The sequence below is a fragment of the Streptomyces sp. NPDC002643 genome, from assembly GCF_053592555.1.
The window spans coordinates 57,672-114,137 of sequence record NZ_JBSFVY010000009.1 but is presented as its reverse complement, the minus strand read 5'-3'; the positions used below and the strand labels follow the sequence as shown (position 1 = coordinate 114,137).

The following is a 56,466-nucleotide window of genomic DNA, read 5'->3' as shown; positions in this document are numbered from 1 at the left end:
GGAGGAGGACGTGGACGGCTTCGTGGCGGCACTGAAGGAGGAGATGGCCCGCTAGCCCCGCCGACGTGCTGCATAGATATGCGGTCACCTGAAAAGTCATTGACGCTCGGGTGATCGCATTCCTATGCTCTACAACCATGGAGCTGATCCAGAACACCCCTGACCTGTCCGCCTATCTGGCCGCCGACGAGGTCATCGACCATGACCACCCCGTGGTACGGCAGACAGCGGCACGCCTCGCCGAGGACGTACCGGACTCGTATGCCTATGCGCGATCCGCCTTCGAGTTCGTACGCGACACCATCCCCCACTCACAGGACTCCGGCGACCCACGCGTCACCTGGCGCGCGTCCGACGTCCTGGAGCAGGGCACCGGCATCTGCTACGCCAAGGCCCACGCGCTGACCGCCCTGCTGCGCGCCGAGGACATCCCCACCGCGCTCTGCTACCAACGCCTGGCCCATGAAAATGGCGGCGGCCACGCGGTCCACGGCCTGATCGCCATCCGCTTCAACGGCGCCTGGCACCGCCAGGACCCCCGAGGCAACAAACCGGGAGTGGACGCCCAGTTCTCCTTGAGGGGCGAGAGGCTGGCATGGGTACCGGACGCGGCGGTCGGCGAGGTGGACTATCCGCTCCTGTATGCCGAGCCGCACGCGGCCGTACTGGGCGCGCTCAAAGCAGCCCCCGACCGCCTGCACCTCTGGAAAACACTCCCTACGGCGCTTTGAAGGCAACGGAATGGCAGTGCGCCCCGCTTTTAAGGGGCGCGGGGAACTGCGCGACCAGCCACGACGCAGCCGCAGACGCCAGACGCCCATTGGGGCACCCCGTAACCCGTTGGGGGGCGGCTCCCAGCTGAACGTCTAGCGAGCCTCCGCTTCGCGGACCTGTTCCGGGGTCGGGGCCGTACCCCCCAGATGCGCCGGCATCCACCAGGTGTCATCCGGCCCCTTCGGGCGTACCGGGTACGCCCGCTGCGCGGCCTCCAAAAGCTCCTGCACCCGCTCCCGCACCTGCCGGGTAATCGCCCCGGCGTACTTGTCCTTGGAGGCCTCGATCGCCTCACCGACACGAATCGTGATCGGAACATGGCTGCGCTTGAAGTTGCGCGGGTGCCCCTTGGTCCACAGCCGCTGCGTACCCCACACGGCCATCGGGATCAGCGGGACGCCTGCCTCCTGGGCCATCCGCGCGGCACCCGACTTGAAACTCTTCAGAGTGAAGGACTGGGAGATGGTGGCCTCGGGGAAGACGCCGACGATCTCACCGGAGCGCAGCGAGTCCAGCGCGTGCTGGTACGCGGCCTCGCCGTTCCTGCGGTCCACCGGGATGTGCCGCATGTTCCGCATCAGCGGCCCGGAGATCTTGTGCCGGAACACCGACTCCTTGGCCATGAAGCGCACCAGCCGCTTCTGCGGCAGCGCCGCGAGACCGTCGAAGATGAAGTCCAGATAGCTGATGTGATTGCTCACCAGGACGGCGCCACCCGAGCGCGGGATGTTCTCCGAGCCCTTGCAGTCGATCTTCAGGTCCCAGGCCTTGAACAGGATGTGGGCGAGACCGACGGCCGGACGGTAGGCAAGCTCTGCCATGGACGGAGTGGACCCTTCATCTCTGCCTGGGAAGGGGTCTCCCGGCGGAAGTTACGCAGCCGTAGGTTTACGGCATCTCGCAGATCGTGCCCCAAGAACGTACGAGTAGCCAGTCCTGGTGCCTGTGAACGGCGAGATTCTCGTCACGTCAGCCATACGCCGGACCCCGCGACTTCATCTCGCCTTCACTGCGCGCGTACCGTCAACCGCCGGACGAGTAGGTACATCTCGCACCCCAGGCAGTACCCGAACACCGCGTTGAGGAAGGCCGCCGCGAGCGCCGCCCCCGTCGCCGCGAGCCCCAGCCACTGCGGCCCGAGCGCGAAGCCGAGCAGCCCCACCAGCGCGAACACCAGCCCGACACCCTGCGCGAAGCGCGGCGGCTCCGGCGCCTCGAACTCCGTGGGCGCCCCGATCCGCGGCCGTACCGCCGTACGGAAAACCCAGCCGTACGGTGACCGCGCCACCCCGCCCGCCGCGCCCAGCGCGAACGCGAACGTCTGCCAGGCCAACAGCCAGATACTGCCGGTGATCAGGACGACCGCCAGAACGACGGTCGTCACGGCGGCGCCGAAACGCGGCCCACGTGCGTCGATGTCCATGAACCAAGCATTCCGCAGGGCGACGGTTTTCGGACAGCGGCGATTCCTTGCAGTCTTGTGAACGCTTGAGCGCCTCCGGCGCGGGCGGGAATCTTTGCGGTCCTGTGAGCGCTGACCCAGCCCGTGACCGGACTTGTGGTGTGCGTACTGGTGCTCGCGGCGGCGAGTGCCTTCGGAGTGCTGCAGCGGCGGCGGAACGGGAGAGTCAGGGTGCGCGGGCGGGACGGCGAGAAGCGGGTCGGCGCGGCCGAGTTGGGGGAGGGGCTCGGCGAACGGGCCACGCTCGTACAGTTCTCCAGCGCCTTCTGCGCGCCCTGCCGGGCCACCCGCAGGGTGCTCACGGAAGTCGCCGGCATGGTCCCCGGTGTCGCCCATGTGGAGATCGACGCCGAGCGGAACCTCGCTCTCGTCCGCCGGTTGGACATCCTCAAGACCCCGACCGTGCTGGTCCTCGACGCCGACGGCCGGATCGTACGGCGGGCCACCGGGCAGCCGCGCAAGGCGGATGTGATCGCCGCGCTCGGCGAGGCCGTCCCACCGGTCCGGGCGTTCGAGGAGTGAGAGGGCTGAAATGAGGGGGAGTGATCTGTGTCGCATCTTCCGGATGACGGTCCGTACTTGACTGTGAGCGCCGCCGATCGTCAGCCTGGCGGTATGACCGGAGAACTCCTTCTTGTCGAGCGTGTTCATGTGGACCTCGTCCGCACGGCGAGTTCGCGCTGTCCAGGGGCTTGAGCGGCTACGGACTCAGCTCGTCGACCCCAGCAGAAGGACAACTGCATGACGGCCACCACCGGTCTCGACGCCCCCCGGCTTCCCACCCCCCGACCCGCCTCGCCCGACCTCCTGCGCTCCGTCTTCCGCCGGCACGCCGCCGGCGTCGCCGTGATCACGGCGCAGGACGCCGCCGGGCCCGTCGGCTTCACCGCCACCTCGCTCACCTCGGTCTCCGCCGAACCCCCGATGCTGTCGTTCGGCATCGGCACCGGGGCCTCCAGCTGGCCGGTGATCTCCGAGGCGGAGCACGTGGGTGTGCACATACTCGGCGAGCACCAGCAGGAGCTGGCCGCCACCTTCGCCCGCAGTGGCGCCGACAGGTTCGCGGCGCCCACCGGATGGCGTAGCGGCCCCGAGGGAGTTCCCGTCCTGGATGGCGTGCTGGCCTGGCTGGTCTGCCGGGTGGTGGCCCGGGTGCCCGCCGGCGACCATCGCATCGTCCTCGCCGAAGTGGTCATCGGCGACCCCTCGGGTGCCGGACGGCCTCTGCTCTACCACCAGGGGCGCTTCAACGGTCTGCGAGACTGACCTGCGCGAACGATCACGGCTCAGGGTTTCGCTCCCATGTCCCGCATGATTACGCAGGGTTGCCTAACTCACAGTTCAAAGCGCTTGCTTAGCGGGAATGGAATGCGGGAGTGTAGACGTCGTACTGGCGAGTAATATTTCGACCGGAGCGCAGGTCGCCCGGGTCGGGATCGGCCGCTTCAGGCGCCTATGCTGCCTGGAAGAAGGCAGCCGAGAAATGACGATGCAGTAGGAGAGCCGGCGTGAGCTTGAGGATCGTTGTCACTGTGAAGTACGTGCCCGACGCCACTGGCGACCGGCACTTCGCCGATGACCTGACCGTCGACCGTGACGACGTGGACGGTCTGCTCTCCGAGCTGGACGAGTACGCGGTCGAGCAGGCGCTGCAGATCTCCGAGAACTCCGACGACGACGTGGAGATCACCGTTCTCACGGTGGGCCCCGAGGACGCTAAGGACGCGCTGCGCAAGGCGCTGTCCATGGGCGCCGACAAGGCCATCCACGTCGAGGACGACGATCTGCACGGCACCGACGTCATCGGCACCTCGCTGGTGCTGGCCAAGGCGATCGAGAAGGCCGGCTACGACCTGGTGATCTCCGGTATGGCCTCCACCGACGGCACCGGCGGTGTGGTCCCGGCGCTGCTCGCCGAGCGCCTGGGTGTCCCGCAGGTCACCCTGCTCTCCGAGGTCTCCGTGGAGGACGGCACGGTCAAGGGCCGCCGTGACGGCGACGCCGCCTCCGAGCAGCTGGAGGCCTCCCTCCCGGCGGTCGTGTCGGTCACCGACCAGTCCGGCGAGGCCCGTTACCCCTCCTTCAAGGGCATCATGGCGGCCAAGAAGAAGCCGGTTCAGTCCTGGGACCTGTCCGACCTCGACATCGAGGCGGACGAAGTCGGTCTGGAGGGTGCCTGGACGGCCGTCGAGTCCGTCACCGAGCGCCCGGCGCGCACCGCGGGCACGATCGTCAAGGACGAGGGCGAGGGCGGTAAGCAGCTCGCCGAGTTCCTCGCGGGCCAGAAGTTCGTCTAGGCCCCGCGGCCTCCAAGGCCCCGTGGCCCGGCCGGGGTTCGACCCCGGTAAGGCCCGACTCCCTCACCGCCCCTGAAGACTTCGCGATTTCGCAGGAGAGCAATCCCATGGCTGAAGTTCTCGTCTACGTCGACCACGTGGACGGTGCCGTCCGCAAGCCCACCCTGGAGCTGCTGACCCTGGCCCGCCGTATCGGCGAGCCCGTCGCCGTCGCGCTGGGCAACGGCGCCGCCGACACCGCCGCCGCCCTCGCCGAGCACGGCGCGACCCGCGTCCTCACCCACGACGCCGCCGAGTACGCCGACTACCTGGTCGTCCCCAAGGTCGACGCCCTCCAGGCCGCCGTCGCCGCCGTCTCCCCGGCCGCCGTGCTGGTGCCGTCCTCCGCCGAGGGCAAGGAGATCGCCGCCCGTCTCGCGGTGCGCATCGGCTCCGGCATCATCACCGACGCCGTCGACCTCGAAGCCGGCGACGAGGGCCCGGTGGCCACCCAGTCGGTGTTCGCCGCGTCCTTCACCACCAAGTCCCGTGTCTCCAAGGGCACCCCGGTCATCACGGTCAAGCCCAACTCCGCCGCCGTGGAGGCCGCCCCCGCCGCAGGCAGCGTCGAGGCCCTGGACGTGACGTTCTCCGACAAGGCCACCGGTACCAAGGTCACCGGCCGCACCCCGCGCGAGTCGACCGGCCGCCCGGAGCTGACCGAGGCCGCGATCGTCGTCTCCGGCGGCCGTGGCGTCAACGGCGCCGAGAACTTCGCGATCATCGAGGCCCTCGCCGACTCCCTCGGCGCGGCCGTCGGCGCCTCGCGCGCCGCCGTGGACGCCGGCTGGTACCCGCACACCAACCAGGTCGGCCAGACCGGCAAGAGCGTGTCCCCGCAGCTGTACATCGCCTCCGGCATCTCCGGCGCGATCCAGCACCGCGCGGGCATGCAGACCTCGAAGACGATCGTCGCGATCAACAAGGACGCCGAGGCCCCGATCTTCGAACTGGTCGACTTCGGCGTCGTCGGCGACCTCTTCGACGTCGTCCCCCAGCTCACCGAGGAGATCAAGACCCGCAAGGGCTGATCACCGGGCGGTCGCCACGAGGCCCCCGCGACCGTGCGCACGGTCGCGGGGGCCTAGGGCGCTTCTGACGAATCTTGAAGCTGCTTCCCGGCTGGAATGGCTGCGCCCGGCGAGGCGATCGCCGCCTCACGAGGCGCCTCGCGCCAGGCCGATCGGTCGCCGAGCCGCCGACCAAGAGCCATCGGAAGCGCCCTAGGGGCCTGTCGTTTGATCGTGCCGGCTTCGGGCTGCGGTGCCTTGGTGGGGCGGGGTGATGGGGGTCCCTCCCGCGGTGGGGGCACCTCCCGCTCGAACGAAGCTGAGAGTGGGGGAGAAGTAGGGCGTGGGGGAGTTGGCAACCGACGACAACGCCGCTGGGGGTACCCCCACGCCCTTGAGGCAGTGGGGGAGTGCGTGCCACGCCCCGCGGCCCAGGCGTGATCCAAACGACAGGCCCTAGACTCATCCGAGGCTCAGCGAGACCTGCACCGGCAGATGGTCGCTCGGGTAGATCCCGTCCTGGGAGAAGGTGTTCATCGCCGCCCAGTGCGTCCTCACCCCGGGCGTGGTGAGGACCCAGTCGATACGCCGCCCGGCCGGTCTCAGCGCCTTGTACCCGTGGTACGTCCCGTACGCCGGACTCCGTGAGCCCGCCGCGTCCCAGGCGTCCACCAACCCGAGGTCCAGCATCAGGTCGTACACCTTGTTGTCATGGGCCGCCGCGTTGAAGTCGCCGGTGAGGATCACCGGTGCCGACGGGTCGAACTTGGCGAGTGTGTCGCCGATGAGCCCCGCCGAGCGCTCACGGGCGTACTGGCTGACGCTGTCCAGGTGGGTGTTGAGGACATAGAACTCCCGGCCCCCGTCGGCGAGATCGGCGAAGCGCACCCAGGTCACCATGCGCAGCCAGTCCGCGCCCCAGGTGTTGGAGGCGATCGTGTACGGGGTGTCGGACAGCCAGAAGTGATCGAACTCGATCGGGTCGAGTCTGCGGGTGTCATAGAAGATCGCCATGAACTCGTCCTTGCTGCCGCCCCCTCGTCCGGTGCCGATCCAGTCGTAGTCCCCGCCGAGATCCTTCTCGATCATGCGGAGTTGCTGGTAGAGCCCTTCCTGGGTGCCGATGACATGGGGTCGTTCGCGGCGCAGCAGCTCGCGCATCACCGGTCGGCGGACCGCCCAGCGGGGCGTGCTGTCGACGACGGTCGCGAAGCGCACATTGAACGTCATCACGCTCAGGGCGCCCTCGTGTTCGCCGGCGGAAGCGGGCTGTGAGGAACCGGCCGTGGTGAGCAGCGGTACCGAGATGGCCGCGGCCGCCGCGGACCTGAGTCCCTGGCGGCGCGTGACGCCGACCTCGTTCGGCACGTGATCTCCCTCCCCTTGGAGTCAGGATGAAGCTTGCTCCATCGAATACGGAGAAGACCGGGATTCCGCTGTGACCAGGGGGTCGAGATGGGGAATCCCACGTCGAGACGGTGTTGACCGGTGTGAAGATCGCCCGTTAGCTTCGTTATACGGATTGCTGATTCCGTAAAGCGGAAAAATGGAGGTCGCGGTATGGGACAGGGCGGTCAGGAGCATGTGGCGACGAGTCTCGCGGGCGCCGTCAGCGAGGAGATCAGCGCCTCCCTCGCCCCCGTCGACGCGGAGCTGGAGCGCCGCTACCCCGGTGACCCCGGCACCCGCCAGCCGGTCCACACCGTCTACGTCCCCGGTGACGCCTTCGCCGCCGACACCGTCCGCACCTGGGGCGACCGCGCCCTCGCCGCCCTCGACGAACACGCCCCCGACGCCGCCTCCTTCGCCGCCGTCCTCGGCCTCACCGACGACCTCGCCGAACCGGTGTACGACCGCGTCCGCGCCAAGCTGGAGCGCGAACCGATGGAAGACCTCCGCATCGACTTCGAGGACGGCTACGGACCGCGCCCCGACACCGAGGAGGACGAGACCGCCGCCCGCGCCGCCCGACTCGTCGCCGAGGCCCACGCCAAGGGCACGGCCGCCCCGTACATGGGCATCCGCATGAAGTGCATGGAGGCGCCGGTGCGCGACCGGGGCATCCGCACCCTCGACATCTTCCTCACCGGTCTGCTGGAGGCCGGCGGCCTGCCCGACGGGCTGGTGCTGACCCTGCCCAAGGTGACCTATCCCGAGCAGGTCACCGCGATGGTCCGCCTGCTGGAAGCCTTCGAGAAGGCCCGAGGTCTGACTCCGGGCCGGATCGGCTTCGAGATCCAGATCGAGACCAGCCAGGCCATCCTCGCCGCCGACGGCACCGCCACCGTCGCCCGCATGATCGACGCCGCCGAGGGCCGCGCCACCGGCCTGCACTACGGCACCTTCGACTACAGCGCCTGCCTCGGCGTCTCCGCCGCGTACCAGGCCAGCGACCACCCCGCCGCCGACCACGCCAAGGCGATCATGCAGGTCGCGGCGGCGGGCACGGGGGTCCGCGTCTCGGACGGCTCCACCAACGTGCTGCCCGTCGGCCCCACCGAGCGCGTCCACGACGCCTGGCGCCTCCACTACGGCCTCACCCGCCGCGCCCTCGCCCGCGCCTACTACCAGGGCTGGGACATGCACCCCGGCCACCTCCCCACCCGCTACGCCGCCGTCTTCGCCTTCTACCGCGAGGGCTACGAGCAGGCCGCCGCCCGCCTCTCCCGGTACGCGGGCCGCGTCGGCGGCGACGTCATGGACGAGCCCGCCACGGCCAAGGCCCTCAGCGGCTACCTCCTGCGCGGCCTCGACTGCGGCGCCCTCGACGTCGACGAGGTCTCCGCAGCGACCGGCCTGACCCGCACCGACCTGGAGGGCTTCGCGACACCCAGGAGGGCCGACCTGACGATCTCCGGGCAGTAGGCAGGGGCAGGCCGGGGCGAGTAAGTAGCGGTCCTGTGACAGCTGTTGCGGACGTGGCCGGGGTGGCCCTCCCCGCACCGTAGGCTGAACGCCCACTCATCGGTTTGTCACAGGAACGGGGCGTAGGTGTCTTCGGGGGCGAACGAACAGGCGGACGGCGTCGGACGGCTTCTCGCCGGGCGGTACCGGGTCGTCGAGCAACTCGGACGCGGCGGCATGGGCGTCGTCTGGCGGGCCGTGGACGAGGTGCTGCACCGCGAGGTCGCCCTCAAGGAACTGCGCACCTACACGGACGCGGGCGCACCCGAACTGGCCGACCTGGGCCTCAGGATGCAGCGCGAGGCCCGCGCCGCCGCCCGCGTACGGCACCCCGGAGTCGTCGCCGTGCACGACGTGGCCGAGGTCGACGGCCGCCCCCTGATCGTCATGGAGCTGGTCGACGGGCCCTCCCTGGACGACGTCCTGCGCGACCGGGGCCTGCTCGACCCGCGCGAGGCCGCCGCCATCGGCGCCAAGGTCATGGACGCCCTCGCCGCCGCCCACCGCGTCGGCGTACTCCACCGCGACGTCAAGCCCGGCAACATCCTCCTCGACAGTTCCGGCCGGGTCGTCCTCACCGACTTCGGCATCGCCACCATGGAGAACCCCGGCGACGGCTCCGCCACCCACCTCACCCGCAGCGGCGAACTCGTCGGCTCCCTCGACTATCTGGCCCCCGAACGCGCCCAGGGCAACGACCCCGGCCCCGCCTCCGACGTGTGGGCCCTCGGCGCCACCCTGTACGCGGCCGTCGAGGGTTCGTCACCGTTCCGCCGTACGTCCACCTGGTCGACGCTGACCGCGATCGTGACCGACCCGCTGCCCGAACCCCGGCGCGCGGACGCCCTCGGCCCCGTGCTGAAGGAGCTGATGGACAAGCGCCCTCAGGCCCGCCCGGACGCCGACCGGGCACGGCGGCTGCTGGAGGCGGTGGCCGCCGGGGGAGCGCCGGAGACGGCTTCGGCGAGTCCGGCCGGGCCACCGTCGGAGCGGCCGAGGCAGGAGACCGAGCACAGCGTTCCGTCGGTGCCACCGGGCTTCGGCCCGGCCGCGGCGGCCCCGAGCGCCGGGTACGGCCCGGCGGAGACGGCCGGGAACGCCGGGTTCGGTCCCCCGCCCGCCGCGAGCGGTGGGGCCGATCCTGTGGCCGGGAGTCCCGCCACAGGCGCCCCGCAGCCGCCGGTGCCCGCCTCGGCGGCCGCCACCACCGTGACGCCGCCCGCGCCGAGCCGGCGCAAGGCCCGGGCCCTGCTCGCCGCCGTGGCCGTCACCGTCGTACTCGCCGCCACCGGCGTCACGGTCGCCCTCCTGAACAGCGGCGGCGACACCGGGACCGGCGCCAGGACCCCCACCGGGGAGAGCACCGGCCCCTCCACGAGCCCCAGCCGGGGCACGCTCGACCTCGCCGACGACACCGAGAAGGACAAGAACAAGGACGACGAGAAGTCCGCGAGCCCCAGCGAACAGCCCAAGAAGGACGACGAGAAGGAGACCGGGACCTCGCCCTCCCCGACGGAGGCCGCAAACGGGGGCACCACGGACGACGACTCGGGCGACTCCGGGGATTCGGGCGATTCCTCGGACAGCGCGGACGGCGGTGCGGCGGCCGGCGGAACATCCGGCACGGGCGGGAGCACCGAGGAGCCGTCCTGCCACTCGATCGGCGGCGGCAGGTACAACTGCACGGTGTGGACCACCGCCAAGTCCTACACCGCCGACGGCACCGAGGTCGGTGTCCTCTACCAGGGCACCAACTACTTCTACTGCCAGCAGAACCTGGGCCGCCGCGAGACCTCCGGCGAGTGGACCAACGTCTGGTGGGCCAAGACCGACGACGACAGCGGCAACACCAATGTCTTCGTCAGCGACGTCTACATCAAGGGCGGCGACAACGACGCCCCGGTGCCGGGCCTGCCGACCTGCTGAAGCCGGGGGGCATGGGCGAGCCCGCGGGGGCTGTCTTCCCCGCCGCCTACGACCGCGGGTGCGGCCGTGTGTACTGCTCCAGGCCCGACACCGTCGTCCACCGCTGCTCGGCGAACAGCTCCCGCCCCCGGACACACAGCGCCCGATTCCCGCGCGCCCGGGCGCAGAACTCGTCCGGGGTCGTGCCGAACAGCTCCCGCAGTTCGGCCGAGGCGGCGAGCAACTCGGTGATGAGGGGCCGCTGTCGACCGGGGTGGGTACGGGGGCCGGGGCCGCCGTTGTGGAGGACGCCCCAGCGGTTGACGTAGAGCCAGGCGGTGTCGAGGACCTCGCCCGACTCCAGCTCGACGCGGAAGTCGCCGGCGGGGAGGGCGGCGCGATGGAAGTTGCCGGTGGGTGAGTCGGCGCCCTCGCTGGTGTCGACGACGGCGAGCTGGGCCTCGTCGAGCCAGGTGATGAACAACTCGCTGGTGGTGCCGGGGGAGTGGAAGGGCGAGGCGGACATATAGCCGAGCAGGCTGACATGGGCCGAGACGCCGACGGCGATGCCGGTGACCCTCGCCTTGACCATGGGGATACGGCACTCCACACCGTGCTCGGCCATCTTGTGCACCAGCTGCGCGGGGCAGGCGTTGGAGCCGACGGAGAGGACGGGGACGCGGTCGTCGTACGTGAGCGTGTCCAGCGGCAGCAGTCGGTTGCCGTCGAGGAGGGCCGAGCGCGGTGGCCGCCCGCCCGGATAGCTGAGCGGGTCCTCGCGGGGTGCCACGGCGAGGCCGAGCGCTTCGAGGGTATGGGGGTCGGAGTGGGTCAACGGTCAGTCCGCGGGCGGGAGTTCGCCGGAGCCCCGGGCGATCAGACGGGTCGGCAGTTCGATGCGCTCCGGCGCGACGAGGGAGCCGTCCAGCTGCTGGAAGAGCCGTTCGGCGGCCGTCCGCCCCAGCCGTGCCGCGTCCTGGGCGACCACGGTCACGCCCGGCCGCAGCAGATCGGCCAGCTCGAAGTCGTCGAAGCCGACCAGGGCGACCCGGCGCGTGTGCTCGGCGAGGACCCGGACGACGGTGACCGTCACCCGGTTGTTGCCCGTGAACACGGCGGTCACGGGCGCCGGACCGGACAGCATCTCCTCGGCGGCCCCGCGCACCCGCTCGGGGTCGGTGACACCCAGGGACATCCAGTTCTCCTCGATCGTTATCCCCGCGTCCTCCATGGCCGCCCGATAGCCGCGCAGTCGCTCGGCGGCGGTGTGGATACGGGGCATGTCGCCGATGAAGCCGATCCGGCGGTGGCCGTGGGCGATGAGATGGGCGACGCCGTCGCGGGCCCCGCCGAAGCTGTCCGACAGTACGACGTCGGCGTCGATCCGCCCGGCGGGGCGGTCCACGAACACCGTGGCCACGCCCGCTCTGATCTCGGGCTCCAGATAGCGGTGGTCGTCACCGGCGGGGATGATCACCAGCCCGTCGACCCGACGGGCGCAGAGCGCGAGCGCCAACTCCTGCTCGCGGTCGGGGTCCTCGGCGCTGGACCCGTTGATCAGCAGCGAGCCGTGCGCGCGGGACACCTCCTCCACCGCCCGGCTGAGCGGGCCGTAGAAGGGGTCGGCGAGATCTTCGAGGACCAGGCCGATGCTGGCGGTGCTGCCCTTGCGGAGCACGCGCGCGCTGTCGTTGCGGCGGAAGCCCAGCGCCTCGATGGCCTCCTGGACGCGGCGCTCGGTGTCGGGCGTGACACCCGGCTCGCCGTTCACCACCCGGGAGACCGTCTTCAGGCCCACTCCGGCCCGGGCGGCGACGTCCTTCATGGTGGGACGGTTGCCGTAACGGCTCTCGGGGCGGCGGGCGATGCTGCGGGCGGTCTCCGGCACGATGCGCTGTCCTGTCCTGTTGTCCACTTGTCCACGGGGTTCCCGCCCGTCGGGCACGAGCGGTCCCGCCCGCTGTTCACGGGATTTCTCACCTGTCGTCCACGGGTGTTTCCCGTGGTGCCGCGTCGAATCCATGGGGCTGTTGGGGATGTGGCGTCGAGCATAGAACCTGGACAACGTTGTCACGGCCGGGGGAGACTGTCTATTGCATTCTCCGGCCGGCGCCCCCCACCAGGCGAGCGTCGTGCTGCCGGTTTTTCCGGCCGGAGATCCGGGTGCCGGGGGTTTCCGGTGCCCGTCCGGAGACTCGCAGCGGGAGAACGACACTGATGCAGACCGACCTCGTGGCCGCGCTCGACATCGGCGGCACCAAGATCGCCGGGGCGCTGGTGGACGGCCACGGCCGGATCGTGGTGCGGGCGCAGCGCCCGACACCGGCGCGGGAGGACGGCGACACCGTGATGGGCGCCGTCGCGGACGTCCTGGGCGAGCTGACCGCCGCCCCGCAGTGGAACGGGGCCACCGCCGTCGGCATCGGCAGCGCGGGCCCCGTGGACGCCTCCGCCGGCACGGTGAGCCCGGTGAACGTCCCCGGCTGGCGTGGCTTCCCCCTGGTCGAGCGGGTCCGTGAGGCGACCGGTGGGCTGCCCGTCGAACTGATCGGCGACGGGGTGGCCATCACGGCCGCCGAGCACTGGCAGGGCGCCGCCCGGGGCCACGACAACGCGCTGTGCATGGTCGTCTCGACCGGCGTCGGCGGTGGGCTCGTCCTCGGCGGCAAGCTGCACGCCGGTCCCACCGGAAACGCCGGGCACATCGGGCACATCAGCGTCGACCTCGACGGCGACCCCTGCCCGTGCGGTGCGCGCGGCTGCGTCGAGCGCATCGCCAGCGGGCCCAACATCGCCCGCCGCGCCCTGGAGAACGGCTGGCGGCCCGGCCCCGACGGCGACACCTCCGCCGCCGCGGTCGCCGCCGCCGCGCAGTCCGGCGACCCCATCGCCGTCGCCTCCTTCGAACGCGCCGCCCAGGCCCTCGCCGCCGGCATCGCGGCCACCGCCACACTCGTCGAGATCGACATCGCGGTCATCGGGGGCGGAGTGGCAGGCGCCGGCGACACCCTCTTCGCCCCCCTCCGCACCGCCCTCAAGGACTACGCGACCTTGTCCTTCGTCCAGCACCTGACGATCGCGCCAGCCGTGATGGGCACGGACGCGGGTCTGGTCGGAGCAGCGGCCGCGGCCCTCGCCGGCCGCTCGGGCACCGCGCCGGTGGCGGGGGTGGGATAGGGGCGGGTGCCGGGGCGGAGCTGGTCCGACCGGTACGCCGACGGACGCTGTCGTCACGGGGCCGACCCGGGCAGACGGGACCGCTTCGGGGCGTGCTGGCCACCGGGCTACCCCGGCCACGCAGAGCCGGTTGGGCGGCTTGGCCGGGGCCGGGCTCCGTTCGTCCCCCCGCCGGGCATGAGGGGCCACCCCGGGCCAGGCCGTTGACGCGGGACGGTGGGGCGTCACACGGGGGGGTCACGCCGAGCCGGTCGGACGGCTTGGCTGAGGCCGAACGGTCATGGCTCCGCCTTCCCTCGCCGGGCTGCTCCGGCGTGACGGGGCCGGGTAGCCAGGCCGCGCCGGGTTCCCTCCCGGCCTGCCGGGGGCGGCTTGGCAGGGGTCGTACCGGCCGCGTCGGGCTCGGCCTTCCCTTGCCCGGCTGCTCCAGTGGTGACGGACCGGGCCACCACGGCTGTGCCGGGCCACCCCCGGCGACCCCGGCCGTGCCGGGCCACCCCACGGCCCTGCCTGGCCGGTCGCGCGGCTTCGCTGGGGTCGAACCGGCCTGTCGACCGCTGTCTGCCCTCGCCGGGCAGCTTCGGGGGGGGGCGGGCCACCCCGGCCGTGTCGGCCACGCCCGGGTCGGTTGGGTTTGCTTGGCCGGGGTGGTACTGGCTTTGTGGGCCGCTGTTTGCCCCTCACCGGGCTGTTTCGGCGGCGATCGGGTCGGGTCAGCCCGGCCGTGGCGGCCACGCCCGGGCCGGTCGGGCGGCTTGGCCGAGGCCGTACCGGCCTCGTCGGCCTCTGTCTGCCCCTCGCTGGGCGGCTCTGGTGGTGACGGGTCGGGGTACCCCGGCCGCACGGGTCGCATGGCCCACCCCTGGCCACGCCGGGCTGCCTTCCGGCCATGCCGAGCCGGTCGGGCCGTTTCGCTGGAGCCGTACCCGGCCACGTCCGCCGCCGCCTGCGCCCGCCGGACCGCTCCGGTGGTGGTGCGCCGAGCCGGGGCACCCCGGGCCCACCCGGGGCCGGGGCTGGAATGCGGCCGTGACCCCCCGTGCCGTTTTGGCGTTGAGCGGGGCATGAAGAAGCGCAGCATGCTCGCCATCGCCTCCCTCGCCACCGGGTTCGTCGTCGCGGCCATCACGCCGTCGCACGGTGCCGAGGCCGCGGACACACTCGGCAAGACCGACGGGCTCAGCAAACTCGATGTCGAGGGCACCCTCGGTACCGTCGGCAAGACGGTCGCCAGTGACAGCCTCTCGCTCGGCGACGACGCCCTCGGTGGGAACGGGCAGAAGGGTAAGGGCGGCACGGAGGGCTGACGGGCCCTGTAAGACGGCTGATTTCTCACCCGTCTCCTCCGTCACAGCGGCGGGTTCCCCACTCGGTGGGGGACCCGCCGTGTCTCTTTCGACTCCTCGGCGGCGGCTGGTTTCCGCAGCAGAGTGGAGGGCAAGCCTCAGGGGGCCAACAGAAGAGGGGGAACCGTGATCGTCTGGATCAACGGTGCGTTCGGTGCGGGAAAGACGACAACCGCACGGGAACTGATCGAACTGATCCCGAACAGCACGCTCTTCGACCCCGAGGTCATAGGCGGCGCACTGACACACATGCTGCCGGCCAAACGCCTCGCCGAGGTCGGCGACTTCCAGGACCTGCCGAGCTGGCGACGGCTCGTGATCGACACCGCCGCCGCCCTGCTCGCCGAGCTGGGCGGAATCCTCGTGGTCCCCATGACCCTGCTCCGCCAGGAGTACCGCGACGAGATCTTCGGCGGCCTGGCCGCCCGCCGCATCACCGTCAAACATCTGCTCCTCGCTCCGGCCGAAACGATACTGCGGGAGCGAATAGCCGACCGGGAGATTCCGCCGGACCTCCCCGACGGCGAGATGCGGCTGCGTCAATGGGCGTACGACCACATCGCCCCCTACCGCGCCGCCCTGAGCGGCTGGCTCACCGCCGACGCCCACCTCGTCGACACCAGCGCCCTCACCCCGTACGAGACCGCACGGCGGATCGCCGACGCCGTACGCGACGGGGACGTACCCGCGTGCGACATCGTGCAGACCCCCGAGCCGACGGCCGAGACCGTGGCGGCGGGGGTGTTGTTGTTCGACGAACAGGACCGGGTGCTGCTCGTCGATCCGACGTACAAGGCCGGGTGGGAGTTCCCCGGCGGCGTCGTGGAGGCCGGTGAGGCGCCCGCCCGCGCGGGGATGCGGGAGGTCGTCGAGGAGACCGGGATACGGCTGGAGGCCGTACCCCGGCTGCTGGTCGTCGACTGGGAGCCGCCCGCGCCCCCCGGCTACGGGGGACTGCGGTTCCTCTTCGACGGGGGGCGCCTCGACACGGCGGGGGCGCAGCGGCCCGTACTGCCCGGCCCCGAGTTGCGCGGCTGGCGCTTCGTCACCGAGGAGGAGGCCGCCGATCTGCTGCCGCCGGTCCGGTTCGAGCGGCTGCGGTGGGCGTTGCGGGCCCGGGAGAGGGGCGCCGCGCTGTACCTGGAGGCCGGGGTGCCGGTGTGACGGCGAGACAGACCCTAGCGGGACGCCGCGTAATTGCGCAGGAACAGCGCCTCCGTGACCGCCATCCGCTCCAGCTCCTCCGGTGACACGCTCTCGTTGACCGCGTGGATCTGGGCCTCCGGCTCGCTGAGGCCGATGAGGAGGATCTCGGCGGCCGGGTAGAGGGCGGCGAGGGCGTTGCACAGGGGGATCGAGCCGCCGTGGCCCGCGGACTGCATCTGACGGCCGGGGTAGGCCACGGCCATGGCGGCGGCCATCGCCTCGTACGCCGGGCTGCTCGTGTCGGCGCGGAACGGCTGGCCGTGGCCGATCGGCTCGCAGCTCACCCGGGCACCCCACGGGGTGTGGGCCACCAGGTGGGCTTCGAGCAGCTTGACGCCCTCCGTGACGTCCGTGCCCGGCGGGACCCGCAGTCCGACCAGGGCGCGGGCGCTCGCCTGGATCGAGGGGGTCGCGCCGACCACGGGCGGGGCGTCGATGCCGAGGACGGTCGCGGCGGGGCGGGCCCAGAGGCGGTCGGCGATCGTGTCGGCGCCGACCAGTTCCACGCCGTCGAGCACCTTGGCGTCCCGGCGGAACTGCTCGTCGTCGTAGGCCAGTCCGTCCCAGGTCCCGTCGTTCGCCAGACCGTCGACCGTCGTCGAACCGTCCTCGGCGCGCAGCGAGTCCAGTACGCGGATCAGCGCGGCCAGCGCGTCGGGGGCGGCGCCGCCGAACTGGCCCGAGTGCAGATTGCCTTCGAGCGCGTCGACGCGGACCCGCATCAGGATCATGCCGCGCAGGGAGGAGGTGACCGTCGGCAGCCCGGCACGGAAGTTGCCCGCGTCGCCTATGACGATCGTGTCGGCGGCCAGCAGTTCGGGGTGGCGCTCGGCGTACTGCTGGAGGCCGCCGGTGCCCATCTCCTCCGAGCCCTCGGCGATCACCTTGATGTGGACCGGCACCCCGCCGTTCGCCTTCAGCGCGCGCAACGCCAGCAGATGCATGATCACGCCGCCCTTGCAGTCGGCCGCGCCGCGCCCGTACCAGCGGCCGTCGCGCTCGGTCAGCTCGAACGGCGGCGACAGCCACGCCGTCTCGTCCAGCGGCGGCTGCACGTCGTAGTGGGCGTAGAGCAGGACCGTCTTCGCACCCTCGGGGCCCGGCAGGTACCCGTACACGGACTGGGTTCCGTCCGGGGTGTCGAGCAGGGCCACGTCCTGGAAACCCTCGGCGCGCAGCGCGTCGGCGACCCAGTTCGCGGCGCCCTCGCTCTCGCTCCTCGGGAACTGGTCGAAGTCCGCCACCGACTTGAAGGCCACCAACTCGGTCAGCTCCCGCCTCGCCCTGGGCATCAGCGAGGCGACGGTCTCGGCGACCGGGTTCGACGACATGGGCACGCTCCTCGTGGGTGCGACGTTGTCCTGCTGGGTAGGGGCGCGTACGCACGGACCCGGTGTGTCGGTGTAGGGCGCACGCGCTGCCGATCCTCCCACAGCGGTCCTCGTGGACGGCCGCCGTAGGATGCGTGGGACAGGTGCGGCAGGCGGCTGGATCGGGAGCAGTAGACCATCGTGAGCAGCGAGAACTCTTCGGCGGACGACGTGCAGCGGGTGTGGGACGTCGTCGTGGTGGGCGCGGGGCCCGCCGGGGCTTCGGCCGCGTACGCGGCGGCGGTCGCGGGACGGAGCGTCCTGATGCTGGAGAAGGCCGAGCTGCCCCGGTACAAGACCTGCGGCGGCGGCATCATCGGCCCCTCGCGCGACGCGCTGCCGCCCGGCTTCGAACTGCCCTTCAAGGACCGCATCCACGCCGTCACCTTCTCCCTCGACGGCCGCTACGCCCGGACGCGCAAGTCCAAGCAGATGCTGTTCGGGCTGATCAACCGGCCCGAGTTCGACCAGCAACTCGTCGAGCACGCGCAGAAGGCGGGCGCCGAACTGCGTACGGGCGTCACGGTCACGCGGGTCGAACAGCACGGTTCCGCCGTCCCCGACCGGCGCACGGTCGCCGTCGTGCTGCAGAGCGGCGAGACGCTGCTCGCGCGGGCCGTCGTCGGCGCGGACGGCAGCGCCAGCCGTATAGGGGCCCATGTCGGGGTGAAGCTCGAACAGGTCGACCTCGGTCTGGAGGCCGAGATCCCCGTCCCCGAGACCGTCGCCGAGGACTGGAAGGGCCGCGTCCTCATCGACTGGGGCCCCATGCCCGGCAGTTACGGCTGGGTCTTCCCCAAGGGCGGCACTCTGACCGTGGGGGTCATCTCCGCACGTGGTGAAGGCGCCGCCACCAAGCGGTACTTGGAGGACTTCATCGGACGGCTCGGCCTCGCCGGGTTCGAACCGAGCATCTCCTCCGGGCACTTGACCCGTTGCCGCGCCGACGACTCCCCGCTCTCGCGTGGGCGGGTGCTGGTGTGCGGGGACGCGGCGGGGCTGCTGGAACCGTGGACCCGTGAGGGCATCTCCTTCGCGCTGCGCTCGGGGCGGCTCGCGGGGGAGTGGGCGGTGCGGATCGCCGAGGCCCATGACGCCGTCGACACCCGTCGGCAGGCCCTGAACTACGCGTTCGCCGTCAAGGCAGGGCTCGGTGTCGAGATGGCCGTCGGCAAACGGCTGCTGAAGGCCTTCGAGCGCCGCCCCGGTCTCTTCCACGCGGCCCTCACCGGCTTCCGGCCCGCCTGGCGTGCCTTCGTGGACATCACCCGGGGTTCGACGTCCCTGGGCGAGATCGTCCGCTCGCATCCCATGGCTCAGCGGGTGCTGACGGCGTTCGACAAGTAGGGCGCCGCATGGCCGCCACGGATGGCGTACCCCGCAGGGAGTACGCGTGATGACCCCGCTGGGGTGACGCGGGTGACGTGGCCGGGCGTCTAGCGTGGCGGGCATGGGAGAACAGGGCGTTCGGGCGGGTGGCCCCCCGATGTGGGGTGGGCCGCCCTGGCGGCGGTGGCATGGGGCGCCGCCGTGGTGGCAGCAGTCGGAGGGCGATGGGGCGCGCCCCGGTTGGCCCTGGGTGTCCACTCTCGCGTTCACGGTGTTCGTGATGGTCGGTTCGAACGCCGCCGCCGGTTTCCAGAAGGGTGAGCGCGCCGACCTGGACCCCTTCGCGCGTGTCCTCCTCCTCATCGGTGGCCTCATGCTGCTGTGGCGGTGGCGGCAGCCGGTGCTCGTGGCGTTCGGCGCCGCCGCGACCGCCATGGTGTATCTGGGCGCCGGGTATCCGTACGGGCCGGTGTTCCTCACGGTCGCCCTGGGCTGCTTCAGCGCGATCGTCGCCGGGCATCGCAGGGCGGCCTGGACGGCGATGGGCGCCCTGTGGGTGGGGCATGTGCTGGTGGCGCACTGGTTGTACCGGTGGCTGCCGCCGAGCGGGGACGACGCGGCGGGTTGGGGGCAGGAGGTCGCCGTCGTGACCTGGGGTGTCGCGATCCTCGCCCTGTCCGAGGTGGCCCGCGCCCGGCGCGAGCAGTGGGCCCGGGAGCGGGCCGAGCGCGCACAGGCGGCCCGTCGGCGTGAGGACGAGGAGCGGCTTCGCATCGCCCGCGAACTGCACGACGTCCTCGCCCACAGCATCTCGGTGATCAACATCCAGGCGGGCGTCGGCCTGGCCCTCCTCGACTCCGACCCGGATCAGGCCCGCACCGCCCTCACCACCATCAAGGCGGCCAGCAAGGAGGCACTGGGCGAGGTCAGACAGGTGCTCGACACCCTCCGCACCCCCGGTGACGCCCCGCGCGCCCCCGCCCCGGGGCTGGCCCGGCTGCCCGAGCTGGTCGAGCAGGCGGCGGATGCCGGGCTGACCGTCGAGGTGGAGGGCGAGGCTCCCACGCTGCCGCCGGGCACCGATCTGGCCGCCTTCCGTATCGTCCAGGAGGCCCTCACCAACGTCGTACGGCACTCGGGGTCGAGGCACGCGCGTGTGCGGCTCGAACGCGGGGGTGGAGAGCTGCGGCTGAGGATCGACGACGACGGGCCCGCGACCGGCACCGACGCGGGCGGCAGCGGCAGCGGGCTCATGGGGATGCGGGAGCGGGCCGCCGCGCTGGGTGGCACCATCGAGGCGGGCCCGCGCGACGACGGAGGGTTCCGGGTGCTCGCCGTACTGCCGGTGCGGGCGCCCCGTGAGGTCGAGGAGGACCGGTGATCCGCGTACTGCTCGCCGACGACCAGTCCTTGGTGAGGGCGGGGTTCAAGGCGCTGCTCGACGCCCAGCCCGACATCGAGGTGGCCGGGGAGGCCGCCGACGGTGAGGAGGCGCTGCGCAGGGTGCGCGAACTGCGCCCCGATGTCGTCCTGATGGACATCCGCATGCCCGTCCTCGACGGCCTCGCCGCGACCCGGCGCATCACCGACGACAGCGGACTCGAAGACGTCAAGGTCGTCATGCTGACCACCTTCGAACTCGACGAGTACGTCTTCGAGGCGATTCGCTCCGGTGCCTCGGGCTTCCTGGTCAAGGACACCGAGCCCGAGGAACTCGTGCGTGCCGTCAGGGCGGTTGTCGAGGGGGACGCCCTGCTCTCGCCCGGTGTCACCCGGCGGCTGATCTCCGAGTTCGCGGCCCGTTCCAAGGAGCCCGCCACCATGGCCTCCCTCGCCGAACTCACCGAGCGGGAACGGGAGGTGATGGCCCTCGTCGGGATCGGGCTCACCAACGACGAGATCGCCCGCCGCCTCGTCGTCAGCCCGCTCACCGCCAAGACCCACGTCAGCCGCACGATGGTCAAACTGGGCGCCCGGGACCGGGCCCAACTCGTCGTCCTCGCCTATGAGTCGGGTCTGGTCCGGCCGGGGTGGCTGGGATGAGACGGGGAGGGGCGGGCCCGGGCAGCGGCCGGCCTTTTCGTCGGCCCCTCTGCGGCTGGCCCCTTTTCGAACGGCTCCTCTTCGGTCAGCTCAGACGATCGCCGAGTTCTCCCGCCACAGGTCGGCCAGGGCGGAGTCGCCGGTGACGGTCGGGAACGGTGCGCGGTTCCAGAGGGAGAGGTAGAGCCGGGATGCCGGGCCCGTGATCTCGCAGTGCGCGTCCGGGGTGTCGGCCGGGGCGAGGTGCTCGGTGCGCTCGGCCACGGGAGGCTCCGACGACAGCCGTACGGTCCAGACGGCGTCCGTGTCCGTGGCCCGTACCCGCAGGACGCGCGGCTGGTCGGTGCGTACCCGACTCTTGTCGCGGGCGTGAAAGGCGAGCAGCAACTCGTCGATGCCGTCGACCGCGAAGTCCACCGAGGGCTCGATCGGTGTGCCGCCGCGCGCGGACTCGGCGTCGACGCGGTGGACGGTCGTCTCATGGGCCTGGCGGCGGGCCCAGAAGGCGGACGGGGAGGGCGCGGGCAGGAAGGCCCAGCAGTCGAGGTCGGCGGGGGCGGCGCGCAGGGTGTCGACGAGCCGGCGGTGGCCCTCCTCGAACCAGGTCAGGAGCGCGGCACCGTCCAGATCGGGTTCGGGCAGGGGCCCCCGGGGCGAGGTGTGTCCCTCGGCGACGAAGGCCGTGGCCCACCGGTGGACCGTCCCGATGTGCCGCAGCAGATCCCGTACGCGCCACCCCGGGCAGGTCGGCACCTCGGCATCGGCGCCCGCCTCCCGGGCCGCCTTGGCCAGCAGCAGCCCCTCGTCGTCCAGCGTCCGAATGTGCTCGGCAGTCTCCATGGGGCGAGTCTGCCGGATGGAGCGGGCTCGAAGCGGCCCATTTCCGCCGGGGCAGGGGGAAGGGCGGTGTGCGGAAGGGGAGGTCGGCCGCGCGGGGGCCGAAGAGGCGGCCCGGCCGGAGCAACCGGCGGGGCGCGACCTCCGTCTTTCACACTGTCAGGGAGCCGTCCTCACACGGCTGTCGTGGTGTTCCTCCGGCGCCTCGTCGTCACGTGTCAGCCACTCGGCGACGCTGCGGGCGATCGGTTGGCCGGTGTCCATTTCCACGAAGCCGAACTGACCGGACTGGTTGCACTCAAGGAACCACCAGACACCGTCGGAGTCCTCGACGAAGTCGAAGGCACCGTAGGCGAGTTCGGCGCCCCGGAGATAGGCGCGCACGGCCGGGGCGATGACGTCGGGGACGTCGACCGGGGTCCAGGGCAGGCCCGAGGCGGTGTAGCGGACATCGACCTCGTCGGGGTGGGCGTCCGGAGGAACCGCCTTGCGGGCGGCCAGCATACGGTCGCCGACGACGGTGAGGCGTATGTCGGCGGTCTTGTCGATACGGCGTTGCAGCAGCGTCGGACCGAAGGCGACGGCGGCGAAGTCCGTGCCGGGCGCGATACGGCTGGTCGGAACCGTCCTCGGCGGCTCCTGCGGATGGGTGCCGGAGATCGGCTTCACCACCAGGTCGGGGAAGCGCTCGGAGAAGTCGCGGGCGGCCTGCGGGAACGTGGTGATCAGCGTGGCCGGCACGGGCAGCCCGCAGCGCTGGGCGTGCCGGAGCTGCCAGGGCTTGTGCCGGGCCCGCCGGGCCGCGTCGGGGTCGTTCATCCAACGGGCGGTCGTGCCGCGCAGCATGCCGTACAGGGCCTGCGAGGTCTCCTCGGTGAGCCAGGGGGAGGGCTCGGCGACATGGCCGGCCGGGGTGCCCGGCCGGCGCAGCCAGATGGACCGCAGTCCGCTCATGCTGACCAGACGCCCCCCGGCGGACAGATGTCCGTGGAAGGCGCCCTGCACGTACTCGCCGGAGAGTGAGACCCCGCCGGGCAGATCGGCGGGGTCCAGCCGGACCACCGGTACGCCGGTGACGTTGAGCTGGGCCACCACCAGGTCCGCCGTCACATCCTGTTCGCACGTCAGGATCAGCACCGTCATCGTCGCGGTTCCGCGTTCAGTCGTCGAAATGGGTCTTCGAGCCCGCCGTTGACGTGGTCGCCCCCAATTCCCGCATCAGAGCCTGGTCATGGGCCGCTATTCGTCCGTCGGCGAGCACGTTCAACTGCAGGCCGGAGTCATAGGTGTACGGAGCGCTGAACTCCAACTGCTCAGTCGTGCGAGCGTAGTTGAGCACGAACAGTCGCATCGTTTCTCCTTGTTCGGGACCATCCGGAAAACGGATGGTGACGCTCCGGCCGCACTCTGTTCGGCCGGGTCGCTGTGCCTCCAGGGAGTTATACGAATCGAACGACTGAATGGTTGCCTCATGTTGTCGGGGGCCGATCGCCTTGTACCGGGTGCTTGTATCGGACGACGGTGAGTGGTCATTTCGGGGTGTGGCGAGTGTCGAACGCGTCCGACGAAGCGGGCGAACCCCGTGGTGCGAGGGAAAGCCGGTGGGGGCACAGGTATGGGTGGCGCCCCTGGGGGTACTCGCGGAGCCTGAAAGGCACGTCACCGCTTGCCGGTGCCGGAAGGAAGAAGAGGAAGAAGAGGAAGAAGAGGAAGAAGAGGCGCATGCAGTTCCGTGACCGCGAGCAGGCGGGTCAGGAGCTGGCGGAACGGCTTCGGATCGAGCAGGAGAAGGGGGCCCTTTCGCATCCCGTCGTCCTCGCCCTGCCCCGTGGCGGAATCCCGGTCGCCCGCGAGGTCGCGCGGAGGCTTCAGGCCGACCTGGACGTGCTTGTCGTGCGCAAGATCGGGGCGCCGTTCCACGAGGAGTTCGGCATCGGCGCGCTCGCGGGCGACGACGATCCCCTCTTCGATCTGGACACCCTGGACCGGCTGGGGCTGAGCGAGGCAGAGCTCGCCGGGACGGTGCGGCGGGAACGCAAGGAACTGCGCCGCCGGGAGGAGCGCTACCGGCAGGGCCGGCCGGCGCCGGAGGTGCGTGGCCGGACCGTGATCGTCGTGGACGACGGACTGGCGACCGGTGTGACGGCGCGTGCCGCGTTGCGTTCCGTACGACGTCACGCCCCCGAGCGTGTGGTCCTGGCCGTACCGGTCGGCTCGCGGGAGGCGGTCGCCCTGACCCGGCGGGAGGCCGACGACGTGGTCTGCCTCTACCAGCCCACTCCGTTCGCGGCCGTGGGCGAGTGGTACGAGGACTTCGCCCAGCTGACGGACGACGATGTGCTCGAAGCGCTGCGCGACGGCCGCTGAGCGGGACGTGACTCTCGCTCACCAGCTCACCAGCTCACCAGCTCACCAGCTCACCAGCTCACCAGCTCACCAGCTCACCAGCTCACCAGCTCACCAGCTCACCAGCTCACCCGGTGACGCGGTCGCCCGTGTGTCCGGCCGGTCGGCCTCCGGCCCTGCCGGGCTCGGCGGGTGGGCGTGGGCGCGGTCGGCGTTGGGTGGCGATGGGGAGAGAGTAGGTGCGGCCCTCGACACCCCACTCGCCCACCGCCGGCCTCGGACCGGCGTCGAACGCACGCAGGGAGGGCCGCCCGATATGGGCGAGAACCAGCCGGCGTACACCGTGCCGTACGGCCTGCTCGGCGACGGTCCGCACACCGGCGTGGCCGCCCACGCCGCCCCGGAACCGGATCGGCGGCCCCCAGGCCGCGGCTTCGGCGAACATCAGGTCCGCCTCTGCCGCCCAGGCCGGAAACTCCCAGAACTCCGGCGCCCACACCACGGACAGGCCGGGCGCCTCGATGCGGTAGCCGTAGGTGGGATGGGACGTGTGGACCACCGGGTGGCAGCGCACCCGGACATCGCCGAGGTCCAGATCACCGGCCCGGATCGAGACGCCCCGAAGGGCCGCGTCCCGGCGCAGCGCGGATCTCAGCTCCGCGTGCTCGTCGGTGACCAGCCAGCCGGCGAGCGGACCGGGCGGCGGTTCGGCGCCGGGGCCGCCGTCGAAGACCGCGCGCTCGCCGGCGCAGCGCAGCAGCAGCCCCGCCGGGGCGAACCGCGGCGAGTTCATCGCGCCCACGCCGAGCAGGGTGAGCCGCAGCCACCGGGTCATGCGTCGGCCCCCTCGGCTTTCGGATGCGGGGTCGCGGAGAGCGTTCCGTCGGGTTCCAGAGTGATGTGCGTGCCCTCGCCGATACGGTCGAGGGTGGCGCGCAGCCATGCGCGGTCCTCGTCCGGCGCGGGCTCCAGCCGCATCCGCCGGGCCCGCAGTGCAACCATGCGCAGGCCGGTCAGCCGTCCCGTGTCCGTCGCCACGGTGACGTAGTAGGCGATCCGGAGGTCGTCGCGGTACTTCTCGTAGCCGGGGATGCCCTCGTAGTCGTCGATGAAGTCGCCGCAGCCATGGAGGATCAGCCGGTCGCGGTACAACTCGACGGCGCGCGGGTGGTGCGAGGAGTGCCCGTGGACGACATCCACACCCCCGTCCACCAGGGCGTGCGCGAAGCGGAACTGCTCCCGCGAGACGTGATAGCCCCAGTTGCTCCCCCAGTGCACGGAGACGACCGCGATGTCGCCCGCCCGCTTCACCTGCCGTACACGCCGGACCACGGCGGCGGCCGCGCGGGGGGACAGGTCGGGAACGTGGGCGACGCCGGACCGGTCGGCGCTCGCCGCCCAGCCGGCCGGGATGCCGCTGGACGGCATTCCGAAGGCGAGGACGAGAACACGGCCGCCGGACGGGACTGGGAGGGCCACGGGAGCCCATGCCTCGTCGGCGTTCCGCCCCGCGCCCGCCGCCCGCAGACCCGCGCGGGCCAGCGAGTCCAGCGTCTCCGCCAGCCCGGCGCGGCCGAAGTCCAGCACGTGGTTGTTGGCCAGGACGCAGACGTCGGGCCGGGCCACGGCCAGCGCGGGCAGGTTCGCCGGGTGCATGCGGTAGTGGACCGCCTTGTCCGGCGCGAACTCGCCACCGCGTGTCACGGCCGTCTCCAGATTCACGATCCGGACGTCCGGGGCGGCCACCTCCAGCGAGCGCAGCGCCTCGCCCCACGGCCAGGACGGTTCGACCGGCGCGGGCACCGGGCCGTTGACCGACTCCGCCAGGCGCACATACGACCGGGCGTCCCGGAGGTAGTCCTCCCGCAGCGCGGGATCACCGGGACACGCCAGGATCTGATCGACACCGCGCCCGAGCATCACATCACCACAGACGAACAGCGTCACCACGCCGTCGGCCATACCTCCACACTAGGAGGTGCGTCCGGGGCACCCCCGGGTGATAGGGAGCGCTCCACGCGGGTACTGCGGATGTCGGACGCCGGACGCCGGACGCCGGACGCCGGACGCCGGACGCCGGATGTCGGACGCCGGAAGCCGGGGCATCGGATGCCGGACGCCGGGGCGCCGGAGGCCGACGCCGGACACGGGAGGCCGCCTTGGAACTCGTCGAGGAACGTCCCCACCGCTTCCGTATCGAACCGCGCGGGCAGATGCGGGTGCCCGGGGTGGTGTTCGCGTCACGGTCCTTGCTGAGGGATGCCGAACACTCCCTTGAGCAGGTCGCCAACGTGGCCACACTGCCCGGCATCGTCGACGCCTCCTACGCCATGCCGGACATCCACTGGGGCTACGGCTTCCCGATCGGCGGGGTGGCCGCGACCGCCGTGGACGACGGCGGTGTCGTCTCGCCCGGCGGCGTCGGCTTCGACATCTCCTGCGGCGTTCGGCTGCTGGTCGCGGACACCGACCGGCGGACCCTCCAACCGGCACTGCCGACGATCATGGACGGCCTGGACCGGTCGATCCCACGCGGCGCGGGACCCGGCGGCGTGTGGAAGCCGACCGGTCCCGGGCAACTGGAGCGAATACTCAGGGGTGGTTCCCGGTACGCCGTGCGGGAGGGGTACGGCGAGGAACGCGACCTGTGGAGGTGCGAGGACGGCGGGGCGGTCGCCGACGCCGACGTGACCGAGGTGAGTCAGCGGGCGCGGGAGCGGGGGCTGGCCCAGGTGGGCAGCCTGGGTTCCGCCAATCACTTCCTGGAGGTCCAGCGGGTCGACGAGGTGTACGACGACACGGCCGCCGCCGCGTTCGGGCTGGCCGTCGACCAGGTGGGCGTGATGATCCACTGTGGTTCGCGCGGCCTCGGCCACCAGATCTGCACCGATCACGTCCGCGCCATGGACCGTGCCATGTCCCGCTACGGCATCACCGTGCCCGACCGGCAGCTGGCCTGCACTCCGGTCGACTCGCCCGAGGGGCGGGCCTATCTGGGGGCGATGGCCGCCGCGGCCAACTACGGCCGCGCCAACCGCCAGTTGCTGTCGGACGCGGCCCGCCGGGTCTTCCGCCGCGCCACCGGAACACGGCTGTCGCTGGTGTACGACGTCTCCCACAACCTCGCCAAGATCGAGACCCATACGGTGGCCGGAGCCCGGCGCCGCCTGTGCGTGCACCGCAAGGGCGCCACCCGCGCCTTCCCGCCCGGGCACCCCGACCTGCCGGACGATCTGCGCGAGGTGGGCCAGCCGGTCCTGATCCCCGGCACCATGGGCACCGCCTCATACGTCCTGGTCGGTGTGGTCGGAGGTGACGCGTTCTTCTCCACCTGCCACGGCGCGGGCAGGGTCATGAGCAGGCACCGGGCCGCGCGGGCGACAGGCGGGCAGGAGCTGCGGGACCGGCTGGAGACGGAGGGCGTCGCCGTGCGCCCCCGTTCGCTGCGCGCCCTGGCGGAGGAGGCCCCGGAGGCGTACAAGGACGTCGGTGAGGTGGTGGCGGCCAGCGAGGCCGCGGGCCTGTGCCGCCCGGTCGCCCGGCTGGTCCCGCTCGGAGTGGTGAAGGGCTGACCCGGTGGCGAGGGGCGATCCGCGCAAGCCCAGGCGGCGAAGGGGCGATCCGCGCAGCCTCACACGTCGACGGTCACCCCGCACGACCAGCCGTACGCGTCCGGCGCCATGCGCAGCGCCTGCCACGAGACGCCTTTGGGCACGGCTCCGATGATCTCCACGTCCGCCAGCTCGGCCAGCGCCAGTCGCACGTCGAGGCCGTCGTCGACCGGCTCCGCCTCCACGTCCACGGGCACTCGGCCGTGCGTCTCGACACGGAAGACCACCTCGTCCAGCAGCGCGGCCAGCAGATCGTCGTCGCCGCTCTCGATCAGCCGGACACGCTCCACGGAGGTGGGCCGTACCCCGGTGACATCGGCGAAGCACTCCACGGTCCCCAGCACCGCCTCCACCAGACAGCGCTCCCGGCTCGCTCCCCACGCCTCGACGCGTATGTCGGCGGTGTGCGGTACCGCCCGGTGGCCGTCTCCGCCTTCGCGCCGCAGCCGGATGTCGTCGTCCGTGTCACCGACCATGTCCGTCTCCTGTGGCCGTTCGTAGCTGCGGGCAGTCGGCCGGCCGACCGGGCGGGGCCGTCCGTGCCCGCGATCCGGGTACCCGTGACGGGACGGGCCCACACGACGGTCGGTGCCCGGAGCAGGGGGCAGGAGCGTACGGCAGGAGAAGGAGGGCGACGGTGATGATCTCCCGGACGGTCATGGTGCCCGTTGACGGGCAGGCGCTCGCGGGTGATGTGGTGGTGCCGGAGTCGGCGGAGGCGGTGGTCCTGTTCGCCCACGGCAGCGGCAGCTCCCGCCACAGCCCCCGCAACCGGATGGTCGCGGAAACGTTGCGCACCGCCGGTCTCGGCACCGTGCTGATGGATCTGCTCACCGAGAGGGAGGAGCGCGAGGACGAGTGGACCCCCGAGTACCGCTTCGACATCCCACTCCTGGGGAGCCGTCTGGCCATCGTGATCGACTGGCTGGAAGGACAGCCCGGCACCGGTGGGCTGCCGATCGCCCTGTTCGGCGCCAGTACCGGAGCGGCGGCGGCTCTCGTCGCCGCGGCGGAACGCCCCGACCGGGTCCGGACCGTGGTGTCGCGGGGCGGACGGCCCGATCTGGCGGGGGACGCCCTGGACCGCGTACGGGCTCCGGTCCTGCTCATCGTCGGCGGCCGGGACCCGGAGGTACTGCGGCTGAACGAGGAGGCGGCCCGGCGGCTGAGGGCCGCCCACTCGCTGCACGTGGTACCGGGCGCCACCCACCTGTTCGAGGAGCCCGGCGCACTGGAGGAGGTCGCCGACGAGGCCAAGGCCTGGATCGCCGACCACCATTGAGAACCACCTCCACGGGGCGTTTCGTTCCTCGATCGAGTTTCTCGTCAGCGCCGTTGACCGCATTCCCGAGGCGTGGACAGGGGAAAGGGGAGATGGCGATTCCGAATGTGTGAAAGACCGTCTCGTCATGCGTGAAAGACCGTCTCGTCATCAAAGGCGTCCACCGACACAAACTCCGTTATGACGCAGTGGAGTTGATGAGTTACGCACTCGTGTTTCACGGAGTGCTCGGGCCGGGTGAATCAGGCCGGGAATTCCACTCCCGGGGCTTCCGGAGCACTCGGCTGCCGGAACTCAGTCGGCCGCCCGGAACGTGCGCAGTCGCAGCGAGTTGCCGACCACGAAGACCGAGGAGAAAGCCATGGCGGCCCCGGCGATCATCGGGTTGAGCAGGCCCGCCGCGGCCAGCGGAAGGGCGGCGATGTTGTAGGCGAAGGCCCAGAACAGGTTGGAGCGGATCGTGCCCAGGGTGCGGCGGGCCAGGCGGATGGCGTCGGCCGCCACGCGCAGATCGCCTCGTACGAGGGTCAGATCGCCGGCCTCGATCGCGGCGTCCGTCCCTGTCCCCATGGCCAGCCCCAGATCCGCCTGGGCGAGGGCCGCCGCGTCGTTGACGCCGTCGCCGACCATCGCGACCGAACGACCCTCGCCCTGCAGCCGTTTGACCACGTCGACCTTGTCCTGCGGCAGTACCTCGGCGAACACGTCCTCCGGCGCGATGCCGACCTCCCGGGCGACGGACTCGGCCACCGCCCTGTTGTCACCGGTCAGCAGGATCGGGGTGAGGCCCAGCCCACGCAGCCGGGCGATCGCCTCGGCGCTGGTGGGCTTCACGGCGTCGGCGACCTCCAGCACCGCCCGCGCCTGACCGTCCCAGGCCACCACGACGGCGGTACGACCGGCCGCCTCCGCCTCGGAGCGGACCCGCGCCAGCCCCTCCGGCAACTCCATCGCCCAGTCGGCGAGCAGCCGCTCCCGGCCCACGAGCACCGCATGGCCGTCGACGACACCCTGCACCCCGAGCCCGGGCACGTTCGCGAAGTCCTCCGGGGTGGGCAACGCCCCGAGCCCTGCCGTCGGCGACGATCCGCCGAGCCGCTCCACCGCCCCCTCGGTGATCGCGCGGGCGACCGGATGCTCGGAGGCGTGCTCCAACGCGCCCGCCAGACGCAGCACTTCGGCCTCGTCGGCGGAGTCGGCGGTGTGGACGGCCAGCAGGGTCATCCGGCCCGTGGTGACCGTGCCCGTCTTGTCGAGGACGACCGTGTCGACCTTCCGCGTCGACTCCAGCACCTCCGGGCCCTTGATCAGGATGCCCAACTGGGCTCCGCGTCCGGTGCCCACCAGCAGCGCGGTCGGTGTGGCGAGCCCCAGCGCGCAGGGGCAGGCGATGATCAGTACGGCGACGGCGGCGGTGAACGCGGCCGTGAGCCCCGCGCCGTTGCCGAGCCAGAACCCGAGGGTGCCCAGGGCGAGGGCGATCACGATCGGTACGAAGACCCCGGAGATGCGGTCCGCGAGCCGCTGGACGGCGGCCTTGCCGTTCTGCGCGTCCTCGACCAGCTTCGCCATCCGGGCCAGCTGGGTGTCGGCACCGACCCGGGTGGCCTCGACGACCAGTCGTCCACCCGCGTTGACCGTGGCCCCGGTGACCGCGTCACCGACCCCGACCTCCACGGGCACGGACTCGCCGGTGAGCATGGACGCGTCCACGGCGGACGAGCCCTCGACCACCGTCCCGTCGGTGGCGATCTTCTCGCCGGGCCGCACGAGGAAACGGTCGCCGACCGTCAACTCGGCGGTGGGGACGGTCACTTCGGTGCCGTCCGGCCGTAGCAGGGTGACGTCCTTGGCGCCCAGTTCCAGCAGCGCCCGCAGTGCCGCCCCCGCCTTCCGCTTGGAGCGGGCCTCGAAGTACCGCCCGGCCAGGATGAACGCGGTCACCCCGGCCGCCGCCTCCAGGTAGATGCTCCCGGAGCCGTCGCCGCGCTCGATGGTCAGCTCGAACGGGTGCGTCATGCCCGGTGTGCCGGCCGTCCCGAGGAACAGCGCCCACAGCGACCAGCCGAACGCGGCCAGCGTCCCCACCGAGATCAGGGTGTCCATCGTGGCCGCGCCGTGCCGTGCGTTGGTGAGCGCCGCCCGGTGGAAGGGCCACCCCGCGTACGTCACCACGGGCGCCGCCAGCGTCAGCGACAGCCACTGCCAGTACTCGAACTGCAACGCCGGGACCATCGCCATCGCGACCACCGGGACGGCCAGGACGACCGCCGTGACCAGCCGCTGCCGCAGGGGCCGCAGCTCGGCGTCCTCCGCCTTGTCCCCTGCGTCTCCGCCTTCCGTCGGTACGGGCGGTGCCGGCGGTTCCGGCTCCCGCGCGGTGTACCCGGTCGCCTCGACGGTGGCGATCAGATCCCCTACGGACACCTCACCGGCGTAGCTGACCTTGGCCTTCTCGGTGGCGTAGTTGACCGTGGCGGTCACCCCGTCCATCCGGTTGAGCTTCTTCTCGATCCGCGCCGCGCACGAGGCACAGGTCATCCCGCCGATGGACAGCTCCACCTCGCCCTCGGCGGGTGCGGTGGTCGGGGTCGTGGTCATGGCTACTCCTCGTCGGTGATCTGCGGTCGCCCCTGGATACCAGGAGGGGGTATCTTGGGTTCCCGGTCCTGTATACCCCTGCTGGGTATCTGAAGCAAGTGGCTCCACCGGTTGACAAGGTACCCCCCAGGGGTATGGTGAGCTGTGTCGAGACCTTCGAAGCCATGACTTTCCACGAGCGCCCGAGACCCCGAGGAGACGGCCATGAACACCGGACTGAAGATCGGCGCCTTCGTCGCCGCGCTGGCCGCGACATTCGGCACCGCGTACGGAGTGGGCCAGGGCATCGACCCCGTCGTGTCGGAGTCGAAGGAGAGCGCGCCCGCGCGCCACGGCCACAGCGAGACGTCACCGGAATCCGCCACACCAGACGCATCCGACGCATCCGACGAGGGCGGTGGCCACACCGAGGAGCACGAGACCACACCCGCGGGCGGACTGCAGATCTCCGAGGGCGGCTACACACTCGACCTCGGCACATCGAGCGTCACCGCGGGTCAGCGCACCGATCTACGGTTCGTGATCCGGGACGCCAACGGCCACGCGGTCACCGAGTACGAGCGCGAGCACGACAAGGACCTCCATCTGATACTCGCCTCACGCGACCTGGTCACCTACCTCCACCTCCACCCCACCCTCGCGGCCGACGGCACCTGGAGCACCCCGGTCGACCTGCCCGAGCCCGGTGGCTACCGCGTCTTCGCCGACTTCACCCCGGCCGGCGAGAATACCGAGAACCTGACGCTCGGCGCCGACCTCGCCGCCTCCGGCCCGTACGAGCCCCACGAGCTCCCGGCGCCGAGCGACACCGCCACCGTCGACGGCTACGAGGTCGAACTGAACGGAACCCTGCGCCCGGGCAGCGAGAGCGAGCTGCAGCTGAAGGTCTCCCGCGACGGCACCCCCGTCACCGATCTCCAGCCCTACCTCGGCGCCTACGGCCATCTGGTCGCCCTCCGCTCCGGCGACCTCGCCTACCTCCACGTCCACCCGGGCGGCGAGCCCGGCGACGGCAAGACGGCCTCCGGACCCGGCGTCTCCTTCACGGCCACCGCCCCCAGTGCGGGCACCTACCGCCTCTTCCTCGACTTCAAGCACGACGGCGAGGTCCGCACGGCGGCGTTCACGGTCGAGGTCGGCCTCGATGAGGGCGATGCCCAGGGGGACGACGTCCATGAGGGCGATGGCCATGAGGGCGACGGCCATTGAGCCCCGGGACACAACGGGGCCCTGGGACACGACGAAGCCCCAGGGACACAACGAAGCGCCGGAACCGAGGACTCGGCTCCGGCGCTTCGATGCATCGACTCAGTTCAGACCGGTCGACGCCTTGAGCAGGCTGGTCTCCGCGTCATCTCCCTCAAGGGAGTAGATCATCACACCGGCCAGGCCCTTGTTCTTGATGTACTGCCGCTTGGCCGTCATCGACTTCGGGGTCTCGACACCGAAGAACGTGCTGCCGTCGTACATCCAGGTGGACTTCGTCCTGCTGTCCCAGAAGATCGTCTCGTCGGTCAGCTTGTTCGCCGACTTCAGCTCCTTGTAGAAGGCGACACCAGGGGCCTGCGACAAGGGGTACGCCGCCGGAGCACCGGTCGCCGTCCGGTAGAGCCCGTTCGTGCCGCCGTTCTCCACCCCGGTCCAGCCACGGGCGTAGAAGGGCACGCCGAGGGTGATCTTGCCGGCCGGGAAGCCCTTGCCGAGGTACGTCGTGATGGCGTCGTCCGCCGTCATGCCGGTCCCGTCGGCCGGGTCCGCCGCGGAACGGTACAGCGGGGCGTTGAAGTTGGTCGGTCCGGTGCCCTCCCAGGCGCCGTGCATGTCGTAGGTCATGATGTTGCCCAGATCCAGATACGACGCGATCTGCCCCACCTCGACCTTGCTGATCTTGCTGGGGCCGGCCGGCAGCGCGGCGGTGAGCAGTTTGTCGGAGCCGAGCTGGGCGCGGAACTCGGCGAGCAGCGCGGTGAAGTTGGCCGTGTCCTCGGCACTGTAGTGATTGCCGGTGTGGCCGTCGGGGCTGGCCGGGAACTCCCAGTCGATGTCGATGCCGTCGAACACGCCCGCCGCGGCGCCGTCACCACCCGCGGGATCGTCACCGAGCTTCGGCAGGTTGCCCTTGATGAACATGTCGACACAGGACTTGACGAACTTCTTCCGCGAGGCGTCGGTCGCGGCCGCGTCCGAGAAGTACTTCGAGTACGTCCAGCCGCCGATCGAGACCAGCACCTTCAGGTTGGGGTGCTTCGCCTTGAGCTTCTTGAGCTGGTTGAAGTTGCCCTTCAGCGAGTCGCCCCACTGGTCGGCGACACCGTCGACGCTCTCCTCGGCGGTGAAGCCCTTCTGGTAGTCGGCCCAGGCGTCGCCCGCGCCGTCGTTGCCGTCCGCGTCGCTCTCGTCGCTCGAACCGGACTTGTTCGCCGCCATGCAGGTCAGGTTCACCGGGTCGATGTTCTGGAACGCGTAGTTGAGCTTGGTCAGTTTGGCGGCGGTGCCGTTCTGGTCCAGCGTCTTCAGGTAGTAGCTGTTGGCGTAGATCGACCAGGAGTTGAAGTACGCCACGCGCTCGCCCGGCACGCCCGCCTCGGCGCCCGACTCGTCCCAGTCGAGGTCCTCGACAGTGGTGTCACCGGGCAACCGCCAGGCGTCGACACCCAGACTGGTGCTGTTGAACAGCAGGAAGTCCGAGACCCGGTCGACATCGAGATCGGAGAAGGCACCGATCGACCCGTTGAACGCGTCGCCGGAGCGGATGGTGCCGAGCGACTCCCAGCCCTCGGCGGCGGCCGCTGTGGTCGTCGCGTCCGTGGAGGCTGTCGTGGCTGTCGTGGTCGTCCTGGCGGCCGCCGCTGTCGTGACCGAGGTCGAGGCCGAGGACGTGGACGTGGCGCTCCAGGAGCCGCCGAGGTTCTTCCACGCGAGCACGTCGCCGGTCATGTACTGGACGACCACCGCGTCGGCCTTGCCGTCGCCGGTGATGTCGGTGAAGTAGAGCTGTCCGACCGGGCCCTCCGCCGGGTGCGTGAAGCCTTCGATCTGGTCCCAGTCGCCGGGGCCCGGTATCCCGGTCGCCGTGTTCTCCCAGGCGGTGACGAAGTTGTTCCGGTCCACGAGGAGGAGGTCGTCGTCGGTGTCGCCGTCGATGTCGGCGAAGACCGGCTCCCCGACGCCCAGGTCGTTCGCGGCGAGGACCGGGTCGGCCCACTTGACGTCGGTGCTGGTGGACTCGTTGCGCCAGACCCGCATGGCGGCGAAGCCGGTCCCGGACTCGGCGGCGGAGAGGAAGTTGATCAGCTCGTCGCGGCCGTCGCGGTCGAGATCGCCGAAGTACGCCGTCTTCGGCAGCTCGGTGGCGGTGGCTGGCGCGGTGTCGCCGAGCGGGAACCAGACCCGCTCACCCTCCGACCCGCACCCGGCGTTCACCCAGGTGTAGAGGCGGCCGTCGGAGCCACTCATGGTGCGGTCGCCGTCGCCGTCTCCGTCGAGATCCGTGAACCTGGTCTGCGCGCTGTCCGCGCTGTCCACGATCTGGCCCAGCGAGGTCCACTCGTTCGCCGCGCCGTCTCCGGCCGGTTCACGGCAGACACCGGTGGCCGTGGTGCCGGAGCGCAGCCATCCCGGAAGGAACCCCTCGACCTTGTTGAGGACGCTCTCGACGGTGTCGGCGGCTCCCGTACCACCGAAGAAGTGCTCGATCGTTCGAGCAAGCACGATGGCCTTGCGTTTGAACGCCTGGAACATGGCGAGTGCCCCGTCCGTCCCGGCCCAGGTGACCAGGAACATCGTCAAGCCCAAGCCGATGGACTTCGACATGGTGTCGGCCCACTCGTCCTTGTCGGTCAGCTTGCCGTCGGCCCACTGGGTGAGGAAACCGTTCATGAACTCGCCCATGAACGTACCGAAACCGACACACGCAGGGATCGGCCCGCCCGCCCGCTTGCAGACGGAGCCCATCCAGAGACCGAACAGGGCGGAGGACGAGACGATCAGCGCGCCCCGCCACCAGTACACCGAGTCCACCTCGGCCTCGGGCGCCTTGATGGTGATGGTCGCGACCGTGCCCTCAACCGTCCACTCGTGCTCGAAGTCGAGGAAACTCAGATCGGGCAGGACATCGTGCAGCCGGCCCTCGGTCTTCTCCTCCACGACCTCGCCGAGGGTCTTCCCCGAGTCGTCGATCGCGATGAGTTCCTGGCGCAACTCGTCGGCCATGGCCGCGTCTTCGAGGTCGAGGCTGATGGCTTGGTCAGTGTCCGTCGTCTGGGCCTGCGCCAAAGGCGCGTGGACACCACTGAACAGCAAAGCGGCAGCGGTGATGCCCGCTATGAGGGCCAGAACTCGGCCGAGTCGGGCATGTCGACGCTGAGGGGGGATGCGTGACGCATCGTCTGTTCTTCGAGGCGGAGAAATCATGCCAGACGGTAACGTTGGATCATCAGCTCCGTTCAGGCCCAAAGGGGCACTGATGGGGGCCAGAAGGGCACGGCAATACGGGAGTTGACGTGCCGTCAGCCGTCAGCCGTCAGCCGTCAGCCGTCAGCCGTCAGCCGACGACCGGCGGTCGGCGTTCCCCATGGCGTGTGGCTTGCTCGAAGGCGTAGCCGGCCTGGAGGACCGTCCAGTCCTGGCGGTGCGGGCCGACGATCTGGAGGCCGACCGGGAGACCCCCCGGGGTGAAGCCGCCGGGGACGGAGAGCGCGGGGCAGCCGGTCACGGAGATCAGATACGCCGAGCGCATCCAGTCGAGATAGGTCTCCATCGGGGTGCCGTCCACGACCGTCGGATATGCCAAGTCGATGTCGAACGGGGCCACCTGACTGACCGGGAGCAGCAGCAGATCGTACGTCTCGAAGAACCGGCGCACCCGGTGGTAGAGCGCGGCGTGCAGGGTCTCGGCCCGGCCCAGGCCGGGGCCGGAGAGCTTGCGGCCCTCCTCGATGTTCCACACCACGTCCGGGGCCAGCCGGTCGCGGTGCTCGTCCAGCAGCGCCCCATGGCCGAGTTCGAGCTGCCAGGCGCGCTGGGCGAGGAACACCTCGTCCGCGCCGGTCAGATCCGGGCAGGCCTCCTCGACCTCGCAGCCCAGCGAGGAGAACACCTCGACCGCCGAGCGCACCGCGTCCCGTATCTCGGGGTCGACCGGCACGGCCCCGCCGAGATCCGGCGACCAGGCGACCTTCGACCCCCAGATGTCACCGTTGAGTTGCCACACGAAGGTGGAGCCGGGGGTTTCGAGCGAGCGGGGGTCACGCGGGTCGGGGCCGGACAGCACCGACAGGGTCAGGGCGACATCCGCCACCGTACGGGCCATCGGACCCTTCACCGACAACTGGCCCCACGGCGCCCGGTCCGGCCACGACGGTACGCGCCCGGGGGAGGGACGCAGCCCGACGACGTTGTTGAAGGACGCGGGGTTGCGGAGCGAACCGCCGGTGTCGCTGCCGTCGGCGATGGGCTGCATCCCGCAGGCCAGGGCCACCCCGGCGCCGCCACTGCTGCCGCCCGCGCTGCGCGCGAGGTCGTACGGGTTGCGCGTGGCCCCGAAGACCGGGTTCACGGTGTGCGAACCGAGGCCCAACTCGGGGACGTTGGTCTTGCCGATGGTGATCGCGCCGGCCTGCTTCAGCCGTTGGACGACCAGATGGTCCTGGACGGGGACATGGTCGGCGAAGATCGGCGAGCCGTACGTCGTACGGATGCCCGCCGTGTCGTGCAGGTCCTTGTGCGCCACGGGCAATCCGTGCAGCGCGCCCACCGTCTGCCCGGACGCCAGCCGGTCGTCGGCCTCGGCCGCCTCCTCCAGGGCCCGTTCGGCGACCAGCGTCACGATGGCGTTCACCGTCGGGTTGACGCGTTCGATCCGCTCCAGATGGGCGGTCACCACCTCCCGCGCGGACACCTCACGACGGGCGAGTGCCGCCACGAGTTCGTAGGCGGTCCGGAAGCACAGGTCGTCCGTGGGGTTCACGTCCGCCGGCGAACTCGTGCCCGCGGCGGGGCTCGCGGGGGGCACGGCGGTGTCCATGACGTCCTTCTCCGGGTGCTGCGCGGTGTGGTCGACGGCTTGGTTCACGAGGTGGTTCACGCCCCTCCCAGGGAGTCCTTGAGCTGGACGACGGCGAGTACGGCGAAGAGCGCGAAGGAGCCGGCCAGCAGGACGTTCGAGGTCTTTCCATTGCGGTACACCGGGTCGACGCCCCGGCGGTTGAGGAGAACGAGCAGGGAGCCGGACAGCAGCGGCAGGACGAGCGAGCCGACGGCGGCGTAGGTGAGGACCAGGGAGACCGGGCGGCCCATGAAGACGACGACGACCGAGGCGACGGCGCAGTACAGCAGAAACAAGCGGAGCGGAAGGCTTCGCTGCCCGATGTGGCGTTCCGCCTCCGCCTCCGGGATGCCGCGCATCGACCGCAGCGAGTCGGCGAGCAGGTAGCACAGGGCGTTGAAGCCGCCGACGAGCGCGCTCAGCGTCACCAGGAAGAACGTCCCGAGGAACAGCACCCGGGCCACGGACCCCAGGTCCGCGCCGAGCGGATCGGCGAGCGCGGCCAGCCCCTCGTTGCCGGTGATGGTCCCGCCGGTGCCGTACAGCAGCCCGGTGCCCACCACCGTCGTACACACCACGAAAAGGAAGGTGAACGCGTAACTCACCGCCGAGTCCGCCCGCATGACGCCCAGTCGGCTCTGGTCGGCCCAGCCCTTCTCCCGCACCCAGTAGCTGTACGAGGCGATCCCGACGGTCCCGCCCACACCGCCGATCAGCGCGAGCACGGTGATCAGATCGCCCTCCGGCAGCCTCGGGCGGAGGGTGCCGAGCAGACCCGGCAGATCGTCGGCGGTGGCGAGCGTGGCCACCGCCAGTACGGCCATGCCGACGAACTTGGCCAGCATGAAGACGCTCATCACCCGCTCGAACAGCGCGTACCGCCCGACGTACACGATCGCCGCCGACACCAGCGCGATCACCACGGCCACCGGCCTCAGCGGCAGCGCCGGGAACAGCGTGGTCAACGCCAGGGACGCAACCGAGCTGAGCGCCGCACCATAGAGCAACCCGATGACCAGCACGAACGCGATGAACAGCAGCGGCAGCGGACGGCCCACCGACCTCAGGCTCATGATCACGGTCTGACCGGTGGCCATGTACAGCCGGCCCACCGCCTCGGTGAGCGCGCACTTCAGGACGACCCCGATGACGATCGCCCACATCAGCGCCATCCCGTACCCGGCGGCCCCCGCGAGCGAGGAGACCATGTCCCCCGCGCCCACACTGGCGGCGGCCAGGACCAGCCCGGGGCCCAGCAGCGCGCGCCGCCCGCGCCGGAGCACGGACCGGGCGGGGGCGCGGTCGGCGGATGCGACGGCCGGGGAACGCGGGGGACTGTCGGGAGTCGCGGTCACGTCAACCATCTCCGTACATCGGGGAGTTGCGGGAGCCATGGATTCGTGCGCTCGTACGGCCCTGGGGGAGGGGCGGCGTACGGCGGTGGGAGCGGGGGACGGGCGCGGCGGGAGGAAGGGGGCGCTGGGGCGGGGGGTGGGGGTGGTGTGGGGCCGCCGCATGGCAGGCTGGGCCATGGTGACGGAAGGGAACAAGAACCCCGGCGGGAATGACGGAATCCGCCATAGTCTGGGTCCGATGGACGCACCGCAGACCGGCCTCGTGGCGGATTCGCTGGACCGACGTATCGTCAGCGCGCTGCAGATCGACGGCCGGGCCTCATGGCACCGTATCGCCACGGCGCTCGGCGAGCCCGAACGCACCGTGGTCCGCCGGGGCACCCGACTGCTGGAGTCCGACCTGATCAGGGTCGGCGCCATGACGGTACGCGGCCGCAGCACGGTGGTCGGCGTACGCTGCGCACCCGGCCGGGCCCGGCTCACCGCGACGGCCCTGGCCCGCCGTCCCGACTGCGTCTTCGTCCATGTCCTCACCGGCACCCCGGACGTCGTCGCGGAACTCCTCTGCCCCCGCGACCGCCTCACCGGCCTCGTCCTCGACGAACTCCCCGGGCTGCCGGGTGTGGTGGAGACCTTCACCCTCCCGGTGCTGCGCCACATCCGTACGATCCGCGAGTGGCACGCGGGCCTGCTGACGGACGCCGAGATGGCCGTCCTCAAGGCCGGCGGCCCCACGGCGGCGGACGACTGCGGCACCACCCGCGATTCCACGCCGATCGCCGACCCCTTACCCGCCGGCGACCCGACCACCGAACTCGCCCGCGTCGACCGGCTGTTGCTGCACGCACTCGCCGACGACGGACGCCGCACCTACGACGAACTCGCGCGCGTGGCGGGCGTCTCGGAGGCCACCGCGAGACGCCGGCTCAGCGCCCTGCGCCGCGCCGGCCGGGTCCGCATCCGCGCCGTGATCGAACCGGCCCTGCTCGGCCTGCCGGTGGAGGCCGTCCTCCGGGTCCGCACACCCCCGCTTCGCCTGGAGGCCGTGGCGATGGCCCTCACGAAGTCCGCCCACGTCCGCTACGCCAGCTTCGTCACCGGCGCATGCCAACTCCTGCTCCTGACCGCCTTCCCCGACGAGGCGACCCTCCACGACTTCGTCACCCGTTCCCCGTGGCTGACGGACGTCGACTCCGTGGACGTCTCCCTGGTCCTCACCACCCTCAAACGCGGCGGCATGCTCGCCCCCTGGCTGCGCGACTGAGTCGCCGTGCCCTCAGACCGTCACCACCCGCACCCCGGCCTCCTCGAACCGCCGTACCGTCTCCGCATCCGCCCCCGTGTCCGTGACCAGGGTGTCCACCGACTCGGTCGCGCAGATACGGGCGAAGGCGCGGCGGCCCAGCTTGCTGGAGTCGGCGGCGACCACGACCCGTCCGGCGCGCTCGCAGAGCAGCCGGTTGATCGCGGCCTCGGCCTCGTCATGGGCCGCCGCACCGTCGCCGACGTCGAAGGCGACCACGCCGAGGACCGCGACATCCATGGTGATCTGACCGAGGACCCCGTCCGCGAGCGGGCCCACCAGCTCGTACGACTGGGCGCGGGCCACCCCGCCCGTCACCACGATCTTGAACTGCGGGCGCACGGCTAGCTCGCTCGCGATGTTGAGCGCGTTGGTGACGACGGTCAGTGAGGGAGAGCCGGCGGAAGCGGCGGAACCTGCGGAACCGGAAGAACCGGCGGAGCCGGACGCCAGGTCGTCGCGTACGGCCAGCGCCCGCGCCACCTCGGTCGTGGTCGTGCCGCCGGTCAGGCCCACCGCTTCGCCGGGGGCGACGAGATCCGCCACCGCCTTGGCGATGCGCTGCTTCGCGGTGGCCCGGCGGGCGGTCTTGTAGCGCAGCGGCAGCTCGTAGGAGACCCCGTGCGCGACCGCCCCGCCCCGGGTGCGTACGAGCATCCGTTGCTCGGCGAGCCGGTCGAAGTCGCGTCGGATCGTCGCCGCCGACACCGCCAGCTCGTCGGCGGCCTCCTCCACGTCGAGCCGTCCCCGCTCGACGAGGAGTTCGAGCAGCGTCTGCCAGCGGGCGTCACGGGACATCTGCGGTCCGGCCTCCCCTGCGAGTGTGTGATTGAAGATGCTCGAAAGCTGGCTATATCTTGCAGGAACAAGCATGCCCCTGTTGTCTCCCGGGGAGAGTTGCCCCATGACCCATGTCGAGGACGAGCTCAAGAGTCAGCCCGAGTGCTGGGCCCGTGTCGCCGCCGAGGCACAGACCCACGGGAAGGACCTCCCGGCGGCGGGGGAGCGGGTCGCGCTGGTCGGCTGCGGGACGTCGTACTTCATGGCGCAGGCCGTCGCCGTGCTGCGCGAACGGGCCGGGCAGGGGGAGACGGACGCCTTCGCGGCCTCCGAGTTCCCCCACGGGCGCCCGTACGACCGGGTCGTCGCCCTCACCCGCTCCGGCACCACCACCGAGGTGCTCGAACTACTCGGCGTCCTGAAAGGGCGTACGCGGACGACCGCGATCACCGCCGATCCGGGCACCCCCGTCATGACGGCGGCGGACGACGTGGTCGTGCTGGACTTCGCCGACGAGAAGTCCGTAGTGCAGACCCGTTTCGCCACCACGGCACTCACCCTCCTGCGCGCCCATCTGGGACTGCACACCGAGTCGGCCGTCGCCGACGCGCGCGCCGCGCTGGAGCTGCCGCTGCCCGAAGGGCTCGTCGACAGCGCCCAGTTCACCTTCCTCGGCCGGGGCTGGACCGTGGGGCTCGCCCAGGAGGCCGCGCTCAAGATGCGCGAGGCCGCGTTGGCGTGGAGCGAGGCGTACCCGGCGATGGAGTACCGGCACGGCCCGATCAGCGTCACCACCCGGGGTACGGCGACCTGGATGTTCGGTGAGACACCGCAGGGGCTGGCCGAACAGGTGCGCGGGACCGGCGGGTTGTGGGTGGCCGGCGGCCTCGATCCGGCAGCCGAGCTGGTCCGCGCCCAGCGGCTCGCCGTCGCCGTGGCCGCCGCCCGGGGCCTCGACCCCGACCGGCCGCGCCATCTCACCCGCTCGGTGATCCTCGACGCGAACACCGCCTGAGCCGCCGCATGCCCGGTGACCCACTCCAACCCTCGGTGATCCAGGAGGAGTTGTGCCCCTCACGACGACCGGTGAACTGATCACCGAGGCGGCGGCCGGCCGTACCGCCGTGGCCGCGTTCAACGTCATCACGCTGGAGCATGTCGAGGCCGTGGTCGCGGGCGCCGAGTCCGTCGACGCGCCCGTCGTCCTCCAGATCAGCGAGAACGCGGTCGGGTTCCGTGGCGGAGAGCCGCTGCCGCTGGCCCGTGCCGCCTCCGCCGCCGCAGAGCGGGCCACCGTGCCCGTCGCGCTGCACCTCGATCACATCCAGAGCGACGAGTTGTTGCGGCGGGCCCCCGACGCCGGGTTCAGCTCGGTGATGTACGACGCGTCACGGCTGCCGTACGCCGAGAACCTCGCCGCCACCCGGGCCGCCGTCCAGTGGGCGCATGGGCAAGGGCTGTGGATCGAGGCCGAACTGGGTTGGGTGGGTGGGAAGGAAGCCGCGCAGACGGGCGGCAAGAACGGGGCGCCGGCGCTCGACGCGCACGCGCCCGGTGCCCGTACCGATCCCGACGAGGCCCGTGCCTTCGTGGCCGAGTCCGGTGTGGACGCGCTCGCCGTCGCCATCGGCAGCTCGCATGCCATGACCACCCGCACCGCCGTCCTCGACCACACCCTGCTGAAACGGCTGTCCACCGCGCTCGACGCCCCCCTCGTCCTGCACGGCTCCTCCGGTGTCCCGGACGAGGAGCTGAGGGCGGCCGTCACGGGCGGTATCGCCAAGGTCAACATCGGCACCGCCCTCAACATCGCCCTCACCGGCGCGGTCCGTGCGTACCTCGACGCCCACCCCGACGTGGTCGACCCCCGTAAGTACCTCGCGGTGGGCCGCACGGCGATGGTGGAGACGGTGGCGCGACTGATCGCGGTCCTGCGTGTACCGCGTGTACCTCCGGGGCCGGAATGTGACGCCCGTCACTGGTAGCTTTTCGGTCATGCGGGAGACGGAGATCCACCTCGGTGAGCCGCCTGTCGTGGCGGGCATCGGGGTCGGGGTGCATGGCGTGGCCGGTCGTACCGATGTGTTCCGGCTGCCGGAGCTGTGGCAACTCCACCTCTACCAGTACGAGGCCGAACTGACCGTCGACGGCACGGCCCACTCCCTCCGCCCCGGCCGTGTCAGCCTCGTCCCGCCCGGCACCACGGTCCGCTACCGCTACCGGGGCCGCTCCGAACACCTCTACGCCCATCTGCGCATCGTCCCGACCGGCCCGTCCCGCACGGTCCCCGTGGTCCAGGACGCCGGCCCCGAACTCCCCGCGCTCACCGATCTGTTGCTGCAGGCGGTGGCTGCCGCGCCTAGCGAGCCCGAGCGCACCCGGGCCGAGATCTGGACCGCGCTGTGGCGTATCGCCCGGCTGACCCCGCCCGCCGCGGCCGACTCCGGCCCGCATCCGGCGGTCACCACCGCCATCGCCCATATCGAGGCCCATCTCGCCGCCCCGCTCACCATCCCCGAGGTGGCCCGAGCGGCCGGTGTCTCGCACAACCACCTGACCCGCCTCTTCCGCGCCGAGACCGGCGGCACGGTCGTCGCCTACATCCGCCGCCGCAGACTCGAACGCGCCCACCACCTCCTGCGCGCCACGACCCTCTCCATCCCCGCCGTGGCCGCCTCGGTCGGCATCCCCGACCTCCACGCCTTCAACAAGGCCTGCCGCCGAGAACTGGGCGCCTCACCCAGAGCCCTGCGCGGAACCAGCGCCTGACCGCCGGGCCGCACACCCGGCGGAGCGTCACCGCCTGACCGCCCGCAGCACCACGAACTTGGCGTCACTCGCGACCAGTTCGCTGTTGCCGAAGAGGCGGCGGAGCTTCACGTGGTAGCCGAGATGGCGGTTGCCGATCACCCACAGTTCGCCGCCCGCCCGCAGCGCCCGTCGCGCCCCGCTGAACATACGGTGGGCCGTGGCATCGGTCGTCGCCTGATGGGAGTGGAAGGGCGGGTTGTTGAGGACGAGATCCACGCTGCCCGGAGCGAAGCCCTCCATACCGTCCCCGACCCGGAACTCCGCCTTGCCGTCGGCGTTCGCCCGATACGTCTCCTCCGCCGACGCCACCGCCTGGTACGACTCGTCGACGAACACCACCTCGGCGTCCGGATCGGCCACGGCCATCGCCGTCCCGACCACCCCGTTCCCACACCCGAGGTCCACGACCCGCCGCCCGCCGAACCGGCCGTACGGCAGCCGCCCGAGGAAGAACCGGGTGCCGATGTCGAGCCGGTCGGCGCAGAACACCCCCGCGTGATTGACGACCGTACGCCCGGCCAACTCACCGATGTCGTCCGGGAGTTCATAGGTGTACGGCCAGGGGTTGGCGCCCCTCGCCCGCAGGGTCTCCGCGTCCGGTGCGCAGAAGACCAGCCGTGCCTTCTGCTCGGCGAGCGAGGTGCGGGTCGGCCCCAGGATTCGCTCGAAGAGCTTCAGCGTGGAGGTGTGGATCTCCTTGACCATGCCGGTGCCGACGACGACCGTGCCCTCGTCGACGGCGGGCGCCAGCCGGTGCAACTGGTCCTCCAGGAGCGCGAGGCTCTTCGGGACGCGGACGAGGAGCACGTCGACGCGGTCCGGGGGAGTGTCCCGGGTGGTGAGCAGCCGTACCGTGTCAGCCGCCACCCCGTTGCGGGTCAGATTTGCGCGGGTCGCCTCCCGCCCGAGGAACGAGTCGGTGATCTGACCGACGTACGAGGCGGTGGTCGGACCGAGGAACGTGTCGTTGGTCGGACCGACGTGCGAGTCGGGGGTGGTCGGTGTCGGCCGGTGCCGGGCCAGCGCGGTGACCAGAGCGCCCCAGCGGTCGCCGACGACCACGACCGTCCCGTCCAGCGGTGTCCCGCTCGCCGCCAGATGCCGCAGCAAATACGCGTCGGCCGCGTCCCAGGCGCGCAGCCGGTCACGGGGGTCCTCGGGGAAGCGGGCCAGGGCGTACTCGCCCCAGGGCGCGGTCATACGGTCACTCATCGTCCGCCCAGGCTAACCGAGCCCCGGCCCACCTCCTGGCCGGGTGCGCCGGCCCCCGAGCGATGATGGACGCATGGAAGCCGAACTGTTCCCCCGCGGCCGTACCGAGATCGCCCCCGGCGCGGTCCACGTCCCGGACTGGCTGGACACGGAACAGCAGCGGCGGCTCCTGGACGCCTGCCGCGACTGGGCCCGACCGCCCGCCGGGCTCCGCACGGTCCGCACACCCGGCGGCGGCACGATGACCGCCCGGCAGGTCTGTCTCGGCTGGCACTGGTACCCGTACGCCTACGCCCGCACGGCCGTCGACGGCGACGGCGAGCCCGTGAAGCCGTTCCCCCAGTGGCTCGGCGAGCTGGGGCGACGGGCGGTCGCGTCGGCGCTCGGCGAGGCGGAAGCGGAGGCCATGGCAGGGGCGCGGGCCGAGGCGGGGAAGGAGGCCGGGGCAGGCGCCGAGGCCGAGACCGGGGCGAGCCCTGCGTACGACATCGCTCTGATCAACTTCTATGACGGCGATGCCCGGATGGGGATGCACCGCGACGGCGACGAGACGTCGGACGCGCCGGTGGTGTCGTTGAGCCTCGGCGACACCTGCGTCTTCCGGTTCGGCAACACGGAGTCGAGGGCCCGGCCCTACACGGACGTGGAGCTGCGCAGCGGTGATCTGTTCGTGTTCGGCGGGGCGTCGCGGCTCGCTTACCACGGGGTGCCGAGGGTGTGGGCGGGCACGGCTCCGCCGGAGTTGGGCCTGACCGGGCGGTTGAACATCACCCTGCGGGTGAGCGGTTTCGAGCGTGGCTGACGTGGAACGCGACCGGGTTCGAGCCCGAGCGGATCATGGGAGACTCGCCCCCATGGACGGCAAGGCGGCCCCCAAGGCGGGCGAAGGGACAGCGACGACGAGGACTCGGCTGGACCGGGGGAGGGGCGCGCTGGGTCCGGCGCTCGAACTCGTGCACACCGGACGGGCACCCACCCGCGCGGTGCTCACCGCCGAACTGGGCGTCACCCGGGCCACGGCGGGCGCCGTCGCCGCCGAGTTGGAGGCGCTGGGGCTGATCCGGGTCGACGCGCACCCGGGAGCCGCCGCCGGATCGCAGGGCAGACCCTCGCACCGCCTCGAAGTCGCCGAGGAGGGCCCGGTCGCGCTGGCCGCCCAGGTGCACGCCGACGGCTGGCGGGCCGCGCTGGTCGGGCTCGGCGGACGGATCGTCGCCACCACGCCCGCCTGCGAGATCGTCGACGCCGACCCGGCGAAGGTCCTCGGCTCGGTCGTCGACGCGGGCGCCGATCTGCTGCGCGCGACCGGGCGGCGCTGTGTGGGCGCGGGCCTCGCCGTGCCGTCGTCGGTCGCCGAACCGGCGGGGCTGGCCCTCAACCCGCTGCATCTGGCCTGGCCCACCGGGGCGCCCGTGCGGGACATCTTCGCCGAGCGGGTCCGGGCGGCGGGCATCGAGGGGCCCGCGTTCGCGGCGAACGACGTCAACCTCGCGGCGCTCGCCGAGCATCGGCACGGCGCCGGACGCGGGGCCCGCGATCTGCTGTGCGTGGCCACCGGGCACCGGGGCGTCGGCGGTGCGCTGGTCCTCGACGGCCGTCTGCACATGGGCAGTTCGGGGCTCGCGCTCGAAGTGGGCCATCTCACCGTCAACCCCGAGGGCCGCCCCTGCCACTGCGGCAGCCGGGGCTGTCTGGACGTCGAGGTCGACCCGCTGGCCTTCCTCGACGCGGCCGGCCGTGAACCCGGCCCGGAGGGCTCGCTGATCCAGCAGGCCGACGAGCTGATCCGCACCCGGTACGACGACCCCGCGGTCCGCGGTGCCACCGAGGTCCTGATCGACCGTCTCGGCCTCGGCCTGGCCGGACTGGTCAACATCCTCAACCCCGACCGCATCATCCTCGGCGGGATGCACCGCGCCCTGCTCGACGCCGACCCGGGCCGGCTGCGTGCCGTCGTCGCCGAGCGCAGCCTGTGGGGTCAGAGCGGGGGCGTACCGGTCCTGCCGTGCACGCTGGCCCACAACAGCCTCGTCGGGGCCGCCGAGTTGGCCTGGCAGCCGGTACTCGACGACCCGCTCACCGCGTTGGTCTGAGCATGATCATCCGGGAGACCGCGAACGTCACCGGGATCGCCGCCGCCGACGCCATCAGCGGGGCGAACCGGTTGCCGGCGTGCAGCACGTCGACGATCACATACACACCCACCGTGGTGATCACGAAGTTCGTGGCATTGGTCAGCGGGAACAACAGGAATTTCCGCCAGGTCGGGCGGGTGCGATAGGTGAATCTGGCGTTCAGGAAAAACGACCCCGTCATACTCAGGGCAAAGGCAAGAATATGCGCGGCGAGATAAGGAAGCCTGAGAAGAAACAAGAGGTAAAGGCCGTAATAAGTGAGCGTGTTGATCACGCCGACCACGGCGAAGACGACGATCTGCCCCGAGATCCGGCGTGGCGGCGCCGGACGTGCCTCGGACGGCGTCACGGACGGCGGTGACGCCTCCGGTGACATGTGCGTTGCCGTGTGCATCAGCGAACGGCGTCCTTCGTCGTGCTGCACGCTTCACGGCCTTCCGTCCGCTTGACGTTGGTGGCCTTCACCAGGAAGTGCGGGCGCCCCTTCACCTCGTAGTAGATCCGCCCGGTGTACTCCCCGATCACCCCGAGCATGATCATCTGCACTCCCGCAAGACCGGTGATGGCCGTGATGATGGTGACATAGCCGGGCGTGTCCACGCCGTTGACGAGTGCGGACCCCACGATCCAGGCGGTGTAGGCCCCCGCGCACACCAGCAGGCACAGGCCCAGGTGGACGGCGGCGCGCAGGGGCCGGTTGTTGAAGGAGAGCAGCCCGTCGAGGCCGTAGTTGAGCAGGGACTTGAAGCTCCAGGAGGAACGGCCGTGCTCCCGCACGGCGTTCTCGTACTCGAAGGTGGTGCTCGGGAAACCCACCCAGGCGAACAGGCCCTTGGAGAAGCGGTTGTACTCGGTGAGGTCCAGGACCGAGTCCACGACCCGACGGGACAGTAGCCGGAAGTCGCCCACGCCGTCGACGAGTTCCACATCCACGACACGGTTGACGAGCCGGTAGTAGAGGCGGGCGGTGAGCGTGCGCAGAAAGCCGTCGCCGGTCCTGTTGCGGCGGGCGATGACCTGGTCGTAGCCCTGTTCGCGCAGCCGGACCATGCGGGCGATCAGCTCGGGCGGGTGCTGGAGGTCGGCGTCCATGACGATCACGGAGTCACCCGAGGCGTGCCGCAGCCCCGCGAGGAGCGCCGCCTCCTTGCCGAAGTTACGGCTGAACGACACATACCGCACGCGCGCGTCCAGCTCGGCCAGCTGCTTCAGCACGGCCAGCGTCCGGTCCCGGCTGCCGTCGTCGACGTAGACGAACTCCATGTCGTGGCCCAGCGGAAGGAGTTCCTCCGCGACCTTCTGGACCTCTTCGTGGAAGCGCGCGAGGACGGCTTCCTCGTTGTAGCAGGGTGCGACGATCGAGATGAGCATGGTTGTTCCCCCAGTGGTGATCAGTGAGCGTCGGTCACGTGCTCGCGTACGGGCGGTGGGAAGGTGACCGGTCCGGGTGGGGCCGTCCGGGTCGGGGGCTGTCGACGGCGCAGGGCGCCCATCGTGCCGAGAATCAGTGCCGCGCCGAGCGAGACGCCCCCGACCGCCGTACCGAGGCGCAGCCCCGGCGGGTGAAAGGTGCAGGTCACGCTGGACACGGAGCCGTAGAGGGGTACGGCGGTCAGTCCGTAGTAGCTCTGGGCGGGCTTGGCGGGCGCGTTGTCGGCGGCGCAGCGCCAGCCGGAGATCCGGGGCATCGCGAGGACCGCCAGCCCCGTGCTGCCGGCGGGCAGTCGGGCCCGGACGGTGCCGTCGTCCACGCTCACCTTCGTGGCGCCGGTCTCCTTCAACCGCTCCACGGCGGCGTTCAGTTTCCCGGTGTCCAGGCAGCCGATCGCGCCGTCCGGGATCAGGCTGGTCTTGTTCGGCGACAGTTCGATCCGGAACCGCCCGGAGTCCGGGACCGTGCCCATCCGCTGCATCGGGGCGATCTTGGTGATCTGCGGGTCGGACCGGAACCGCCCGGTCGGCCCGCCCGCCGAGGCCCCCGCCGACCCGTCCGCCGAGGCCCCGGCCAGTCGCGCGGTGCCCGAGAAGTGCGGCGCCCACAGATACAGCTCGCTGCCGGCCGGGCAGCTGCCCGTGATCGTCGGCTTCCGCTCGACCGAGGCGTACGGAATCGCTCCCACACGGAGCCCGGGGCGCTCGTCGTCACTCGGGGACGGCGCCTTCCCTGCGGCGGTGCGCACGGTGAACCGGGGCACGGTGTACACCCGCGACCCCAGCAGCATCTCCTGATTGCGGTACGGCGACGGCCCGAAGGCGCCGAGCCCGGTACTGCCCTCGGGGCCCTTGACGGTGGGCCGTACGGTCACCAGCGGAGGTACGTCCCGCCGGGTCACGGTGGTCCGACTGCCGTCCTGCGGGAACCAGTTCTGGTGCGGGTCGGGCGGTGAGTGCACCCGGGCGCCCACGGAGAAGATGGCGTCCGTGACCGCGTTGTCGAGGCTCTGCACATTGCGGCCGCGCGAGGTCCAGCCACCGCCGAGGGCGGTCATCGTCCGGCTGAGGACATCGGAGGTGAGACTGCTGTAGTACTGGGCGCCCTGCCCGCCCACCAGCAGCGGATCGTTGCCGACGGTCTGCTCCCGGCCCGGGTCGGTGCGGTACCGGGGCCAGCCGTCGGCCCCGGCGACCACGTCCGCCTGCGTCTGCTGGCGGGCGCCCCAGGGCGCGTAGTCGTCCATGTGCCCGAGCCGCAGCCGGGTGTCGACGGCCGAGGTCGCGGCGGCCTCACCGAACTGCGTGCACACCAGCAGGGCGACGGCCGCGACCACCAGGGGCTTGCCATTGCTTCTGCGAATCCCCCGGCCCGCCAGCAGCAGCCCGGTCAGCGCCCCCACGGCGGCCAGCACCGCCAGCGGCAGACTCACCGACTTCAGAGGCTTCTCACTGGTGCTCGCCACGGCGATGACCACCGCCAGCAGCGCACCCGCCGCCCCCAGCGCCCGCAGATCGGGAAAGCCGTACGACAGCGCGTGCCAGGCGGCGATCACCAGCAGCGCGCACAGCGCGAACGTCTGACGGTACGAACTGCCCTGCGGGGTGGCGAAGGCATGCCACAGCAGATGCGTCGGCTCCCACTGCGTCGACAGCGCCACCAGCAGCACCAGCACGGTCCACCCGGCCCGCACCCGCACCGGGACCGCCCGGTGGAACGGCAGCGCGAGCGCCAGCAGCAGCGCCGTCGTCCCCACGAACACGGCCGGCGTACTGAAGCTGTACGTCGTCGGCAGCAGCCTCGCCAGCAGGTCCTCGGTGGGGACGGGCGTGAACTGCCGCACCCGGCCCGGATAGGCGTGCCGGGTGCCGAAGTACACGACCGTCACCAGCGGCGCGGCCAGCCCGATGCCGAGCACGACCGTCAGTACGGCCCGCCCCGCCGCCCGCACCCGCTGCCGGCGCGCGAGATCGCCGAGCCACAGGCGGAGCAGCAGCACCAGACCGGCGGCGAGGGTCGCCATGTACGCGGTGTAGAAGTTGGCGATCCAGGCGAGCGCCACGATCACCACCCCGAGGACCGGGCGCCGCCCCCGGATCGCCCACTCGCCGACCAGGCACAGCAGCGGCAGGGCGACCAGGCCGTCCAGCCACATCGGGTTGTAGACCGCGTCCGCGAGGGTCCAGCCGCAGAGCGCGTACGACGCCCCGAGCAGCCCCGCCGCCCACCAGCGGCCGGGGCGCAGCGCGAGCAGCAGCCAGGCCATCGCGGCGGCGGCCGAGGCCACCTTCAGCAGGGTGACCGCGTACACGGCGAGGTCGATGTCGTCGCGCGGGAACAGCGCCACGAGCACGGCGAACGGGCTGCTCAGATAGGTACCGAGGTCGGGCAGGAAGCTGGAGCCGTACCCCGACTGCCAGTTGACGTACAGCCCGCCGTCGGCCCTGCCGCGCAGCAGGTCCCACAGGTGGGCGTGGAACGGGACGTACTGGTTGCCCAGGTCGTTGACGCTGCGGGTGCGGGGCCCGAAGGGGTAGCTGCGGGCGATCGCATCGGCGGCGCACAGCACGGTGGTGGTGAACACCGCCGCGAGCAGGGCGGCTCTGCTCCGCGGGCGCGGTCTCGCGAGCGGCGCGGCTTTGCTCCGCGGTCGCGGTCCCGTGGGCGGCGAGGCTTCGTCCGGCGGCCGGAGCGGTGCCGGGGAACGGGTGGTCGTGGGCTTCACAGCCTGTCCCTGTCCGCTCCGTCGACCGGGTCTCCGTGAGCCATCCCACATTCCCCGGTGGAACCGCCGGGGCCGTAAGCGCATCGGAATGCGACGGCCGAGAAAGTGGAGCTGATCATTCGGAACGGACCCCCAGAGAATTCCGGGGCTCTCACTCCCCGTGCTTCGGGTATTCGCCGAATTAGAGGCCTGAGGGTCCGAGAAGGTTGTGCGGATCGGAGAAATTCAGAGCAAGGAATGGGCGGACCGCCCGCTCTCCGTCCCCGAGCCCGTGAGGCTCCACAGCGCCGCCACCTGGGGCCGCCGCAGATCGGCCCGCCGTACGCAGAGCCCGATGGGGAACGGCTCCGCCGGAACCTCCACCGGGATCACCGACAGCCGCTCGCGCACCGCGGTGTGGTCGAGCACCAGACGCGGCACCACACCGGTCCCGCAGCCCAACGCGACCAGCGTCAGCAGCCCTTCGTGGCCGTCCGGCTCCGCCGCCACCTCGGGGACGGAGCCACGACCCCGGAACCAGCGGTCGGCCGCGTCACGGACCAGCCCTCGATGGGGGAGCACGAAGGGCCCGTCGAGGCCGGGGTCCGGCCGGTCGAGGGCACTGACGAAGACCAGGTCGGTCGTGGCCACCGTCCGGCTGACCAGCGCCTCCGGCAGCCGCGCCGGGATGCCCGCCACCGCCACGTCCACCTCGCCCTCGTCGAGCCGGGCCAGCGCCGCCGCCGCGTCCCCGGTGCGCAGATCGAGCCGCACTTGCGGATGGGCCCGGCGGAAGGGCGCCAACAGGTCGGGCAGCAGCGCCTGGCACGCCGTGACCGTGGCGAACACCGCCAGTCGGCCGGTGAGTTCCGCCGGGTCGGGATGCTCCTCGCGGTACGCACGCCACAACTCCAGTGCCCGGACGGCGTACTCGCGGAAGCGGTGCCCCTCGGCCGTCAGCGAGACACCCCTCGGCCCACGGTCGAAGAGCCGATGCCCCAGCTCCGACTCCAGCCGCTGCACGGTCCGCGTCAGCGTCGCCGGGCTGACATGGCAGTCGAGGCTGGTCCGCCCGAAGTTCAGCGTCCCCGCCAGATGAAGGAACAGCCGAAGCTCCCGATGATCATCCCGCACCCACCCTCACCTGGCCCTTTCATCTGCCGCAACACCGCGATGCGAAGGTTGCGCTTGCCGCAACGATGAACCGGACCCTACAACTCGACTCCATGACGACCACCTCCTCCACAGTCTTCGCCCTCGAAACCATGGACGTCCCCGGCGGCACGGAGACCGTCCTGCGCGGCGGACGCCACCTCTTCCCCCTGCTGCCCCGGGCCCTCGCCGGGGTCCGCCGTGTCGGCGTCATCGGCTGGGGCCCACAGGGGCGGGCCCAGGCGCTCAACCTCCGCGACTCCCTCGCCGGCACCGGCATCACCGTCACCGTCGGCCTCCGCCCCGGCTCCACCTCGGCCGCCGACGCCCGCGCCCACGGCTTCACCGAGACGGACAGCACGCTCGGCGACTGGCTCACCGTCACCGCCGACAGCGACCTCGTCCTCCTTCTCATCGCGGACGCCGCACTCGCCGCCCACCACCAGCGGCTCTTCGCCGCGCTCAAGCCGGGCGCCAATATCGGCCTCTCCCACGGCTTCCTCCTCGGCCACCTCCGCGAGACCGGCGGCGACTTCCCGCCGGGCCACGGGGTCATCGCGGTCTGCCCGAAAGGGATGGGCGACTCGGTACGCCGTCTGTACCAACAGGGCATCGAGATCAACGGCGCCGGGATCAACAGCAGTTACGCGGTCCACGCCGACCCCGACGGCAACGCCGCCGACCGCGCCCTCGCCTGGTCGGTCGCGCTCGGCTCCCCGTACACCTTCCGCACCACTCTGGAGAGCGAGTACCACTCCGACATCGTCGGCGAACGCGCCATCCTCCTCGGCGCCGTCCACGGCATCGTCGAGAGCCTCCACACCCGTTACCGCCTCGCCGGGGACGACGAGCTGACCGCGTACGAACGCTCCTGCGAGAACGTCACCGGCCCCATCGCCCGCACCATCTCGCGCGCCGGACTACGGGCGGTGCGCGAAGACCTGGACGCCGACGCCCGGGAGGTCTTCGACCGCGCGTACTCGGCGACATACGGTCCCGCCCGTGAGATCGTCGCGGAGATCTACGACGAGGTCGCCGACGGCACCGAGCTGCGCGGCGTCCTGCTGGCCGAACGGCGGCTGGGCGCCCGCCCGATGAGCGAGATCGGGGGCTCGCCGATGTGGTCGGTGAGCGACCGGGTGCGCGCCCGGCGGGGTGAACGCGAGCTGCCGGTCGACCCGTTCACCGCCGGGGTGTTCGTCGCCACCATGCTGGCCCAGATCGACGAGTTCGCCGAGCGCGGCCACCCCTGGTCGGAGATCGTCAACGAGTCGGTCATCGAGGCCGTCGACTCCCTGTTGCCCTATATGCACGCCCGCGATGTCGCGTACATGGTCGACAACTGCTCGCGTACGGCCCGCCTGGGCGCCCGCCGCTGGGGCCCGCGCTTCCAGTCGGCCTACGAACAGATCGCCTACCCGGCCGCCGAACACCCCGCCGACCAGCCCCTGTTGACGTCCTTCGACACCCACCCCGTCCACGAGGCCCTGGCCGCCGCGGCGAAGCTGAGGCCGTCCGTGGACATCTCCGTGTCCTAGGGCCTGTCGTTTGGATCACGCCTGGGCCGCGGGGCGTGGCACGCACTCCCCCACTGCCTCAAGGGCGTGGGGGTACCCCCAGCGGCGTTGTCGTCGGTTGCCAACTCCCCCACTCTCAGCTTCGTTCGAGCGGGAGGTGCCCCCACCGCGGGAGGTACCCCCACCGCCCCGCTCACCACTGTCGGCCTCGTGGCAGCTCACCGCGCCCCGGGGCCGACAGATGGAGGACCTGGTACACCTCGCCCTCGACGCCGGGTGTGTCGTGCTCCCAGAGCGAGAAGTGGACCACCTCCCACGCGCGCGTGTCGACGACGGCCGCCGTCAACACGGCACCGTCCCGCCCGGCCAACCGTCCGGTCTCCGCCACCGCCTCCGCCAGGAACGCGGCCAACTCCACTCCCTCCGGCACCGGTCGGCTCCGTCGCACGGCGAACGCGGCCGAGGAGCCCGCGGCGACGCCCTCCTCGTACGCGAGCCCCGTCCACTGACGCACCAGGGGCCGCCCGAAGTCGTTCACGGGCCCTTGGAAGGCGCCTCCCCACAGGAAGGCGTTCATCCCCTCCACGGTGTTCCAGAGGTAGAAGGACCCGTACTGGTTGACCGCCGACCCGAATCTGCCGTGCTCCCTCAGCAGATACGTCTTGACGCCGAGCCCCTCCCACCCGTCCAGCAGATGCCCGACACGGGTGACCCGGGAACGGACGACTCCCATGTCGTAGTCGGCGGGCAGGGTGAACTCGTACTGCATGGCGTGCACGCGATCTCCTATCGAACCGGTCGCAACAGCGTGAGCAGCCCCCGGACCCCCGTGTCGAACGCGGCCGGTGACCCCGACGCGCGGGCCAGGACATAGCCGCCCTGCACGGTCGCCACGATCGTCGCGGCAATCTCCTCCGCGTTCAGTTCCGGCGCGAACTGGCCCTGTTCCCGGCCCTCTTCGACGAGTCCGGCGAGATGCTCGCGCAGCCAGTCGATCGTCTCGTCGACCGGCGCCCGCAGTTCGTCGCTGGCGATCACGTCCGGGTCCATCGTCAGCCGCCCGATCGGACAGCCCCGCAGCACATCGCGCTCCCGCCGCAGATACGCCTCGATGCGCTCGTACGGGGTGCCGGGGCCGTCGAGCACTCCCCGGGCGGCGGCCCGCAACTCCTCGGCGGTCCTGCGGATCGCGGCCAGCGCGAGGTCGGGCTTGCCCTTGAAGTGGTGGTACATACTGCCCTGCCCGGCACCCGAACGCTCCAGGATGGCCTTGGGGCTGGTGCCCACATAGCCGCGCTCCCACAGCAGCTCACGCGTGGACTCGATCAGACGCTCCGGGGTGCTCATGGTGAGTACTGTACATACTAGTAGTTACAGAAGTCGAGCGGCGGGTTGGCGTCCAAGGAGCACGCCCAGCCGTCAGGAGCACGCCCAGCCGTTCGCCGTACTCCCCACGTCGTACGCCCACTGCCGCTGCCCGTACGACGACCCGGACCCCCTCCGGGAGAGAGTCTCGAAACGTCACGAACGCGGAGAACCTCACCTGGGAGATGAGTTCGACATGCAGACCCTCGCGAACTGGGACGGCGGGCCCGGACCCTGGATTCTTTTCTTCCCGCTGATCTGGCTGGCCGTCGTGGTCGGCGCCGTCACCGTCCTTCGCCGCACTGTCTGGCGCGGCCGACGCGGACCGTGGCGTGAGCCCACCGACCCCCGCCCCTCCGCCGACTCGCCCCTCACCGTCCTCGGCCACCGCTTCGCCTCCGGCGAGATCGACGAGGACGAGTACTGGCGGCGGCTGTCCGTCCTGGACGAACAGTTCGGCCGCCCGGGCAGGAACGGCGCACCATGACCGCCGGCAGGGCCCGGTGTCCGGGCCCGGTGCCGTGGGAGGGGAGGGTCACCGCCCGGTCAACCTGCGACGGCGGACCGGGCGGGAGCGTGTTCGGACCTGTGCCCGCGGGCGGCGGGCCGACGTCCGGCGTCGCAGGACAGCGCCTTCGCGGGCGCGTGGGACGGCGTCTGCGTCCTTCCGGTGGCGTACGGCGAGATCTTCGGCACCGCCGCCGAGGCGACGGGCAGCGTGAACCACACGACCTTCCCCGACTCGCCGTGCGGCCGTACGCCCCAGGTCTCGCTCACCGCGGCGACCATCGCGAGCCCGCGACCGCTGGTGGCGAAGACCTCCGCGTCCTGCACGACCGGGAGGCGGGGGTCGTTGTCATGGACCGAGACCGTGAGCCGGCCGAGGAGCAACTCCATCTCGACGGTGCACATCTTGTCGGGCTCGGCATGCCGGTGGACGTTGGACAGCAACTCGGTGACACCGAGCGCGGCCCGGTCTATCAGGGGATCGAGATGCCAGTAGCGCAATTGCGCAGAGACGATTCTGCGGACCTGGCCGATCCGCGACGGCAGGGCTTGGAGCTCCACCGTGCAGTGCCTGCTTTGCTGGCTGATCACGGCTGCGACTCCCCGAA

Annotated in this window: 51 protein-coding genes (1 of these 51 cut by a window edge); 26 read left to right on the top strand and 25 right to left on the bottom strand. The window is 71.4% G+C overall.

Annotated features, from left to right (window positions below):
* Window positions 1-55, top strand: the end of a protein-coding gene (locus ACWD4G_RS15930) for a threonine aldolase family protein (protein ID WP_451293614.1). It extends 1,016 nt beyond the left edge of the window; the window shows 55 of its 1,071 coding nt (coding positions 1,017-1,071); the start codon falls outside the window, past its left edge; the stop codon is at window positions 53-55.
* A gap of 82 nt (window positions 56-137) precedes the next feature.
* On the top strand, window positions 138-731 hold the full coding sequence (locus ACWD4G_RS15925) for a transglutaminase-like domain-containing protein (RefSeq protein WP_451293612.1): 594 nt from the start codon (window positions 138-140) through the stop codon (window positions 729-731).
* A gap of 135 nt (window positions 732-866) precedes the next feature.
* On the opposite strand, the gene ACWD4G_RS15920 is transcribed toward ACWD4G_RS15925, so the two are convergent.
* Window positions 867-1,595, bottom strand: coding sequence for a lysophospholipid acyltransferase family protein (locus tag ACWD4G_RS15920; protein WP_451293610.1), 729 nt, complete (start codon window positions 1,593-1,595; stop codon window positions 867-869).
* A gap of 185 nt (window positions 1,596-1,780) precedes the next feature.
* Window positions 1,781-2,197: a DUF4395 domain-containing protein gene (locus tag ACWD4G_RS15915; protein WP_451293608.1), complete on the bottom strand. Its 417-nt coding sequence runs from the start codon at window positions 2,195-2,197 to the stop codon at window positions 1,781-1,783.
* 123 nt (window positions 2,198-2,320) lie between these two features.
* On the opposite strand from ACWD4G_RS15915, the gene ACWD4G_RS15910 reads away from it, so the two are divergent.
* The 4 genes from ACWD4G_RS15910 to ACWD4G_RS15895 all read left to right on the top strand — a co-directional run bounded on the left by ACWD4G_RS15910 (window position 2,321) and on the right by ACWD4G_RS15895 (window position 5,603).
* Window positions 2,321-2,758 (top strand): TlpA family protein disulfide reductase, encoded by a 438-nt coding sequence (locus ACWD4G_RS15910; RefSeq protein WP_451293606.1) that lies wholly within the window; start codon window positions 2,321-2,323, stop codon window positions 2,756-2,758.
* Between the two features lie 219 nt (window positions 2,759-2,977).
* Window positions 2,978-3,502 (top strand): flavin reductase family protein, encoded by a 525-nt coding sequence (locus tag ACWD4G_RS15905; RefSeq protein ID WP_451293604.1) that lies wholly within the window; start codon window positions 2,978-2,980, stop codon window positions 3,500-3,502.
* 242 nt (window positions 3,503-3,744) lie between these two features.
* On the top strand, window positions 3,745-4,533 hold the full coding sequence (locus tag ACWD4G_RS15900; protein ID WP_451293602.1) for an electron transfer flavoprotein subunit beta/FixA family protein: 789 nt from the start codon (window positions 3,745-3,747) through the stop codon (window positions 4,531-4,533).
* Between the two features lie 107 nt (window positions 4,534-4,640).
* A complete protein-coding gene (locus ACWD4G_RS15895; protein WP_451293600.1) occupies window positions 4,641-5,603 on the top strand; it encodes an electron transfer flavoprotein subunit alpha/FixB family protein in 963 nt (320 codons plus the stop codon).
* Between the two features lie 441 nt (window positions 5,604-6,044).
* On the opposite strand, the gene ACWD4G_RS15890 is transcribed toward ACWD4G_RS15895, so the two are convergent.
* A complete protein-coding gene (locus tag ACWD4G_RS15890) occupies window positions 6,045-6,950 on the bottom strand; it encodes an endonuclease/exonuclease/phosphatase family protein (RefSeq protein WP_451293598.1) in 906 nt (301 codons plus the stop codon).
* 192 nt (window positions 6,951-7,142) lie between these two features.
* On the opposite strand from ACWD4G_RS15890, the gene ACWD4G_RS15885 reads away from it, so the two are divergent.
* Together ACWD4G_RS15885 and ACWD4G_RS15880 are read left to right on the top strand one after the other, a co-directional pair.
* Window positions 7,143-8,447 (top strand): DUF6986 family protein, encoded by a 1,305-nt coding sequence (locus ACWD4G_RS15885; protein ID WP_451293596.1) that lies wholly within the window; start codon window positions 7,143-7,145, stop codon window positions 8,445-8,447.
* A gap of 126 nt (window positions 8,448-8,573) precedes the next feature.
* Window positions 8,574-10,412: a protein kinase domain-containing protein gene (locus ACWD4G_RS15880; RefSeq protein ID WP_451293594.1), complete on the top strand. Its 1,839-nt coding sequence runs from the start codon at window positions 8,574-8,576 to the stop codon at window positions 10,410-10,412.
* A 46-nt stretch (window positions 10,413-10,458) separates the two neighbouring features.
* Here the strand turns inward: ACWD4G_RS15880 and ACWD4G_RS15875 are convergent, their stop codons facing one another.
* Complete coding sequence (locus tag ACWD4G_RS15875; RefSeq protein WP_451293592.1) at window positions 10,459-11,226, bottom strand: hypothetical protein; 768 nt, start codon at window positions 11,224-11,226, stop codon at window positions 10,459-10,461.
* A 3-nt stretch (window positions 11,227-11,229) separates the two neighbouring features.
* Window positions 11,230-12,279 carry a LacI family DNA-binding transcriptional regulator gene (locus tag ACWD4G_RS15870; RefSeq protein WP_451293906.1) on the bottom strand — a complete coding sequence of 350 codons (1,050 nt, stop codon included), beginning with the start codon at window positions 12,277-12,279 and terminating at the stop codon, window positions 11,230-11,232.
* 329 nt (window positions 12,280-12,608) lie between these two features.
* Between ACWD4G_RS15870 and ACWD4G_RS15865 the strand changes: the two genes are divergently transcribed.
* The 3 genes from ACWD4G_RS15865 (at window position 12,609) to ACWD4G_RS15855 (ending at window position 16,078) form a co-directional block, all read left to right on the top strand.
* Window positions 12,609-13,568, top strand: a complete 960-nt coding sequence (locus tag ACWD4G_RS15865) for an ROK family protein (protein WP_451293590.1) — start codon at window positions 12,609-12,611, stop codon at window positions 13,566-13,568.
* Window positions 13,569-14,632: 1,064 nt separating this feature from the next.
* A complete protein-coding gene (locus ACWD4G_RS15860) occupies window positions 14,633-14,875 on the top strand; it encodes a hypothetical protein (protein ID WP_451293588.1) in 243 nt (80 codons plus the stop codon).
* A 165-nt stretch (window positions 14,876-15,040) separates the two neighbouring features.
* The gene (locus ACWD4G_RS15855; RefSeq protein WP_451293587.1) at window positions 15,041-16,078 is read left to right on the top strand and encodes an NUDIX domain-containing protein; all 1,038 of its coding nucleotides are present in this window, start codon (window positions 15,041-15,043) and stop codon (window positions 16,076-16,078) included.
* 14 nt (window positions 16,079-16,092) lie between these two features.
* Here the strand turns inward: ACWD4G_RS15855 and ACWD4G_RS15850 are convergent, their stop codons facing one another.
* Window positions 16,093-17,451 carry a M20/M25/M40 family metallo-hydrolase gene (locus ACWD4G_RS15850; RefSeq protein WP_451293585.1) on the bottom strand — a complete coding sequence of 453 codons (1,359 nt, stop codon included), beginning with the start codon at window positions 17,449-17,451 and terminating at the stop codon, window positions 16,093-16,095.
* A gap of 180 nt (window positions 17,452-17,631) precedes the next feature.
* On the opposite strand from ACWD4G_RS15850, the gene ACWD4G_RS15845 reads away from it, so the two are divergent.
* The 3 genes from ACWD4G_RS15845 to ACWD4G_RS15835 all read left to right on the top strand — a co-directional run bounded on the left by ACWD4G_RS15845 (window position 17,632) and on the right by ACWD4G_RS15835 (window position 20,862).
* Complete coding sequence (locus ACWD4G_RS15845; protein WP_451293584.1) at window positions 17,632-18,837, top strand: geranylgeranyl reductase family protein; 1,206 nt, start codon at window positions 17,632-17,634, stop codon at window positions 18,835-18,837.
* A 103-nt stretch (window positions 18,838-18,940) separates the two neighbouring features.
* Window positions 18,941-20,200: a sensor histidine kinase gene (locus ACWD4G_RS15840; RefSeq protein ID WP_451293582.1), complete on the top strand. Its 1,260-nt coding sequence runs from the start codon at window positions 18,941-18,943 to the stop codon at window positions 20,198-20,200.
* Window positions 20,197-20,862, top strand: a complete 666-nt coding sequence (locus tag ACWD4G_RS15835; RefSeq protein WP_451293580.1) for a response regulator — start codon at window positions 20,197-20,199, stop codon at window positions 20,860-20,862. The genes ACWD4G_RS15840 and ACWD4G_RS15835 overlap by 4 nt, the downstream gene beginning before the upstream one ends.
* Window positions 20,863-20,952: 90 nt before the next feature.
* Here the strand turns inward: ACWD4G_RS15835 and ACWD4G_RS15830 are convergent, their stop codons facing one another.
* The 3 genes from ACWD4G_RS15830 to tgmA all read right to left on the bottom strand — a co-directional run bounded on the left by ACWD4G_RS15830 (window position 20,953) and on the right by tgmA (window position 23,050).
* Window positions 20,953-21,702 carry a maleylpyruvate isomerase family mycothiol-dependent enzyme gene (locus ACWD4G_RS15830; RefSeq protein ID WP_451293578.1) on the bottom strand — a complete coding sequence of 250 codons (750 nt, stop codon included), beginning with the start codon at window positions 21,700-21,702 and terminating at the stop codon, window positions 20,953-20,955.
* Window positions 21,703-21,858: 156 nt separating this feature from the next.
* The gene (tgmB, locus tag ACWD4G_RS15825) at window positions 21,859-22,842 is read right to left on the bottom strand and encodes an ATP-grasp ribosomal peptide maturase (protein WP_451293576.1); all 984 of its coding nucleotides are present in this window, start codon (window positions 22,840-22,842) and stop codon (window positions 21,859-21,861) included.
* 16 nt (window positions 22,843-22,858) lie between these two features.
* The gene (tgmA, locus tag ACWD4G_RS15820) at window positions 22,859-23,050 is read right to left on the bottom strand and encodes a putative ATP-grasp-modified RiPP (RefSeq protein ID WP_451293574.1); all 192 of its coding nucleotides are present in this window, start codon (window positions 23,048-23,050) and stop codon (window positions 22,859-22,861) included.
* 371 nt (window positions 23,051-23,421) lie between these two features.
* On the opposite strand from tgmA, the gene ACWD4G_RS15815 reads away from it, so the two are divergent.
* Window positions 23,422-24,066, top strand: a complete 645-nt coding sequence (locus ACWD4G_RS15815) for a phosphoribosyltransferase (RefSeq protein ID WP_451293572.1) — start codon at window positions 23,422-23,424, stop codon at window positions 24,064-24,066.
* Between the two features lie 106 nt (window positions 24,067-24,172).
* On the opposite strand, the gene ACWD4G_RS15810 is transcribed toward ACWD4G_RS15815, so the two are convergent.
* Window positions 24,173-24,880: an MBL fold metallo-hydrolase gene (locus ACWD4G_RS15810; RefSeq protein WP_451293570.1), complete on the bottom strand. Its 708-nt coding sequence runs from the start codon at window positions 24,878-24,880 to the stop codon at window positions 24,173-24,175.
* Complete coding sequence (locus ACWD4G_RS15805; protein ID WP_451293568.1) at window positions 24,877-26,007, bottom strand: CapA family protein; 1,131 nt, start codon at window positions 26,005-26,007, stop codon at window positions 24,877-24,879. The genes ACWD4G_RS15810 and ACWD4G_RS15805 overlap by 4 nt, the downstream gene beginning before the upstream one ends.
* Before the next feature lie 197 nt (window positions 26,008-26,204).
* Between ACWD4G_RS15805 and ACWD4G_RS15800 the strand changes: the two genes are divergently transcribed.
* A complete protein-coding gene (locus tag ACWD4G_RS15800; RefSeq protein WP_451293566.1) occupies window positions 26,205-27,617 on the top strand; it encodes an RtcB family protein in 1,413 nt (470 codons plus the stop codon).
* A gap of 59 nt (window positions 27,618-27,676) precedes the next feature.
* On the opposite strand, the gene ACWD4G_RS15795 is transcribed toward ACWD4G_RS15800, so the two are convergent.
* Window positions 27,677-28,132, bottom strand: coding sequence for an archease (locus ACWD4G_RS15795; protein ID WP_451293564.1), 456 nt, complete (start codon window positions 28,130-28,132; stop codon window positions 27,677-27,679).
* Between the two features lie 164 nt (window positions 28,133-28,296).
* Between ACWD4G_RS15795 and ACWD4G_RS15790 the strand changes: the two genes are divergently transcribed.
* Complete coding sequence (locus ACWD4G_RS15790; RefSeq protein WP_451293562.1) at window positions 28,297-28,938, top strand: dienelactone hydrolase family protein; 642 nt, start codon at window positions 28,297-28,299, stop codon at window positions 28,936-28,938.
* Window positions 28,939-29,232: 294 nt separating this feature from the next.
* On the opposite strand, the gene ACWD4G_RS15785 is transcribed toward ACWD4G_RS15790, so the two are convergent.
* A complete protein-coding gene (locus ACWD4G_RS15785; protein WP_451293560.1) occupies window positions 29,233-31,539 on the bottom strand; it encodes a heavy metal translocating P-type ATPase in 2,307 nt (768 codons plus the stop codon).
* A 204-nt stretch (window positions 31,540-31,743) separates the two neighbouring features.
* Here ACWD4G_RS15785 and ACWD4G_RS15780 point away from each other — a divergent pair, with 204 nt between their 5' ends.
* Entirely contained in the window at window positions 31,744-32,748 is a 1,005-nt protein-coding gene (locus ACWD4G_RS15780) for a hypothetical protein (RefSeq protein ID WP_451293558.1), read from the top strand.
* Between the two features lie 99 nt (window positions 32,749-32,847).
* Here the strand turns inward: ACWD4G_RS15780 and ACWD4G_RS15775 are convergent, their stop codons facing one another.
* The 3 genes from ACWD4G_RS15775 to ACWD4G_RS15765 form a co-directional block, all read right to left on the bottom strand.
* Window positions 32,848-35,814, bottom strand: coding sequence for a glycoside hydrolase family 18 protein (locus ACWD4G_RS15775; protein ID WP_451293556.1), 2,967 nt, complete (start codon window positions 35,812-35,814; stop codon window positions 32,848-32,850).
* A 268-nt stretch (window positions 35,815-36,082) separates the two neighbouring features.
* The gene (locus tag ACWD4G_RS15770; RefSeq protein ID WP_451293904.1) at window positions 36,083-37,564 is read right to left on the bottom strand and encodes an amidase; all 1,482 of its coding nucleotides are present in this window, start codon (window positions 37,562-37,564) and stop codon (window positions 36,083-36,085) included.
* A gap of 56 nt (window positions 37,565-37,620) precedes the next feature.
* Window positions 37,621-38,949, bottom strand: coding sequence for an Nramp family divalent metal transporter (locus tag ACWD4G_RS15765; protein WP_451293554.1), 1,329 nt, complete (start codon window positions 38,947-38,949; stop codon window positions 37,621-37,623).
* Window positions 38,950-39,178: 229 nt separating this feature from the next.
* Here ACWD4G_RS15765 and ACWD4G_RS15760 point away from each other — a divergent pair, with 229 nt between their 5' ends.
* Window positions 39,179-40,204, top strand: coding sequence for an Lrp/AsnC family transcriptional regulator (locus ACWD4G_RS15760; RefSeq protein ID WP_451293552.1), 1,026 nt, complete (start codon window positions 39,179-39,181; stop codon window positions 40,202-40,204).
* 12 nt (window positions 40,205-40,216) lie between these two features.
* On the opposite strand, the gene ACWD4G_RS15755 is transcribed toward ACWD4G_RS15760, so the two are convergent.
* On the bottom strand, window positions 40,217-41,041 hold the full coding sequence (locus tag ACWD4G_RS15755; protein ID WP_451293550.1) for a DeoR/GlpR family DNA-binding transcription regulator: 825 nt from the start codon (window positions 41,039-41,041) through the stop codon (window positions 40,217-40,219).
* Between the two features lie 106 nt (window positions 41,042-41,147).
* On the opposite strand from ACWD4G_RS15755, the gene ACWD4G_RS15750 reads away from it, so the two are divergent.
* The 3 genes from ACWD4G_RS15750 to ACWD4G_RS15740 are packed head-to-tail and all read left to right on the top strand — an operon-like array spanning window position 41,148 to window position 43,792.
* Window positions 41,148-42,038 carry an SIS domain-containing protein gene (locus tag ACWD4G_RS15750; protein WP_451293548.1) on the top strand — a complete coding sequence of 297 codons (891 nt, stop codon included), beginning with the start codon at window positions 41,148-41,150 and terminating at the stop codon, window positions 42,036-42,038.
* A gap of 52 nt (window positions 42,039-42,090) precedes the next feature.
* Window positions 42,091-43,008 carry a class II fructose-bisphosphate aldolase gene (locus tag ACWD4G_RS15745; protein WP_451293546.1) on the top strand — a complete coding sequence of 306 codons (918 nt, stop codon included), beginning with the start codon at window positions 42,091-42,093 and terminating at the stop codon, window positions 43,006-43,008.
* 10 nt (window positions 43,009-43,018) lie between these two features.
* Window positions 43,019-43,792 (top strand): helix-turn-helix domain-containing protein, encoded by a 774-nt coding sequence (locus ACWD4G_RS15740; RefSeq protein ID WP_451293544.1) that lies wholly within the window; start codon window positions 43,019-43,021, stop codon window positions 43,790-43,792.
* A 27-nt stretch (window positions 43,793-43,819) separates the two neighbouring features.
* Here the strand turns inward: ACWD4G_RS15740 and ACWD4G_RS15735 are convergent, their stop codons facing one another.
* Window positions 43,820-45,046 (bottom strand): methyltransferase, encoded by a 1,227-nt coding sequence (locus ACWD4G_RS15735; RefSeq protein WP_451293542.1) that lies wholly within the window; start codon window positions 45,044-45,046, stop codon window positions 43,820-43,822.
* 73 nt (window positions 45,047-45,119) lie between these two features.
* Between ACWD4G_RS15735 and ACWD4G_RS15730 the strand changes: the two genes are divergently transcribed.
* A complete protein-coding gene (locus ACWD4G_RS15730) occupies window positions 45,120-45,848 on the top strand; it encodes an alpha-ketoglutarate-dependent dioxygenase AlkB family protein (protein WP_451293540.1) in 729 nt (242 codons plus the stop codon).
* 52 nt (window positions 45,849-45,900) lie between these two features.
* A complete protein-coding gene (locus ACWD4G_RS15725; protein WP_451293538.1) occupies window positions 45,901-47,139 on the top strand; it encodes an ROK family protein in 1,239 nt (412 codons plus the stop codon).
* On the opposite strand, the gene ACWD4G_RS15720 is transcribed toward ACWD4G_RS15725, so the two are convergent.
* The 4 genes from ACWD4G_RS15720 to ilvY form a co-directional block, all read right to left on the bottom strand.
* The gene (locus tag ACWD4G_RS15720; protein WP_451293902.1) at window positions 47,123-47,557 is read right to left on the bottom strand and encodes a GtrA family protein; all 435 of its coding nucleotides are present in this window, start codon (window positions 47,555-47,557) and stop codon (window positions 47,123-47,125) included. The genes ACWD4G_RS15725 and ACWD4G_RS15720 overlap by 17 nt on opposite strands.
* 17 nt (window positions 47,558-47,574) lie before the next feature.
* Complete coding sequence (locus ACWD4G_RS15715) at window positions 47,575-48,552, bottom strand: glycosyltransferase family 2 protein (protein WP_451293536.1); 978 nt, start codon at window positions 48,550-48,552, stop codon at window positions 47,575-47,577.
* Window positions 48,553-48,572: 20 nt separating this feature from the next.
* The gene (locus tag ACWD4G_RS15710; RefSeq protein ID WP_451293534.1) at window positions 48,573-51,197 is read right to left on the bottom strand and encodes a YfhO family protein; all 2,625 of its coding nucleotides are present in this window, start codon (window positions 51,195-51,197) and stop codon (window positions 48,573-48,575) included.
* A gap of 366 nt (window positions 51,198-51,563) precedes the next feature.
* Complete coding sequence (ilvY, locus tag ACWD4G_RS15705; RefSeq protein ID WP_451293532.1) at window positions 51,564-52,451, bottom strand: HTH-type transcriptional activator IlvY; 888 nt, start codon at window positions 52,449-52,451, stop codon at window positions 51,564-51,566.
* A gap of 92 nt (window positions 52,452-52,543) precedes the next feature.
* Here ilvY and ACWD4G_RS15700 point away from each other — a divergent pair, with 92 nt between their 5' ends.
* Window positions 52,544-54,007, top strand: coding sequence for a ketol-acid reductoisomerase (locus ACWD4G_RS15700; protein WP_451293530.1), 1,464 nt, complete (start codon window positions 52,544-52,546; stop codon window positions 54,005-54,007).
* A gap of 172 nt (window positions 54,008-54,179) precedes the next feature.
* Here ACWD4G_RS15700 and ACWD4G_RS15695 read toward each other — a convergent pair whose 3' ends face one another.
* Window positions 54,180-54,764 carry a DUF4865 family protein gene (locus ACWD4G_RS15695; RefSeq protein ID WP_451293528.1) on the bottom strand — a complete coding sequence of 195 codons (585 nt, stop codon included), beginning with the start codon at window positions 54,762-54,764 and terminating at the stop codon, window positions 54,180-54,182.
* A gap of 8 nt (window positions 54,765-54,772) precedes the next feature.
* Window positions 54,773-55,333 carry a TetR/AcrR family transcriptional regulator gene (locus ACWD4G_RS15690; RefSeq protein ID WP_451293526.1) on the bottom strand — a complete coding sequence of 187 codons (561 nt, stop codon included), beginning with the start codon at window positions 55,331-55,333 and terminating at the stop codon, window positions 54,773-54,775.
* A 214-nt stretch (window positions 55,334-55,547) separates the two neighbouring features.
* On the opposite strand from ACWD4G_RS15690, the gene ACWD4G_RS15685 reads away from it, so the two are divergent.
* On the top strand, window positions 55,548-55,838 hold the full coding sequence (locus tag ACWD4G_RS15685) for an SHOCT domain-containing protein (protein WP_451293524.1): 291 nt from the start codon (window positions 55,548-55,550) through the stop codon (window positions 55,836-55,838).
* 59 nt (window positions 55,839-55,897) lie between these two features.
* Here ACWD4G_RS15685 and ACWD4G_RS15680 read toward each other — a convergent pair whose 3' ends face one another.
* A complete protein-coding gene (locus tag ACWD4G_RS15680) occupies window positions 55,898-56,449 on the bottom strand; it encodes an ATP-binding protein (protein ID WP_451293522.1) in 552 nt (183 codons plus the stop codon).
* Window positions 56,450-56,466 lie beyond the last annotated feature (17 nt).

Bases quoted from the DNA above. Each gene is read 5' to 3' on its own strand.
- ACWD4G_RS15780 (WP_451293558.1), top strand. From the start codon at position 31,744: ATGAACACCGGACTGAAGATCGGCGCCTTCGTCGCCGCGCTGGCCGCG.
- ACWD4G_RS15685 (WP_451293524.1), top strand. From the start codon at position 55,548: ATGCAGACCCTCGCGAACTGGGACGGCGGGCCCGGACCCTGGATTCTT.
- ACWD4G_RS15720 (WP_451293902.1), bottom strand. From the start codon at position 47,557: ATGTCACCGGAGGCGTCACCGCCGTCCGTGACGCCGTCCGAGGCACGT.
- ACWD4G_RS15790 (WP_451293562.1), top strand. From the start codon at position 28,297: ATGATCTCCCGGACGGTCATGGTGCCCGTTGACGGGCAGGCGCTCGCG.
- ACWD4G_RS15735 (WP_451293542.1), bottom strand. From the start codon at position 45,046: ATGAGTGACCGTATGACCGCGCCCTGGGGCGAGTACGCCCTGGCCCGC.
- ACWD4G_RS15840 (WP_451293582.1), top strand. From the start codon at position 18,941: ATGGGAGAACAGGGCGTTCGGGCGGGTGGCCCCCCGATGTGGGGTGGG.
- ACWD4G_RS15860 (WP_451293588.1), top strand. From the start codon at position 14,633: ATGAAGAAGCGCAGCATGCTCGCCATCGCCTCCCTCGCCACCGGGTTC.
- ACWD4G_RS15750 (WP_451293548.1), top strand. From the start codon at position 41,148: ATGACCCATGTCGAGGACGAGCTCAAGAGTCAGCCCGAGTGCTGGGCC.
- ACWD4G_RS15830 (WP_451293578.1), bottom strand. From the start codon at position 21,702: ATGGAGACTGCCGAGCACATTCGGACGCTGGACGACGAGGGGCTGCTG.
- ACWD4G_RS15715 (WP_451293536.1), bottom strand. From the start codon at position 48,552: ATGCTCATCTCGATCGTCGCACCCTGCTACAACGAGGAAGCCGTCCTC.
- ACWD4G_RS15850 (WP_451293585.1), bottom strand. From the start codon at position 17,451: ATGTCGTCGAACCCGGTCGCCGAGACCGTCGCCTCGCTGATGCCCAGG.
- ACWD4G_RS15895 (WP_451293600.1), top strand. From the start codon at position 4,641: ATGGCTGAAGTTCTCGTCTACGTCGACCACGTGGACGGTGCCGTCCGC.
- tgmA (WP_451293574.1), bottom strand. From the start codon at position 23,050: ATGCGACTGTTCGTGCTCAACTACGCTCGCACGACTGAGCAGTTGGAG.
- ACWD4G_RS15805 (WP_451293568.1), bottom strand. From the start codon at position 26,007: ATGGCCGACGGCGTGGTGACGCTGTTCGTCTGTGGTGATGTGATGCTC.
- ACWD4G_RS15700 (WP_451293530.1), top strand. From the start codon at position 52,544: ATGACGACCACCTCCTCCACAGTCTTCGCCCTCGAAACCATGGACGTC.
- ACWD4G_RS15760 (WP_451293552.1), top strand. From the start codon at position 39,179: ATGGACGCACCGCAGACCGGCCTCGTGGCGGATTCGCTGGACCGACGT.
- ACWD4G_RS15785 (WP_451293560.1), bottom strand. From the start codon at position 31,539: ATGACCACGACCCCGACCACCGCACCCGCCGAGGGCGAGGTGGAGCTG.
- ACWD4G_RS15770 (WP_451293904.1), bottom strand. From the start codon at position 37,564: ATGGACACCGCCGTGCCCCCCGCGAGCCCCGCCGCGGGCACGAGTTCG.
- ACWD4G_RS15925 (WP_451293612.1), top strand. From the start codon at position 138: ATGGAGCTGATCCAGAACACCCCTGACCTGTCCGCCTATCTGGCCGCC.
- ACWD4G_RS15740 (WP_451293544.1), top strand. From the start codon at position 43,019: ATGCGGGAGACGGAGATCCACCTCGGTGAGCCGCCTGTCGTGGCGGGC.
- ACWD4G_RS15795 (WP_451293564.1), bottom strand. From the start codon at position 28,132: ATGGTCGGTGACACGGACGACGACATCCGGCTGCGGCGCGAAGGCGGA.
- ACWD4G_RS15815 (WP_451293572.1), top strand. From the start codon at position 23,422: ATGCAGTTCCGTGACCGCGAGCAGGCGGGTCAGGAGCTGGCGGAACGG.
- ACWD4G_RS15755 (WP_451293550.1), bottom strand. From the start codon at position 41,041: ATGTCCCGTGACGCCCGCTGGCAGACGCTGCTCGAACTCCTCGTCGAG.
- ACWD4G_RS15865 (WP_451293590.1), top strand. From the start codon at position 12,609: ATGCAGACCGACCTCGTGGCCGCGCTCGACATCGGCGGCACCAAGATC.
- ACWD4G_RS15920 (WP_451293610.1), bottom strand. From the start codon at position 1,595: ATGGCAGAGCTTGCCTACCGTCCGGCCGTCGGTCTCGCCCACATCCTG.
- tgmB (WP_451293576.1), bottom strand. From the start codon at position 22,842: ATGACGGTGCTGATCCTGACGTGCGAACAGGATGTGACGGCGGACCTG.
- ACWD4G_RS15765 (WP_451293554.1), bottom strand. From the start codon at position 38,949: ATGGTTGACGTGACCGCGACTCCCGACAGTCCCCCGCGTTCCCCGGCC.
- ACWD4G_RS15885 (WP_451293596.1), top strand. From the start codon at position 7,143: ATGGGACAGGGCGGTCAGGAGCATGTGGCGACGAGTCTCGCGGGCGCC.
- ACWD4G_RS15915 (WP_451293608.1), bottom strand. From the start codon at position 2,197: ATGGACATCGACGCACGTGGGCCGCGTTTCGGCGCCGCCGTGACGACC.
- ACWD4G_RS15690 (WP_451293526.1), bottom strand. From the start codon at position 55,333: ATGAGCACCCCGGAGCGTCTGATCGAGTCCACGCGTGAGCTGCTGTGG.
- ACWD4G_RS15810 (WP_451293570.1), bottom strand. From the start codon at position 24,880: ATGACCCGGTGGCTGCGGCTCACCCTGCTCGGCGTGGGCGCGATGAAC.
- ACWD4G_RS15730 (WP_451293540.1), top strand. From the start codon at position 45,120: ATGGAAGCCGAACTGTTCCCCCGCGGCCGTACCGAGATCGCCCCCGGC.
- ACWD4G_RS15905 (WP_451293604.1), top strand. From the start codon at position 2,978: ATGACGGCCACCACCGGTCTCGACGCCCCCCGGCTTCCCACCCCCCGA.
- ACWD4G_RS15725 (WP_451293538.1), top strand. From the start codon at position 45,901: ATGGACGGCAAGGCGGCCCCCAAGGCGGGCGAAGGGACAGCGACGACG.